This is a genomic window from Paraburkholderia sp. (assembly GCF_024281035.1).
GTDB lineage: Bacteria > Pseudomonadota > Gammaproteobacteria > Burkholderiales > Burkholderiaceae > Paraburkholderia.
Genome location: NZ_JAMXLH010000058.1, coordinates 1 through 57671, shown reverse-complemented (window position 1 = coordinate 57671; position 57671 = coordinate 1). Strand labels below are relative to the sequence as shown.

Genomic DNA, 57671 nt, shown 5'->3' with positions numbered 1-57671 from the left:
CGGCCGAGTTCACCTGCTTTTCATACGGCGGCGCGGGCCCGGTTCACACCTACGGCTATACCGGGGGCGTCGGCTTCAAGGACGTCGTCGTGCCCGCCTGGGCAGCCGGTTTCTCGGCCTTCGGCTGCGCCTGCGCCGACTTCGAGTACCGCTACGACAAGTCGGTGGATCTCGGCGTCGCCCAGCACGCTCCGGCCGCGGACAAGGAAACCGCCTGCAAGACCCTGCAGGAAGCGTGGGGCGAACTGGCCGTCAAGGTCATCGACGAGTTCGTCCTCAACGGCTACAAGGCCGAAGACGTGCTGCTGATCCCGGGCTACAAGATGCAGTACATGGGTCAGCTCAACGACCTCGAAATCGTCTCGCCGGTCACCCGCGCCGCCAGCGCCGCCGACTGGGACCAGATCGTCGAGGCGTTCGAGAACACCTACGGCCGGGTTTATGCCAGCTCCGCCCGCTCGCCGGAACTGGGCTTCTCGATCACCGGCGCGATCCTGCGCGGCACCGTCGTGACCCAGAAGCCGGTGCTGCCCGAAGATCCGGACGCCGGTCCGACGCCGCCGAAGGAGGCCTTCCTCGGCACCCGTCCTTTCTATCGCCACAAGCGGTGGGTCGATGCCGCGCTCTGGAAGATGGAGGCGCTGAAGGCAGGCAACCACATCGTCGGCCCCGCCATCATCGAATCGGACGCCACGACCTTCGTGGTGCCGGACGGTTTCGAGACGACGGTCGACAAGCACCGCCTGTTCCACCTTAAAGAAGCGAAGTAAGGAGACAAGCCATGAACGTATTGAGCAACAAGGAGCTCGGTCTTGCCGACCTGCTGAAGACGGGCCAGACGCTCAAGCAGTATCGCGACGGCATCATCGAGCGCACGAAGGCCACCGGACACTACAACGGCCTCGACAAACTGGCATTCCGCGACAGCGACCCGATCGGCTACGAAAAGCTGTTCTCGAAGCTGCGCGGCGGCCTCGTGCATGCCCGCGAAACCGCCAAGAAGATCGCCGCGAGCCCGATCGTCGAGCAGGAGGGCGAACTCTGCTTCACGCTGTACAACGCCGCGGGCGACTGCGTGCTCACGTCGACGGGGATCATCATCCACGTCGGCACGATGGGCGCGGCGATCAAGTACATGATCGAGAACAACTGGGAAGCCAACCCCGGCATCAACCCCGGCGACATGTTCACGACCAACGACTGCGCCATCGGCAACGTTCACCCCTGCGACATCGCCACCATCGTGCCGATTTTCTGGGAAGACCGGTTGATCGGCTGGGTCGGCGGGGTCACGCACGTCATCGACACGGGCTCGGTGACGCCGGGCTCGATGTCCACCGGACAGACCCAGCGCTTCGGCGACGGCTACATGATCACCTGCCGCAAGACCGGCGTGAACGACGAACCGCTGCGCGACTGGCTGCACGAGTCGCAGCGTTCCGTTCGCACGCCGAAGTACTGGATTCTCGACGAAAAGACCCGCATCGCCGGCTGCCACATGATCCGCGAACTCGTGGAGGACGTGATCCGCGCCGACGGCATCGAGGCTTACGAGAAGTTCGCGTTCGAAGTCATCGAAGAGGGACGCCGCGGCCTCGTCAGCCGCATCAAGGCCATGACCATGCCGGGCAAGTATCGCAAGGTCTCCTTCGTCGACGTGCCCTACAAGCACCCGGACGTGCAGGTCTCGAACGCCTTCGCCAAGCTCGACTCGATCATGCACTCGCCGTGCGAGATGACCATCCGCCCGGACGGCAAATGGCGTCTCGACTTCGAGGGTGCGAGCCGCTGGGGCTGGCACACGTTCAATGCGCACCAGGTGGCCTTCACATCCGGCATCTGGGTGATGATGTCGCAGACCCTCGTGCCGACGCAGCGCATCAACGACGGCGCCTACTACGCCACCGAGTTCCGTCTTCCCAAGGGCACCTGGTGCAACCCTGACGATCGCCGCACGGGCCACGCCTATGCCTGGCACTTCCTCGTCTCCGGCTGGGCGGCGCTGTGGCGCGGCCTCTCGCAGGCGTACTTCAGCCGCGGCTACCTCGAAGAAGTCAACGCGGGCAACGCCAACACGTCGAACTGGCTGCAAGGCGGCGGCATCAACCAGGACGGCGAGATCCACGCGGTCAACAGCTTCGAGGCCAGCTCCTGCGGTACCGGCGCCTGCGCGATCAAGGACGGCCTCAACCACGCCGCCGCGATCTGGAATCCGGAAGGCGACATGGGCGACATCGAAATCTGGGAGATGGCCGAGCCGCTGCTCTACCTCGGCCGCAACGTCAAGTCCAACTCCGGCGGCTACGGCAAATACCGCGGCGGCTGCGGCTTCGAGACGCTGCGCATGGTCTGGAACGCGCAGGACTGGACCATGTTCTTCATGGGCAACGGCTTCATGAACAGCGACTGGGGCCTGATGGGCGGCTACCCGTCCGCGACCGGCTATCGCTTCGAGGCGCACCAGACGGGGCTCGCCGAGCGCATCGCGATCGGCGATTCCCTGCCGCTCGGCGGCGACGTCGATCCGGGCAACCCCGATTACGAGCGCCACATAGACGCCACTGCGCAGATCAAGCGCGACAAGCAGTGCATCACCACTGAGGACTGCTATGCCAATCACGACCTCTACCTCAACTATCTGCGCGGCGGCCCCGGCTTCGGCGACCCGATCGACCGCGATCCCAAGGCCATCGAGGCGGATCTCAACCAGAAATTCCTGCTGCCGGAATACGCGCAAAAGGTCTATGGCGCCGTCTTCGAACAGGATGAGAAAGGCGTGTTCACCGTGGATGCCGCGAAGACTGCGGACCGCCGCGGCAAGATGCGCGTGGAGCGCCTCGCCCGCTCGCTGCCGACGCGCGAATGGATGAAAGAGGAACGCGAACGCATCCTGAGCAAGCATGCCGCCCTCCCGGTGCAGCACATGTTCGCCACGAGCTTCGCGCTGTCCGAAAAATTCACCCGCGAGTTCAAGGCGTTCTGGAGCTTGCCCGACGACTGGCAACTGCTGGAGGAAGAACTCGGCGTGCCGTCGTATGGCTCGAAACACCGCATGGACCTGTCGCTTCTGCCCGACGTCACCACCGTCGTCCAGGTCGAAGAGTAATCACCGAATCGAGGAATCGAAACATGTCTACCTACACCAACGAACAGGTCGCCCACCTCGTCGAAGGCACGCTGGACTGGGAAACCACCTTCCGCATGCTGTCGATGCCCAAGGACGACAGCCGCTTCGAGCAGTACCTCGCGGCGCTGCAGGCCAAGGTCGGCTTTCCAGACCGCATCGTGCTGCCGCTCGGGCCGCATCTGTACATCGTGCAGTCGGCCAAAACGAAGCAGTGGGTAACGCAGTGCGATTGCGGACACGCCTTCTGCGACTACCGTGAGAACTGGAAGCTGCATGCCGCCATCTACGTGCGCGACACGGAAGAGTCCATGACCGAGGTCTATCCGAAGCTGATGGCCCCGGACACCCAGTGGCAGGTGTATCGTGAGTACTATTGCCCGCAGTGCGGCGTCATGCACGACGTCGAGGCGCCGACGCCGTGGTATCCGGTGATTCATGACTTCGAGCCGGACATCGATGCGTTCTACAAGGAATGGGTCAATCTGCCGGTGCCGGAGCGGGCCGCGGACTAGCGCCGCGTGCGCGAGGGGGCGGGCGTTGCCTGCCCCCTGTTGCGACGAAGACGTCGGCGATTTGCGCACCTCGACGCTTGCCCGCATGTTGCCGCCCGCGTGCACCGAACGCTCCTCGCACGAAACAAGACCGGACATGAACCCCAACCTCGCACACACGCTCGTTCTCGCGGCCAAGGCCAGCCCCGACCGGGTTGCAATCTTTCACGGCGCCGACGCGTTCGCCACCTTCGCCGAACTCGCCGACCGCACCGCACGTGGCGCCCACGGCCTGCGCGAGCAACTCGGGCTCAATGCCGGCGACCGGGTTGCGCTGGTCATGAAGAACTGCCCTCAATACGTCGAACTGCTGTACGCAATCTGGCACGCCGGTCTCTGCGCCGTGCCGGTCAATGCAAAGCTGCACGAGAGCGAAATCCGCCACATCGTGGCGGATAGCGGCGCCCGCGTCTGTTTCGTCACCGGCGACCAGAACGTCCCCGACACCCTGACCATTGTTGTTGGCTCAACGGAATACCGCAGCCTGTTTGCGACGCCGGGCATGCCGTTGGCCACCGTCGACGGCGATGCCATGGCATGGCTCTTTTACACCAGTGGAACGACGGGCAAGCCTAAAGGCGTCATGCTCTCGCACGGCAACCTGGCCGCCATGTCGCGGGCGTATTCCGGCGCTGTCGCCCGCATCACGCCGGGCGACAGCCTGATCCACGTGGCGCCGATGTCCCATGGCTCGGGACTCTATGTCATCCCTTACCTCGCTGGCGGTGCAAGCCAGGTCATTCCGCTCTCGGGCGGCTTCGACGCAGCCGAGCTGGCCGGTCTCATCGCGGCGCACAGGCATCCGGGCTTTTTTGCCGCGCCGACCATCCTTAACCGCCTGGTCGACCATGTGCGGCGAACCGGGGCTGATCTGTCCAGTCTCGAGGTCGTCGTCTGCGGCGGCGCGCCGCTCTACCTCGAAGACGAGATCGCCGCACTCGACTGTCTCGGTTCGAGGATCGCCCAGATCTATGGCCAAGGCGAAAGCCCCATGACCATCACCGCACAGTCGCCTGCGGAGATCGCGGCCGCGCATGCCGACGGCGACCTGGGAGCGCTGTCGTCGGTCGGACGCCCCCTGCCCGGCGTCGAAGTTCGAATTGCCGATGCCGAAGACCGCCCTGTGCCGCCGGGCGAAATCGGCGAGGTGCTCGTGCGCGGCCCCGCCGTCATGCAAGGTTACTGGAACAACGCGCCCGCCAGTGCCGCGACGCTTCGCAACGGCTGGCTGCACACCGGCGATGTCGGGTGCCTGGACGAGCACGGCCGGCTCATACTAAAAGACCGCAGCAAGGACGTGATCATCAGCGGAGGCTCCAATGTCTATCCCCGTGAGGTGGAAGATGTGCTGCTTGCGCATCCCGCGGTGAGCGAGGTTTCCGTGCTCGGGCGCAGTCATCCTGAGTGGGGAGAAGAAGTGGTCGCCATCGTGGTGCCGATGGCGGGGGCTCAATTGACCACGCCGGAGCTTGACCAATGGTGCCTCGACCGCATTGCCCGCTTCAAGCGTCCGAGAGCCTACCTGTTCGTCGAAGCATTGCCGAAGAACAGCACCGGTAAAGTGGTCAAGACTGCGTTGCGCGACCTCCTGGCCCGATCCGGGCCGGAAGATAACGCGAACGCCAGGACCTGGCGCTGGAGCCTGGCCGGGCAGTGAATCCGTTATCGGCGACATGGCTTGTATACGCGTGGTTTACAGATCATTCAGGCGCACCGGAGCACCAGAAAAAAAGCCAGCATGCGCCCTCCGTCAAAGGCACATGCTGGCCGCAGATCATCGACAGGATCACGCCTGCCGCGGTGCGCTTCAGCTACAGGAAGTCGGTGAACCAGATGCGATTCGCACCCGTCAGCCGAGCACCTCGCTCACCGGTACATACTGGTAGCCAAGATCTTTCGCCACCGCTTCGTAGGTCACCTTGCCCTCGCAGACGTTCAATCCATGACTCAGATGCACGTCGTCTCCCAGTGCTTTCTTCCATCCCTTGTCAGCCAGGGCGATCGCGTGACCAATGGTTGCATTGTTCAGCGCAAAGGTTGAGGTTCGCGCGACGGCACCGGGCATGTTGGCCACGCAGTAGTGGACTACGCCGTCGACGAGGTACGTGGGCTCGGCATGGGTCGTTGCGTGCGACGTCTCGAAGCAGCCCCCCTGGTCGATCGCCACATCGACCACGACCGAACCTGCCTTCATCTGTCCGATCATGCTGCGTGTAACCAGTTTGGGCGCAGCGGCGCCGGGAATCAGCACGCCGCCAATCACGAGATCCGCGTTCGCCACATTCTCCTCGATGACCTGTGCATTCGAGTACAAGGTGCGAATGCGGTTGCCGTAGACAAGATCGAGCTGCCGCAAGCGGTCGATGTTCTTGTCGAGCACCGTCACCCTCGCGCCAACGCCGACCGCCATCTGCAAGGCGTTGGTCCCGACTACGCCGGCGCCGATGATGACCACGTCGGCAGGCGCCACGCCGGGCACGCCGCCAAGCAGCAGGCCCTGACCGCCTTTGGACTTCTCCAGATGCGCGGCGCCGGCCTGAATGGCCATACGGCCAGCCACTTCGCTCATCGGCGCGAGCAAGGGCAACCCGCCGCCCGCCGACGTAATGGTTTCGTATGCGACACAGACGGCACCCGATTTCACCAGCGCGGCGGTTTGCTCCGGATCGGGCGCGAGGTGCAGGTAGGTGTACAGAATCTGCCCCGCACGCAGCATGCTGCACTCGACCGGCTGGGGCTCCTTGACTTTGACGATCATGTCCGCGCGAGCGAATATTTCCGCCGCACCGTCGCACATCACAGCCCCTGCGGCGCGATATGCATCGTCGGACAAACCGATCGCCGTGCCGGCCGAAGTCTGCACCATGACCTGATGTCCACGCGCAGTCAGTTCACGCACGCTTGCCGGGATCAACCCAACGCGATACTCGTGATTCTTGATTTCCTTTGGAACGCCAATCAGCATTTTGTCTCTCCTCGATATGGAGATGCCCCCACCCAACCAGGGATCGGGACACCGGAAATTGCCTCTGTCCGGCGAGCTTTATCGCTTTTTCGACGTTTCGTATAACGAATGAATCAGATACTGCCGAAGCGTCGCATGGCCGTCGACAGGCGCGTTGCGGACATCGGCGATCGTAACGATGGCCACGGATACGCGCAGTCTTTTGACGCGTCAGGACTTTATACTGCGGTCCGCGCGAATTTCTTGTTCTGCGCCCATGCTAGTTCAACCGCAGTAGCTGACATAACTGTTTTTTTTGTGAAAGCAGTTCTTTTTCCTGTTTAAAGGATCCCGGCTTGCACTAGCGCAAGCCGCCGTCTGTTCACGCATCGACTGCCGGTTGCGCCGGAAACTGAATGCACCCTGCCCGCCTGAATCCGTCGACACCGGCAAGTGCGGCCAATTTACCAACGACGCCTTGACCGAGGCAGTCAGTCGTCCGCGCAGAACATCGTCGGCGTGATATTGGTGAAGTTCTTCACATCGCCAATGATCTCAGCGGTTTTGGCCGACGAAAGGGCCATATTGATCGCGGCCTGATCGATGAAACGCAGTATCGCCACGCATGCGAATGGTTGCTGAGCTGGCGATGGAAACAGGACCTCGGCTGATTGCAGGCCAAACTCGCTCCACGCAGAGCGCACAAGTGGAGCATGGGTCGAAAGGTAGTACTCGCGGTCAAACGTCCCGCCTTCCGTGCTCGGGTAGCTCACGATCAGGGTAGTCATATTCAGTCCCGTGTTGAGATGTGTTTAGGCGCTGCCTTAGGTGGATGCGCACGCTTCGTTTGAATGCCGTGCGGCGTGAATTGCGCGTTGGCGCGAACAACATCGCATGCGCTACGGCATGCGCTACGACGCGGCAGGAGCGTCCGCGGCATCGGCCAGGCTGCGGGCGCTCCTGCGTGTCATTGGCGCACTGGCGGTCAGCTCACGGACGAACCCGGCAGATCGGCCAGCTTCTTGCCGAGCGCGGCAGCCACATGGGAAGCGGCGATATAGCTGAAGCCCATGATCGTCTCGCTCGGGTCCACCGATGGCCCGATGGGGAACACCGAAGGATCGGACACGAACAGGTTGTCGAACCCGTGCACGCGATGGCTGGAATCGGTCACCGAAGTCCTCGGGTCCGTGCCCATGCGGCAGCCGCCGAACGGATGGGCCCCGCCGAGGAACAGGCTGCCAGGCTTGATCTCGATGTTGTCGATGAGACCGATCTGGTCCACCGACTTGAGTTCCGTGCGGCGCATGTCGGGAATCATCACCTTGGAGGCGCCGGCCTTGAAGAGGATGATCACGATCTTCTTCAGCATGTCGCGGAGCATCTTCTGCGTGGTGGGGCCATACGGATACACCAGATCGCGCTGCCCCCTGGAGTCAAGCCGGATCTCGCCGAGCTCGTCGGGATGGTCGTCGATCAGGCCGATCGCGCCGCCCACGTGCGAGAAGTTCTCCATCCAGTCGGCGCCGGCGGCGTCGAAGCCGCCGATCGAGTACCCCAACATGGCGGGATGGAGCTGGTCGGGCACCAGCAGATAGCCGCCTTCGACGTAGTTGCCATGGGCGTCGTAGCGGGCACGGCTGAAGCCGTCCACGCCAAAGCAGGCCGGGGGCTTGCGCCACATGATGATCGGCTCGTTGAACATGGCGTGTGCGAACCCGACCGGATTCATGCCGAAATGCTTGCCCAGCGCCGGCAGCGATTCGCGCAGGCGAGGCTGCGACAGCATGAAGGTCGGCGTGTTGAAGCCGCCCGTTGCAACGACGAAGTGTTTGGCCTTGACCGTCACCTTCTTGCCGCCAGGCCGGTTGCGCCGGCGGTCGATCACGCTGGCCGACAGTTGCGTCACGCGATTGCCGTCGAAGGTGAACTCGTCGGCCCTCAGGTCCGCATAGACGCGCGCGCCCAGCGCCATCGCCGACGGCAGGCTGGTGACAAGCTGGCTCTGCTTGGCGTTGACCGCGCAGCCCTGCATGCAATGGCCCGAGCCCGCGCAGCCGTTCCTCGCCTGCTTGATCGGCATGAGCTGCCAGTCGAGCGCCTGCACCGCGTCGCGGAACAGCTCGTTCATGCGGTTGTGGTATTTCGGGTCCATCTCGGCGATGTGCAGACGCCGCTCGATGTCGTCGAAGATCGGCGCGAGATCCTTCGCGCTGTGCCCCGTGACGCCATAGCGCTCGCTCCACAGCGCCAGACGGTCGTCCGGCGTGCGAAAGCTGTCGGCCCAATAGTGCACCGAGGTGCCGCCGACCAGTTCGCCATAGTACAAATACGTCGAGCCATCGGTCGAGGAGGCAAGGCCGCGCTCGGCATCGACCTTGCCGGACTGGTTCAGCTCGCGATTGTCGAAGGTCGACGCCGGATAGTAGCCGCCTTTCTCCAGAACCACCGTGTCGATGCCCGCTTCGGCGAGCTTGTAGGCCAGAGTGGCGCCGCCGCAGCCGGATCCGAGCACGCACACCTCGGCGGTGATCGTGTCGAGCGTGCCGTAGTCGGTGTATTCGTAGGGTTTCGTCATTGCTGTCATGTTGCGCTCCATCCTCAGTCCTGTGACTTGCGGCCGACCAGCGCCGCGTAGTACACGCGCTGCTCGCTGCGTTTTTCCGGCAGGTTCATGAACGGGCCGTCGTAGCCGATGGCCTTCCAGCTCGATGGATGGCCGTAGTAGTACCAGCGAATCATCGCCGGCAGACTGAAGATGACGACGCGCTGGGCGTCGTCCGTGGTGTCGCTAGCCTCGACAAGGAACTTGCGGCGCTCGGCCATCGAGAGGCGCGAGAAGCGCGACATGTAGCCCCTGGCCAGCGGCAGCATCTCGAGCAGGTAGAACGCGGCGCGCAGATCGCTGCTGATGCCGTCGCTGACGAAGTACATCTCCTCGTCCATGCGCGTCACGATCTCGGCCTGCTCGACGCTCGGGAATCCGGGGCGGTCCGGCACGCTGACCTCGGCCAGCGTGTGCACGATGTCGGCCAGGTGGCCGTCAAGCGACAGCAGCTTGCCGTAGCGCTCACGATAGCGATTCGTCATCGTGAGATAGCCGAAGCCGCCGGATGCCAGCGCAACAGCGCCGCCGATACCGAGCAACGTCATCTTGAGAAAGCGCCGCTTCGCAAAAAAATTCGTGGTATTCACGCCTTGCCCTCCAACCTGAATGGCCGACAGGCCGGGACCGGATCATCCTTGTTTGCGGCCTTCCCGGCACCGGACGGCAACAGTTCGTTTCCCGGCTTTTCAGCCTCCTGTACCGACACAGGGGTCTGGATGCTGCTGAATGCGAACGCGCGTAAACCGGCGGCCACACCAGCGCGCCCATTGATGCTTTGCTTCATGGCGCTGTCTTCCTCCAAAAAATATTGATGCCGCCTTGCTGAGCGCAGCTTTATTAAATAGGGTAACCAGGCATTCGAATGCGAAATGTAATCAGGCGAGACCCGGATTCTCAGGCCAGGGTCGGACTCGACTCGACGCTGGCACCCGAGCGGCGCAGCAGTTGCCAGCCGAACAGCAGCATCCACGCAGGCAGCACCAGTACGCCGACCATCTCGCAGGTGCTCGACACCTCTTCGAGGTCGAGGAAAAAACCGGACACGAAGAAGAGCCCGTAGAACCCGCTGGCAAGCTTCAGCAGAAGCGTCCCTTTCCAGCCGTTTTTCTTCAGCACGTTCGCGATGACGAATCCGAAGAACAGCACGAGCGGACCTTCGATCCACCACAGCCCGTTCTGGGCAGCATGGGAAACGGCCGTCCAGGCTGCGGCCGCGGCCACCCTGGTGGCCTGATCGCCGCCTGCAGATAAATCGGCGAGCGGGTGGATGATGCCCGCCTGAGTGAGCGCGCCGGTCACGCCCACCATGACGTAGAGAACGATGGCGAATGCGACCATCGTGCCCAGCGCGCCAAGCTCCTCGCGAAACGCGTGCAGCAAGTACCCGCCGATGACCAGGAACGGCAGGTAGAAGCCGAACGTGTCGGCAATCATCGACCAGCGATAGAGCTCACGCATATCGGCCGGCAACGCCAGCATCGCCGCACCGTTGACGATCATTCCGGAGTCCGAGCCGGTCGCGCTCAGCAGCAGGCCCATGGTCAGGTAGGCCAGGATGCCGCCAATGATGGCGCTCCAGGCCGTAAAGCGCACCACGTTGCCGGAGGGTTGATTCATCTTTGTTCTCCATGAAAAACGTACGTCTCAAACAAGCTGACGAAGACAGGGTGAGCGGAATAGATCGCCGCGCCTGAGGCCGTCGACAAAGCATTTCGACAGGGCGCGGGGAGTTTTATCGGTCCTGGCAGGCACGGTACGGTCACTGCCGATGACGCCGATATCCTTCGGCGTGCTCCCGTGGTCGATATTGATGAGCTTGCGCATGTGTCTCCTTTCCGGGTGTTTGAGAGGGACTGTACAAGCGATGCGTCCTTCCGCCACCCCTGCCGCTGGCAGGGGAAAAGAGGTAGGGGGGAGTCGGACGAAAACCGATGAACCGCACCGGGCGTCGCAGGGGCAGCTACTTTTGTGGCGAGGTGCTGAATCGCGCCGGAGATGCCCAGCGCGATGTACCGATGCGGTGCGACGATCTTGCCCGTCTGGCCGCCGCATCCGCGCCCGCCTCGATCTTCTCGACCGCCGCACTACCGCCCTCTCTTGCCACCGGATCGAAGCCCGTCGCGCGTACTGTGATCACCTTGATCGGATCGCTCGACTGCACCGTCACGATCGCGTTGTCCGCGTAGAGCGGACGCTCGAACGTGTCGATGCCGACAACGGCCGTGATGTCCGGGATCTGCGCGACATCGAGACTCGCCGCGATGCGCGGCGCGATGTGCTTGCCGTAAGCCGTTGCGGGCGTGAGGATGTGCGAGTAGTCCTTCGCGATGTTCAGTGCAGCCGTCGCGACGTTCTCCGCCAGTCCGGCCGCCAGTTGCGGCCCGTCGGCCACCAGCACCTTCACGACCCCGGCGAGCTTCGAGGCTTCTTCCACCGCATCCCCCGCGTTATGGCCCGCGACCAACACGTGGATGTCCTCGTCGACGAACATGGCAACAACCGCTGCGGCCGCCACCGTGTTCAGCGTCGCCGCGTTGATCGACCGGTTGTCGTGTTCGGCAATAACCAGAATCGTCATTTCTTTGCGCTCCGGCCATCGTGAAACTAGAGCGCCACGACGGCCTCACCAGCGATCTTCTGGATGCCGAACTGATTCACGGTATGAATCTCCAGACGAACGCGCTGCTCGCCATCGTCCTCGAACTTCTCGGCCACGTGCCCGCGGCAGGTGATCGTGTTACCCAGATGCGTGATGCCCTGGAAACGCACATCGAAGCGGCGCAATTGTGCCTGCGGCACCCACTTCGTCAGCAGGCGGCCAAGCCATGCCATGCCGAGCATCCCGTGCGCAAACACATCCGGCATGCCGGCGCGACGCGCAAAGTCAGTGTCGATATGGATGGGATTATGGTCGCCCGAGGCGCCGCCAAAGAGCGCGAGCGTGGTGCGATCGACTGGCGCAAGCACCAGTTCCGGAAGCAGATCGCCGACCTGCACCGTATCAAAACCGGGATTCGTCATCACAGAACCTCTCAGTTGCGGCACACCAACACGGTGCGCAGTTCGGCGACAAGTTCGCCGCGCTGGTTGGTGGCGCGCGATGTCTTCTCGACGAATTCGAGCGCGCCATTCTTCTTGTCGTAGATGTCCTCGATAACGGAGCGCACCGTGATGGTGTCGCCCACGCACGCCGCGGCGTGGTAGGTGAAACCCTGCTCGCCGTGCAGCAGCTTCGCAAGAGGCACCCCGAGTCGTTCCAGAAGCTGGTCGATGGCGCCTGAATCCAGTTCGGCCGCAAACAGGAAGGTGGGCGGCGCCGGCAAATCCGGGTAACCGGAACGCCGGGCCGCTGCGTCGTCGGTATAAACCGGGTCGGTCTCGCCGATGGCCCTGGCGAAGAACTGCAGGCGGGTGCGCTCGATAGGCAGCACCGATGGCGGCAACTCGTGCCCGACCCATTTTCTGTCGATCATGACGACCTCCTCAAACGCGCTCGTACAGCGTCACCACGCAGGCGCCGCCGAGGCCGAGGTTGTGCTGCAAAGCCAGACGGGCGTTCGCGACCTGGCGCTTGTCCGCCGTGCCGCGCAGTTGCTGGACCAGTTCCGTACATTGCGCCAGTCCGGTCGCGCCCAGCGGATGCCCCTTGGAGAGCAGGCCGCCCGACGGGTTGGTCACGACCTTGCCGCCGTAGGTATTGTCGCCATCGCACACGAATTTCTCGGCCCCGCCCACCGGACACAGTCCGAGCGCTTCATAGGTAATCAGTTCGTTGTGGGCAAAACAGTCGTGAAGCTCGACAACGTCCAGATCGTCGGGGCCAACTCCGGCAGCCTCGTACACTTGCCTCGCCGCCTCCCGAGCCATGCTGAAGCCCACCACTTCACGCATGTCATGCGCTTCGAAAGTGACGGGACGATCGGTCGTCATGGACTGGGCCTTGATCCGCACAGTGCGATTCAGGCCATGACGGCGCGCAAAATCGTCCGAACAGACAATGGCTGCTGCCGCGCCACAGGTGGGGGGGCAAGCCATCAGGCGGGTCATCACGCCGGGCCACACTGCGGGTGCGGCCAGCACCTCTTCTTCGGTGACTACCGTACGAAAGAGCGCCACCGGGTTGTTGGACGCGTGGCGACTCGCCTTGGCACGGATCTTCGCGAAGGTAGACAGCTGCGTGCCGTACTGCTGCATATGCGCGAGGCCCGCGCCCCCAAAGTAACGCAGTGCCAGCGGCACCTCGGCGTTACCGACGATCTCGTCCGTGGCCTGCTCGAAGCGATCGAACGGGCTCGGGCGGTCGTCAAAATAAGCACCGAGTGCGCCCGGTTTCATCTGCTCGAATCCCAGTGCCAATACGCATTCGGCCGCACCGCTGGCCACCGCCTGGCGCGCGAGGAACAGCGCCGTCGAACCGGTCGAACAGTTGTTGTTGACGTTGACCACCGGAATGCCGGTCATACCCACTTCGTAAAGCGCGCGTTGACCCGCGGTCGAATCCCCGTACACATAGCCGATGTAGGCCTGCTGCACTTTGTCGTACGGAATGCCTGCGTCAGTCAACGCGGCAGCCGTGGCCTTGGCCGCCATTTGCGGATAGGGCTCGTTCGTCCCCGGCTTCGTAAAGGGGATCATTCCGACACCGGCAACAACGACATGGTGAGTCATAGCTTGCTCCAAAGTAAAAGCAGTAAATATGTGACCAGGGAGCCCCGGCGTTCGTATGCGCGCCAATCGGGTTCCCGTGGGGCGGCCTTGTAAATTTCCCCGAATCCCGACATTGACAGGGATTCGATGAAGCTCACGCGGCCGGAACAACTTGCAGCCTGCGATCAGCGTCTAACGCGTCGCTACGCGGAACCAAGCGGTGCGAAGCGTGGCGCTGCGACCACGTGTATTCCGCCGTCGGCCCCGACGCTGTAAATTCCACGCGCCGCGTTGTGTGGATGCACCGCCGCCTCGGCAACACTGAGTACGGGCGCGTAGCAGACGTCGCTGCCTTCCAGCAGCGTGTCCCAGTACGCACGGGGCTGGCTGGCGAACAGCGCGGCGAACCGTTTCTTCAGCGCAGGCCAGGTCCGTACGTCGTATTGAGCCGCTGGATCGACATCGCTCAGACCGAGCTTTTCCAGCAGTAATGCGTAAAACTGCGGCTCCAGCGCACCGAGCGTGATGAAGCCCCCATCGGCACAGGCGTAGACGTCGTAAAACGGCGAATCGTGGAAGGGGCTCGGCTTGACGCCGTCCAGTTGCCCGCTGCCGCGGAGCCATTGTGCGAGCGTTCCAAGCATCGCCAGCACATCGACGATCGCACCGTCCACCACCCTCCCACGGCCACCGGCACGCACATCCAGGAGCGCGCAAACCATGCCGAAAGCGAGCCCCAGTGCACCGGCGGCATCGCCCACCACGGTAGGCGGCACGATTGGCCGCTCACCTCGGTGCGCCGACAACGACAGCAAGCCGGTCAGCGCCACGTAGTTCAGGTCGTGCCCGGCCGCCATCGCCAGAGGCCCTTGCTGGCCCCAGCCGGTCATGCGGCCGTAGACCAGCTTCGGATTGATCGTGGCGCAGTCGGCAGGCCCGAGACCCAGCTTTTCCATCACGCCGGGCCGGTTGCCTTCGATCAGCGCATCGGCCCTGACCACCAGTTCTCGCGCCCTGGCCCGGTCTTCGTCGCGCTTGAGATCGAGCATGACGATGGTTTTGCCCAAACGCAGCGGATTGCCGCCGGCGCCACCCAGTAGTTCGGTCACCGCGCCTTTCTGCGGCCGCGCAATGACCGTCACCTGCGCGCCCATGTCCGCGAGCATGCGACCGGCCAGCTGACCGGGACCGAGACCCTCGAACTCGACGACGCGAACCCCTTTCAGCGGCGGATTCATTGCGGCAGCTTCCGTGCGATCAGTTCTTTCATGATCTCGTTGGTGCCGCCATAGATTTTCTGAATGCGGGCATCCGCATACAGGCGGGCGATCGGGTACTCGGCCATGTAGCCGTAGCCGCCGAAGAGCTGCAGGCACTCATCTGTCACGCGGCACTGCTGCTCCGTGCACCACCACTTGGCCATATAGGCGGCCGTGTCGTCGAGCTTGCCGTCCAGCAGACGCTGAATACAGTCATTGACGAACGAGCGCACCACGTGGGCCATCGTCGCGCATTCCGCCAGCTTGAAGCGAGTGTTCTGGAATTCGTAAACCGACTGGCCAAATGCCTTGCGTTGCTGGGTGTATTCGAGCGTCAGTTCGACGGCACGCTCGATCACCGCCGCGGCCGGCACAGCGAGTAACAGGCGTTCGTACGGAAGCTGGCTCATCAACTGCGCAAAGCCTTTGCCCTCGACCTCGCCGAGCAGGTGATCCGCCGGCACGCGCACACCGTCGAACGACAGTTCGGCCGTATCGGATGCATGCTGGCCCAGCTTCTCCAGCCGCCGCCCGACCTGGAAACCCTTCAGGTTCCCGGTTTCCAGCACGATCAGCGATACGCCGCGGCTACCAGCCTCCCCGGTGCGCACCGCCGCCACCAGCAGATTGGCAGTAAAACCGTTAGTGATGAAGGTCTTGGCGCCGTCGATGACGTATTCGCCGCCGTCGCGGCGGGCACGGGTACGCAGCGCCTGCAGATCGGAGCCGCATCCCGGTTCGGTCAGTGCGATGCCGGCCAGCATCTCGCCACTCGCGAGCCTGGGCAGCCAGCGCTGTTTCTGCGCTTCGGTACCGTAATCGAGGATGTAATGCGCAGCGATCGTGTGGACCGCCGTGTTGGCGGGCACTTCGGCCTTGGCCAGTTCGTCCTGCACCACCAGCTGGTACGCCAGATTGGTGCCCACGCCACCATAGGCTTCGTCGATTTCGGGCAGCATGAAGCCCATTTCCCCGAAGGGACGCCAGACTTCGCGCGGAATGTAACCCTGACGGCGCCAGCCATCCAGTTGCGGCGACAACTCTCCCGCGATATAGCGGCGCACCTGCTCGCGGAAGGCTTCGATGTCGTCATCCATCCAGGGCTGGCGGAGCAATCTCGGCATCATGGTGACGTCTCCTTTAAATGCCGGTCAGGCCGCCGGTACACAGCAGCGTCTGTCCGCTCACATAGTCGGACTCGGGGATGCAAAACAGGTAGACGGCGTCGGCAGCCTCTTCCGGCGTACCGGCACGGCCCAGCGGAATGCCCCGCTCCATCGCGGCCATCAGGTCGGGATTCACCCCGACTTTGATCTCGCGCCCCTCGATATTGGCCGTAGCGTTGTTGTCAGCCGTCGCTTCGGTCAGACGCGTCTTGATCAGGCCATAAGCCACGCAGTTCACCGTGACGTTCATGCGCCCCCACTCTTTGGCCAGCGTCTCGGTCATGCCGATGATGCCCGCCTTGGCAGTCGAGTAGTTGGTCTGGCCGGCATTGCCAAAAATCCCCGCGACCGACGAGATGTTGACCACCTTGCGCAACACGCGTTTGCCCGCTTCGGTTTCGGCCTTCGACAACTGCCGGATCACCGGCTGCGCGGCGCGCAGAATACGGAAGGGCGCGGTCAAGTGGCAGTCGAGAATGGCGTACCACTGTTCGTCCGTCATTTTCTGAATGACGTTATCCCAGGTATAGCCGGCGTTGTTGACGATGATGTCCAGACCTTTGTATTCACTGACGGCGGCGCCGACAAAACGCTCCGCGAAATCCGGCGCGGTGACCGAGCCCGCACAGACCACGGCCTCACCGCCTGCCGCACGAATTTCGGACGCCACTTCTTCTGCGGGTACGGCATCGAGATCGTTGAGGACGAGGCGCGCGCCCTCACTGGCGAGTTTCAGCGCGATGGCGCGGCCAATGCCGCGACCCGATCCGGTGACAAGGGCGACCTTGCCTTCGAGCTTGCGATTCATGAATTTTGTCTCCGTTTAATGCTTCGTATTTATCCGCACCGCACTATCCGCCAGGCACGCTGCCTGGTCGAAGCCGCTGGCGGGCTCGCGGAGCCTCGCTGCGCGGAAGTGCGGATTGATTGCGGGTGTTGGTCATGTTAAAAACACCTCCTTGAACCGGCAATTGCGCATTGCATCGATCGCATTGCAGAAAACCTCAACATTGGAGGCAGCATCGATTGACGCGGCAATCCCCTGTGACGATACCGGTCGCATTCTTGCTCGGACTGCTCTCAGGACTGAAGGCGCGCGGCAAAGGGTATGACGACCTGCTGGCCGAGGCGGGCATTCCTCTCGCCCTGCTGGAGCACGCGGGCGCACGCATCACGGCGCAACAGTACGCGCAGGTGTTCCGCGGTGCGATCGAACGCTTTGGAGACGAAGGTCTGGGCTTCTTCTCCAGGCCGCTGAAACTCGGCAGTTTCGCACTGCTTGCAAGAAGCGCCCTGGGCGCGCGGACCCTGGAAAATGCCATCCAGCGAATGTCCCATGTGTTCTGGCTACTGCAAGACGATGTCGCCCTTGAACTGCATCGCGAAGCCGGCTCGGCGTGTCTGGTTTTCCGGTTCAGCAGCCCGCAGGCAGCAGAGCAGACGTTTCTCCACGCGCTTTTGCTACGGGTTTTCTGGCGCCTGCTTGCCTGGCTCGCGGGGGGGCGCATGCCAGCTACACGCTTTGATTTCCCCTTCGCTTGCTCGCCTTATACCGGCAGCTACAGCAACGCCTTTCCCGCCGATATAGCGTTCGATCAGCCCCAGACCGCATTCTGGTTCGATGCTGCATGGCTGCAGCGCCCGGTACGGCGCGAGGAAACCGCGCTACGTCACTTCCTCGCCGACGCACAGGCCAACATCATTCTGCCGCGCCGGTCAGACGATGTTGTCAGCGCCCGCGTGCGCAGCTACCTGCATCTTTGCCAGCCCGTTTGGCCGGACCTTGCCACCACCGCTGAATCGCTGCACGTTTCCATCGCGACGCTGCAAAGGAAACTTGCGCAGGAAGGCACTTCCTTTCAAACGTTGAAGGACGATCTGCGACGCGACACAGCCATTGTTCGATTGAATACCAGTTCAGTCTCGCTCGCCGAGCTGGCGCGTGAGCTCGGTTTCACGGACAGCGCCGCATTCCAGCGTGCTTTCAAGAGCTGGACCGGCGCCGCGCCGGGGACGTATCGTCGAGGCAAACAGAATTAGCCGAATCGGGTGCGTCAACAACCATGTAGAGCGCTCACCGGGTGCATTGAAACGCCTCGCCTCCGGTAAGCCTCACACGCGCGGCGCGTGCCGTCACCTCTTCGTCAGCACGGTCAGGCTGCGGCGGCCCGGGCCTTCCTGAGCACTTCCTGCCAGCGATCATCCTTCCCTTCCGCCGCAAAGCGGATAAAGAAGTCCAGCGCCGCCGGGTTGGCCATCGCGTCCCGATTGGCGGCCTTTTCCGGCGGCCAGCCCATCAGAATCTTGCGCACCGGCACTTCCATCTTCTTCCCGGTCAGCGTATAGGGAACCGCCGCCACCTCGAGAATCGCATCGGGAACGTGACGCGGCGAGCAGTGCTCGCGCAATGCCGAATTGATGCGAGCAATCAACGCCGCGTCCAATGGCACGTTGTCCTTGAGCTTGACGAAGAGCGGCATGAAGAACCCGCCGTCGGGCAGCTCGCAGCAGACGATCAGACTGTCGGCCACGCCTTCGACCTGTTCGACGGTCCGATAGATTTCCGCCGTGCCGATCCGCACGCCATAGCGGTTCAAGGTCGAGTCGGACCGGCCGTAGATATAGCAGCCGCCCCGCTCGTTGATCTTGATGAAATCGCCGTGGCGCCAATAACCCGGGAAATAATCGAAGTACGACTCGCGATAGCGCTCACCGCCAACATCGTTCCAGAAGCCGATCGGCATGGACGGAATCGGATTGACGCAGACCAGTTCCCCGACTTCGTTGACGAGGGGTTTTCCGTCATCGCTCCATGCCTGGACGTCGCGGGCCAGCATCCGGCACTGGATCTCACCGGCGTACACCGGCAAGGTAGGCGACGCGCCGACGAAACCGCTTGCAATATCCGTCCCGCCGCTCTGCGAAGTGACCCAGAGATCTTCCTTCACGTCCCGGTAGAACCACGCGAAGGTCTCGGGCGTCGCGGGCGAACCGCCGAGCAGGACGGATTCGAGCTTCTCGAGGTTACAGGACTGTCGCGGCTTGATCCCGGCCTTTTCCATCAACTGAACGAAGGTGGGGCTCGCGCCGAACATCGTCACCCCGGCTTCCTGAGCGAGTTGCCAGAGACGATCGGGCGCAGGAGCGGCCGGATGACCATCGAAGAGTACGGACGAGGCGCCCGTGAGCAACGCGGACAGCACGAGATTCCACATGACCCAGCCGGTCGTCGTGTAGAAGAACATCCGCTTGCCGGGCCCCATGTTGCAATGGAACCCTAACGTCACAGACAGCTCCAGCAGCGCGCCGACGTGTGAATGCACGATCGGCTTGGGCAGCCCGGTGGTGCCGGAGGAATACACGATCCACAAGGGATGATCGTGGGCCACGCGCTCGAACGCGAACGCGTCCTGCCCCGGATCCGCGGCCTTCAACAGATCCGGCAACAGCACCGCGCCCGCCACCGGACACACCGCCTGCTCGTCGAGATACGGCATCCAGACCACGTGCTCCAGGGTCGGCAGGCCCGCGACGAGCTTGCGGACTTCTTCGCGGCGGTCGAAATGCTTGCCGCCGAAGCAATAGCCGTCCGCCGCGAACAGCAGCTTCGGAGCGATCTGCGAGAAGCGGTCCAGCACCGTCTGCACGCCGAATTCCGGCGGAGCGCTGGAGCAGATCGCGCCCACCGCGACCGACGCCATGAACGCAACCGCCGTCTCCACCACGTTCGGCATGTACAGCACCACGCGGTCGCCCGGCACGATGCCGAGGCGGCGCAGCTCGGTTGCCACCGCGCGCACGGCGCGGCGCAGCTCGCCTCGCGTCATGTACGCGAGCGGACGGGTTTCCGAGAGGTGCGCGAACGCAATGTCGTCGTCGCCACCCCGATGCAGCATGTGCTCCGCGAAGTTGACGCGAGAGCCCTCGAACCACTTCGCGCCGGGCATCGCCGGGCGATCGATCACGCGTTCATAGGGCGTATCCGACACGATGCCGAAAAACGCCCAGCAATCCGCCCAGAAATCTTCGTAGTGCGCGACGGACCACTGGCGCAGGGCCTCGTAGTCATCGACGAAATTCAGGCCGCGCTTCTTTTGCAGCCATTTGGAAAAAACCGTGATGTTCGCGCTCTCGACCCGCTCCGCGGAGGGCGTCCACAGCAGTTCGCCTTCTGAAATCATCTTTTCTCCCTATGCAGGATCCCGGTGCGCGCGCGCAACTCCGAAAGGCGTTCGAGCACGCCTTCCGGCCGCGTCTGCGGCGGCACCACAACGTAGTGGAAGCAACCCGTGCCGAATGCCGGAACGTCCCCTCCGTCAAAAAACGCTTCGTCGACCACGCCGCCGGCCATCCCGCCGCCGTCCGGTGCGCGCGTGATCACCGCATCGAGGTATTCGCCCCGCTGCGGCGGCACCGTCGCGCCGGTATCCAGCAGCCCGATTTCCCACCGATAATGACGCGCGGCATTGAAGACGGACTGATAGGCCTCCAGCATTTCGAGGTCCGCGGGCGCCTCGCCAGGCGTCTCCGCGATCAGCAGGATGTCGACGCCGCTCTCGGCGAAGACCCGCAGGAAGTCGGCGACATAGACCGAGGCACCGTCGATCTCGTCGATATCGCGGGCGATGTCCTCGCTGGGCGGCTCGCCTCGCGCCGCCTCGTACGCCAGCGCGAACCAGCGTCGCGGCGACGGAATGACGAGTGCGAGCGGCGACGAGGCGCTGGCCGCGCGCAGCACGACCAGCAGGCTCGTGACGGCGGCTCTCAGACGCTCGTCTTCGAGCAGCCGGCGCAACGGATAGGCGGCGCGCGCCTTGGCCGCCATGTCCTTCGTCAGGCCGGGCTCGCTCGCGAGCAGCGCCGCCGCGACTTCCTCTACCGGAAGTGCGACGACGTCCGAGCGCAGCAAGCCCTGCAACTTGCTGTGAAACGCGGAAAAAGCAGCCTGGTCGAGCCATGGCACCGAGGTGCCAAACAGCGCAGCGCAATATTGGTAGCCGTCGATCCAGACTGATCGCCCTTCGGCTATGGATTGCCGCAATGTATTTCCCATGGCTTTCTCTTATTCGTGAGCCTTCGCTTCGAGTTCGGCGATGCGCGCCTTCAGGCGTGCGTTCTCAAGCACCATCGGGTCGGGCATATGAAGCGGCGGGCAGGCCTCGGTGGACGCCACCGTGCCGTACGGGCCGGCATAGACCTCCGGGGCGTCGTTCCACACACCGAAGTACTGGACGCCCTCGGGCGGGGTCGCGCGCACGTGCTCGCGCACGAAGTCGTCCCACTTCATGCCGCGCTGCTTGCGCTGCGCACGGATCTCGGCGCGCCTGGCCTCGGTCGCCACCGGGTCCAGCAGGAAGGTCTGCTCGTCGCAAATCACGCCATACAGCTCGCGCGCCGTGTACATCGACACCAGGCCTTCCTCGAGATCCTTGACGACGCGCGCCGGATCGCGCTCCAGCACGTCGCCGTAACCGCCGCCGCCGCCCTGGCTCATCATGAACAGCTCGCCTTCCTTGTACAGGTCGAACGGCACCGACATCGACTGGGCGGTATACGTCGCGCCCTCGAACGGGCGCTTGTTCATCAGGTCTTCGATGTTGGCGTTGAACAGATGCGGACGCTCGCGCAGGTCTTCCAGCAGGTTCTTGCCGCGGATCGTGCAGACCGAATACACCGGGCACGCATAGCCGCCGAACAGCCCCGAGGTGGACGGGAAGTACGACCCGCCCACAAAGGTCTGGAAGCCGAACGGCATGGTGCCGGCGCGCATGAAGCCCATCTGGTAGCCCGCGCCGCCGCGATACTTGCCGAAGCCGTGGTTATCGGGCCACAGGCGCTTCGAGATCACGCTGATGTACGGCAGGTTCTGCTCGGTGTGCTCCGCCTCGCCGAGGTCGGTATAGGCGCCGAAATTGGGGCTCGGGCTGTGCTCGCCGTCCTCGTCGCACTTGGCGCCGCCGCCCATGCCGTTCAGGTCGGCGCACGCATTGCCGACGGTATCGAAGTGCTGCGTCAGGCCGCCGTAGATCACCATCTGCGGCTGGTTGAACCAGGCCGCCTTGACCTTGCCGTAGCGCCTCGGCACGCCGTAGTAGAACTTGGAGAACGCCAGCTCGTAGGAGCTGATGGCCTTGAACGCCGCCATCATGCACAGGGCCACGGGCACTTCGTTGTCGCAATCGAGCAGCGAGTTCCGGTCGGTCAGGACATCGACGCAGTCGACGAGCGCCGGTCCCGCCTGCAGGTCCGGCCAGACATGGTGGGACAGCGCGATGGCCAGCGAGATCAGTTGCGTCTGCAACAGGCTGTTGATCGAGCGGTTGGCAAACTGCGGGCCGCAGCCGCGCATGTCGATCACCAGCCGATCGCCCTGCTTGTTGAACGTCAGGGGAATCCTGGCGATCATCGGCTCGCGCGTGGTCTCGTCCATGAACATGCGCACGCGGACCGTGCCGTCCGGCAACTCGCGCAGGCGGCGCTTGACCTCGTCGCGCAGCAGTTCGATCGAACCGCGCAGGAAGCCCACCATGGCGGTTTCGCCATAGCGGACCACGGCCTCTTTCATGCGCTTTTCCAGCGTGCGGCAAGCTGCCAGACGCGCCTTGATGTCGGCCAGAATCACGTACGGCTCGCGCGAGTTGTTCTGCACCAGCGTCAGCACGTCGGTCTTGATCCGATAGTTCTCGACCAGCTTGAGCGGCGAACCCTTGAAGCCCTCGTCCCACTTGCTTTCGATCATCGGGCCCATGCCGCCCGGCGTGCGGGCGCCGACCTCGCCTTCATGCAGGGCGCAGCACACCCACGAAATCAGCTTGCCGCTCGAGAACACCGGCATGAACAGATGCTGGTCGGGGCTGTGGATGCCGCCGTAGCGGCAATCGTTGATCAGAAAGGCATCGCCCTCGCGCACGCCCACCGTCGGGTCGTTCTCGAAATACTTGGCGATGAAACGGATCGGATAGTGCAGGGAGACCGAAAAGCCCGCCACGCCGCGGTTCGAGCACACCGCCATGTCGCCCTTCGCGGTGAAGATCGCGGTCGACATGTCGCCGCACTGCGCGGCCGGCGAAGCCACGGTGAGTTCCGCCAGGTCGAACGTTTCGTCGAGCGCGGCCTGAAGCTGCGTGCGGATCTCCGCATACAGATCGGTGTTCATGCCCTGCGCGAGCGCCTCCTCTTCCCACGCGCTGCGCGGCGCGATGTGGTGGTTGCGCATGATCTCCGCGTCCGGTGCGAGGAAGGCCTTCTTGCCCTCCACGAACTCGCGGACGATGTCCTGCTCGCTCTTTGCTTGATTGCTGCTCATGAATTTGTCTCCAGATCCTTGCCTTCAATCAGGCGTTCTTGATGAACCACACCGCGCCCTGCGCGGCCGATTCGAAGCGCCAGCCCGGCTCGACCAGATATGTTGTCGCACCCGGATTCACGATCGCGGGACCTTCGATCACCACGCCCGGCTCAAGCGCGGCACTGTTGTACACAGGCGTCTGCCTCGCACCGGCGTGGCCGGGGAAATGGCACTGACGGGTCGTCACCGGCGCAGGTGTCGCAAGCTTCCTTGCGGGCGGAAGCATGTTGTCGAAACGCAGCGCGTCGCTGCGGACAAACGACACCACCCGGACTGCCGTCACCCAGATGCCCGATTCGGGCGACACGGTGTCGGCGCCGAAGCGGCGCGCGAACTCGTCGTTCATGATCTGGATCATTTCGAGCACGTCGGTCTGCGACTCGATGCGCGGCTTCGGGGCCACCAGCGCGATCTCCATGCGCTGCATGCCGTAGCGCATATCGAGTTCGAGGCGGTGTTCGACGTCCTCGGCGCGCACCCCCTGGCGAAGCAGATCGCGGCGGCCGCGGTCTTCCAGTTCTTCGACGATCGCGTTGAACGTGGGGAAATCCGAGAACACCGTCTGCAGCAGCTTGTGATAGAAGGCCAGCGTGGTGTTCTTCTCGTGGATGTGCATCTGGTTCAGGCCCGCGCCGCCGCTGGCCGAGAACACCGAGCTGTACGGGGGCGCCAGCACGCGGTCGAAACCGCCCTGCGCCGCGATACCGCACGCATGCAGCGGACCATTGCCGCCATAGGCCAGGAACACGAAGTTCTCGGGCTTGTAGCCGCGCTGGTTCAGCTCGCGCACCAGGCCCGCCGCCATGGACGCATCGGCCAGCAGCTTGATGCGCCGCGCCGCCTCGATCGCATCGCAATCGAGCGTGTCGCAGATCTCTTCGAGCGCCTGCCTCGCGCGGCGCGCATTGAGCTTGATGCGCCCGTTGGCGTAATTGGCCGGGTCCAGATAGCCCAGCAACAGATCCGCGTCGGTCACCGTGGGGTTCAGACCGCCCCGGTCGTAGCACGCCGGCCCCGGATCGGATCCCGCCGATTGCGGACCGACCTGGAGCGTCTGGAACACGGGGTCGTAGCGGGCGATCGAACCGCCGCCCGCACCCAGCGTGACCAGGTGCACCATCGGCACCGAGACCAGCCAGCGATCGACCACCGGGTTGAAGTCGTAGTGCTTGTGCCCGCCCTCGGCCACGATGCCGATGTCGAACGACGTGCCGCCCATATCGCCGCAGATGATGTTGCCCACCGAGCCTTGCTGGCCCAGGGTTTCCGCGGCGTGAATGCCGGCCACCGGACCCGAGTGCACGGTCTGCAGCGCATCGGTCGAGTTGAGCTGGGCCATGCCGCCGGAGTTGTGCACCAGCAGCATCGGCTTCGAATAGCCGTTGTCGCGCAGGTTCTGCTCCAGCGAGGTCATCGCGAAGTACATGGTCGAGTGCAGCATCGCGTCGATGATGGCCGACGTCGCCCGCACGTATTCGCCCTTGCGCCCCACCACCTGGTGCGACAGGATCATCGGCACCGCGCCCAGCATCTGCGCCGGATACTCCTGCAGGAACAACTCCAGCACACGCAACTCGTGCGCGGGATTGTCGGTCGAGTTGACCAGCGCCACCACGATGGCCTGCGCCCCCGCGTCGACCAGTTCGCGAATCGCGCGGCGCGTGGCTTCCTCGTCGAGCGGCATCACCACGTCGCCCTTGTAATCCACCCGTTCGCGCACGTGGCGGATCAGGGGAATCGACACCAGCGGCTCGGGCCGCCTGGCACGGGTCAGGTCGCGCGCTTCGCTATAGGGCAGGCCGTCGGCATAGCCGCGGCCGCGCGACAGCGGCACCGTCGAATCGAAACCCTGCGTGATCAGCAGGCCCACACGCGGGCCGCTGCGCTCGATCAACGCATTCGTGCCCAGCGTCGTGGCGTAGCGCACCGAATCCACTTCCGACAGCACGGTGCGCCGATCGACGTTCAGCTCCGCGCAGGCCTCGTCCAGTGCTTCATTGAAACCCAGCGCCAGGTTCTGGTGCGTGGTCAGCGCCTTGGACTGGATGAACCTGCCGCCCCAGCACACGAAGCAGTCGGTGAATGTCCCGCCAATATCGACAGCGATACGCTTCATGCCTGACCTCCGTGCTGGGCGTGCGCGTGACCGTGGTGATGGCCGTGCGTGTGGCAATTCGCCGGGCGCTTGTTGTCCGGGCCGGTGCCGCCTTCGCTGATTTCCTCACGCGTGGACCATTGCACCTTCAGCGCATCGATGTCGTATTCGATGTCGTGCAGCGGCATGTGGCCGGGCACGGTGTACTCGGCTTCGATCATGGTTGCGCAGTCCGGGCAGTAGTACTCGTAAATCGCGCACACCTTCGGGTCCGGCGAGAAGTTGTACATCGGGTACAGCTCGGGATTGAGCAGCGGACGATGCACTTCCTGCGGATTGCGGGCGTGGATCAGCATGAACTTCTTGTAATTCTCGCGGGCCGAACCATGCACGCGGCCACAGTGCCGGCATTCCCACTGCTCGGTATCGAGATCGATCCTCAGGTATTCGGTAACCAGAACTTTCATTGCCTGCTCCTAGATTGCTTCCCGACGGAAAACGATGTCTCCGTTCGCAGTGAATTCGTAGCGCCAGCCCGGCAGGACAGGACACGTCCAGAAGGCCTCTTCCATGACCGCCGGTCCCACGCCGCGCGTGCCCGGCTGCTGATCCTCGACCCGGACCAGCGGCAAGCTCTCGTCCGTGCGGGAACGCTTGTCCAGCAGACGGCGAACACCCGCTTCTTTCGGGGAAATCGACGAAAGATCCACCACCACGGGCAGATGCATGTGCGGCAGGGATTTACGGGCCCGCACAACCAGCATCACGTCGCCATCGACGTTCGAGGGCCATTCCGGACGAACCGGATCCAGCGCGGCGCGAACTTCACCACGCTCGGTCCAGACCTCGAGTGCGCATTGATCTGCCTCGAACCCCTCTGAGAACATGTCGCGCAACACCTTTTCGCGCAGCGCATCCAGTACGCCCTGGCAAGCCTGCGGATCCGCGCCCGGCAGGCGCGCGTCCGCCGTATGCGCGATATCGGAGAAACCAATGCCGCTGGCACTGAAGACGGCGGCCAGCCGGGGCACCAGCACCGTGCTCAGACCGAGAGCCTGCGCCGTCGCGAGCGCGGCCATCGGACCGCCGCCGCCGAATGCCATCAACACCATGTCCGGGGTGATCTTCGTGAAGGATTCGATACCGCGGGCAATCGCGTCGATCCACGCTTCGTACATGGCATGCACGGCCGCAGGCACGCCGATGCCGAGGGGCGTGGCGATTTTTTCCTCGATCACCGCCGCAGCGCGTGCGGCATCGAGCTTCATCTTTCCGCCGAAATAGGTTGCGGGGTCAATCAACCCCATCAGCAGCAACGCATCGGTAATCGTCGCCTGCTGTCCGCCGAGCCCGAAACAGGCCGGCCCAGGCGCACCGCCCACCGAATCCGGGCCCACGGCGATGCGCCCTTCCTTCGCCCGGAAGATCGAACCTCCACCGACACCGATGCTGACGATGTCGCACAGCGGAAACGAGCAAGCGACGCCTTCGATATCGCCACGGTTCAGGCTTTTGATACCGCCTTTTTCGATCAGGCCAATGTCGGTCGTGGTGCCGCCGACGTCGAATGAAACGAGGCTCTTGAAACCATAGTGCCGTGCATAGGCCAGCGCGCCTTCCATCCCGCCGCGCGGGCCGGAGCTATACGTGCGTAGCGCAGTGGTCTTGGCGACCCGGCCCGAGAACCCGTCATTGCGATAGATCAGGAGCGGCTGGCGCATGCGGTACGGGCGCAGCAGGTTTTCCGCGTGATACAGGAAGCGCTCCATCGCCGGATGCAGGAAGGCATTGTTCAATGCGGTCCACGTGCGCCGGCCCATATCGGCATCGCTCGACAAAGAGCTGGCGTAGAGAATCGGCACGGCGCCAAGGAGATGTCGAGGGAACAGACGCAGGACCTCGTGACCGAACCTGGCCTCCCGCTCCGCGCAGTTTTCGCCGGAAAAACTCACGACGATCCGCTGAGCGCCATCCGCCGTCAGGCGGTTAACGGTCTCGACGATGGCCACGGTGTCGAAGCTTCCGTCCTGATCCGCGTCGATCTGCGCAAAGCGCTCACCGACCAGCGCCGCGAACATTTCATCTTCTTTCGGCGTACGCCGAAAGAGTTGCATATCGGCGGCGCGATCGGTAATCAAGCCGAGCCGCTGCCCCTTCTTCTCCACGAGCGCATTCGTGCCCTGCGTCGTGGAATAGCGGATATGCGCGGTATCCTTCAGAAGCGCGACAAGATCCTCTTCGCCAAAGAGTTCTTGCGATGCCTTCCTGAGGCCGTCGATGAAGCATTTCGACAGATCGTAGGGGGTGGTGATCGTCTTGGTATGGACGATACGGTCACCGTCGATGACGCAGATATCCGTCAACGTGCCCCCGTTGTCGATGTTGATGAGCTTGCTCATGTCTCTCCTTTCAGCGTGTTTGAGAAGACTTTACAAGCGATACATCGAAACTCCCCCCTGCCAGTGGCAGGGGATGGATGGCAGGGGATTATGGGGGTAACCGGAACGGTACGGCGCCGGACAATGAACCCGATATGGCGATCGCGAAGCGTGCCCGCTGGACGGCACCGGGACGCATCGACAAGGATGTCTGAATGAAATCGCCGTAACGATTAATGGCAGGGAGCACAGGCTGTGGCGGACCGTTGACCGGCGCGGCGCGGTGCGCGACGTACCGGGCGGCGCCGTCGCGACGACGCGACGAGGCGACGACTCGGCAGCGAACGTCGAAGGGAGCCGGCGCGTTGAGCGCCGGCGCAACAAGAGGCTCGACAACCGGGCAGAGAATTCGCTTCGACCCACCCGGGTGCGTGAGCCGGTGATGCGGCGCTGCAAACCAGCGCGACGGGCGAACAGGTTGACAATGCCACCAAACCTTGACGTGGCTGCCGGAAATCAGCAGCCACGCAGAGGCGCTTATAGCATTGCGGCGTTGATCGCACTTTCGAGGATCGTCATACTCTCCTCGATTTCCGCGGCTGTGGTAATCAACGGGAAGAGCAGCCCGAGGACGGGATCCATGGGACGCGTCACCAGCCCCCTGGTAAAAGCTTCGAGCGCAACTTTCTCACAAAAGGCCGTTTGTTGTGCCACGGAATCGCCGTGACAAAAATCCAGTGCCGCCATGACCCCGAGGGAGCGCGCCTCTCCCACCGCCGGATGTTTCGCGAGTTTTTCCATCCCCCGCCTCAACGCCGGTTCAATTGCATTCTTCACGTTATCGAGCAGGCGGTTCTCCTCAATAACCTCAATGTTCGCCAAAGCGACAGCGGCTGCGACCGGGTGACCGCTGTTCGTGAAGCCATGCACGAACTCTTCGTTGGCGGTCGAAAGCACATCCGTAACCTTCTGGCTCAGACCGACCGCGGAAAGCGGGTAATACGAAGACGTAATACCCTTTGCCATGGTGATGATGTCCGGCTTGAACTGATAATGCTGGTATGCAAACATCGATCCTGTCTTGCCAAAGCCGGTGACCACCTCGTCTGCAATCAGCAGCACACCGTGGCGGTTACAGATTTCCTGCACGGCCTGCAGATAACCACGTGGCGGCATAATCAGGCCGCCTGCGCCCTGAACCGGCTCCACGAAGAATGCGGCGACATTTTCCGGCCCGATCTCCCGGATTGTTTCTTCAAGCGAGTCAGCGAGTTTGCGCACATACTCAGCCGGCGTCAGGCCCACCCCGCAGCGATACGCATACGGCGCCTCGACGCGTTTGACAAGGCTGGCGAGCGGCAAGTCGAACTGGAAATGATAGTGCTCGATTCCGGTCAGCGCTGTGGCGAGCACCGTATTGCCGTGATAGGCGTATTCGCGTGACAGCAGCACCTTACGCTTCGGCTGCCCTTTCAGTCGCCAATAGTAATAGGCCAGTTTGACCGCCGATTCATTCGCGTCGGAGCCCGTTGAAGCAAAGAAGAATTTATCGAAATCGTAGTTCGTTAATTTTGCCAACTTTTCCGAAAGCCGGGCAACGGTGTTGCTGGTTTGACCGACGAAGCCGTGGGAAAACGAAAGGCGTTTCATTTCCGTGTACGCCGCGTGGCACAACTTCTCGTTTCCGTAGCCAACGTTCACGCACCCCAATCCGGAAAGCCCGTCAATGAGTTTTTCCCCATTGAGGCGAACGTAGACGCCCTGTGCGTCGCCAGCGAGGATGGGGCCCAATTTCTCCAGGGTTTGCGGATTCGTCACGGGGTGCAAGTGGTGTTTGACATCCGCGATTAAACAATCGGATTCGATCTGCGCGCTGGTATCGATCTGGTTCATCTTTTCGTCTCCTGGCATTAACTGATCATCGTATTCAAACGGCAACATGCCACCCTCAAGGTCGCGCATTTGTCCACGCTCGCTGCATCGATCGCGTAGAGCGGCCGCTCGCTCCTGTATTTCCAGAAATTTTCCAGAAATCGCGAGCCCGCTCATGTGTTTCCTTTCCGGGTGTTTGAGGAGACTTTACAGCCGATGCATCCTGCCGCCCCCCCTGCCGCTGGCAGGGGAAGGGAGGTAGGGGGCGCAATGAGCAGAGAATCGATGAACCAAGCCGGACCTTGCTGGCGCAGCGATTCTTGTGCGGCGCAATATGGGGATAGCCACGCTTGCGAGAGCGTGAGCCTTGCGTTAGCGTAGCTAACCTTATTTCTCTTTGCCGACGACGGCGTGACTGTGAAAAGCCGTACCCAATGTCGAACGCGTTTACTTCCCTCATTTCCACTCGATTCGCGCCGCCTGAAGGCAAGGGCCTGCTCCCTCGTGAGCGACTTCTCGCATGGCTCGAAAATGAACGTCAACGCAAGCTGATACTGCTTTCCGGACCCGCCGGCTCCGGAAAAACCAGCCTCGCCGCGCTCTGGCGAAAGAGTCTGATTGCCCGGGGCGACAGCGTAGTCTGGTACAACGTGAGCGCCGACGACGACCCTGTTCAATTCGCGGCCTATCTCGCCGCCGGGCTCGAAACACTCGACGGCCACGTTGGGCAGGATGCCAAATCGATTCTCAATCGCTTCGGCATCAGCGCGTCGGACGCGTTCGCCGCTGCCGTCGTCAACGACCTGCATCAATACTCGAAGCCCGTTTATCTGGTGCTGGAGGACTTCCATGAAGTCGCCGCAACGCCCATCCGGCATCTTCTTGAAAAGCTGCTGGCATGGGCGCCATCCAATCTTCACGTCGTACTGACTTCCCGCCTGGCCCAGCCCTTCCCACTCTCGGAACTTCGGGCGCACGATGAAATAGCCGAACTGGATTTCACGGCGCTGCGCTTCGATCTTTCCGAAACCGAGACATTTTTGCGTAGCCAGGGCGTGGGCCCGCTCGATATAGCAACGGTCCGCGAAGTACACGATCGCACCGATGGTTGGGCGGCCGGTGTGCAGCTTGTCGCGTATTCCATCCGCAATACGCGCAATGTCCGGCCTGGGTCGCTGTCCATCCCCGCCCGCCCGGTCTCGCGCAATAGTGACGTTGTCGACGATTACTTTAATCAACTCGTCAACGATAACCTTTCGCCGGAAGAGTTGGCTTTCCTGGTGCATACAGCCGCCTGCCGCCTGTTCAATCGTGGATTGTGCGAAATCATTACTGCGAATCCGCGGGCCGGAGAACTGCTACGGAAGTTCGAAACTGAAAATCTGTTCATCGTTCCAATCGAATCTCAGGGCGATGCCGAAACCTGGTACCGTTTTCATCCCCTGTTTGGAAAATATCTGAGGGATCGCTTATGCCGACTCCCCGAAGATGAATTGATCAACATCAATGTCGCAGCCGGGCGATGGTTTGCGGGTAAAGGCCTTTATGCGCAGGCCATCCGCCACTCACGCTATGCCGGCGACATGAACCTGTGCGTCGAACTCGTCGAGCGCGTCGCCCGCCCGATGGTCGGGCAAGGCGAATATCTCCAGGTGCGCAAATGGATCGGCGCGTTGCCCAGAAACACCCTCCTGGCTCGCCTGGAATTGCTGCTCTGTGCGGCGTGGGCGGAATTGGCCTGCGGGGACCTTGACGCAGCCCGCCATCTTCTCGACGACATCGATGCGCATCCCCAGAATTCAACGGTCGACACACGCCGTGAAGCTGCGTTGCTGCGCAGTTGGTGTCTGTTGAAACAGGACGATACGGCAGCCGCTCTGGATGTCCTGTCTCCCTACGAGTCTTTGCCGGCCACGGTCGATCCGCTGGTTGCATTCGGTATACGAAACGTGCTTGCGGCCACGCTCGCACACGCGGGCCAGTTTGAGCGGGCGCGCGACGTGCTGATGCCCGCCGGGCGGATGATGCCAGTCGAGCAACGCGTCTTTACGCCAATCGTCGCGCGCGGCGTCATCGCGCTTACCTTCGTCATACAAGGCGCGTATCGGCAAGCCAGTGATGTGATGCACAAGGCGATCGAGGAAATCGAAGCCAGGCGCACCGGCAAAGCGGAATTCGACGGCATCACGGCTGGCTTCGCCATTGCCGCCGCCTACGCGAAGAATGACCTCGTCGAAGCTGAAGCGATGCTGCTCGAACATCTGCAGCTGATCGAATTGATGTGCATTCCCGACTGCATCATCGAAGCGTATATGGTGCGAGTGAAGCTCCTCAGAGCCGAGAGTCGGCTTGACGATGCATTACGCGTTCTGGATCGGGCCGATGAGCTGGCCGCCCGGCTCAACCTCGACAGATTGTATGCAAGGGCATTGGCAGAACGTACCTCGGTCGAGATCGATCGAGGCAATCGCCCTGCCGCCCGCCAGGCACAGAGGCAGTTGCAACAACTTGCGGCCGAGTACAAGGAACACGCCAATTGTGCCTGGGCAGAGATCGGTTTCTACGCCACATCGGGCGAAGCCGTTCTCGCCATGATCGATGGGAACTTCGAGCGCGCGCTGGACCTCTATCGGCAACTCCTCAAGACGTCCGTCGAGCATGGCCGACTGGGGCAAACCGCGGCGCTCCAGGTGCGCGAGGCCATCGCGCTCTGGTCGCTACACCATGAACAGGCGGCCGTAGCCGCGATGCGGCTGGCTGTCTCCATCGCCGCGCCCCATCGCATGGTGCGCCACTTTCTCGATGAGAACGCAATTGCTCTGCGCCTGCTCGAACTCGTGAAATCGCGCTCAGATATTTCCGCTGACGAACTCGATTTCATCGCGCAAGTTTTAACGGCTGGCGCTTCACGGCAATCGCATTCGGAGTCAATGGAGGCCCGCGCAAAGCAGCCCGCGCATTCGAACGTCGTCCGGCTTTCGCCGCGCGAGCTCGAGATCCTTACGCTCGTCTCAAATGCTTTCTCCAACAAGAGCATCGCTAAAACGCTGAATTGCTCCGACCTCACCGTAAAGTGGCACGTGAAGAATATTTTCACGAAGCTTGGTGCTGTTTCCCGGGAAGACGCTTCAGTCAAGGCCCGTGAACTGGGACTGCTGCGTTAGCGATCGTCGACGTCAATCGCGACGGGACTGCGACGCCAACCCTGAGCGGCCAAAGAAAAGACGGAGAAGGGGGAGTTCTCCGTCGAAATTGCCACAAGGATTCCGTGACAGCGTTCGCGTGGACGACGCGCTTGCTAAGCAAGCCCGCTGTTGCACCACACCTTTCTGCCGATTTTTTCCAGTGCGCCGTTCAGTGCGTGACCAGCACGCCATCCTCCGAAACGAGAACCGGCTTTCCGGTCGCGGCGATCACGGCCGCCGTGACTGCCGCCCGGTCCTGGCGCTGATGGATCTCGAACGATGCACTGCCCTCGCGTTGCCGAAACACGAGCCCGTTGAGCCCAACGCCCAGCAGCCCGTTGCCGGTTGTAACGAGATCGGTAATCGAGCTCTTCGTGCCCGGATTCAGAGGCGACCACGTTGCGCCGCCATCGCCGCTCTGGAACAGACTGCCAAGCAGGCCGCCTACCACGATTCGCCCGTCGGGCATCGCCACACCCGACCACAACGTGCCTTTACCACCCGTGGCGAGGTAATTCCAGTTCGCGCCGTCGTCGGTCGATTTCAGTACCATCCCCTGCTCCGAGTCGATGTACAGCGCCCCCTGCCGGTCCGCGAAGATGTGATACAGGTTGCGGTCCGCCCTGCTGGCGCCGGGCGGCTTCGGCACCGTCACTTTGGCCCACGTCTTGCCGCCGTCGTGCGTCGCGAGCATCAGCGACCACAGGCCCACCGCGATCCCGTCCTTTCCGCTCGTAAAGAGCACCGAGAACAGCGGCTGGTCCACCGTGATGTCCATGCGTTGCTTCTGCCACGTCTCACCGCCGTCGGTCGTCGCAAGAATCACGCCCCACTGACCGACTGCCCAGCCGTGCTGCGCATCGGTGAACGTTACAGCCGACAGCGTCGCCGAAACCGGCACGGTACGCGCCTGCCGGAACGACTTGCCGTCGTCGTCGGACAGCAGAACGAGGCCGTGCTCGCCGACCACGACGATGCGCGCGCCCGCGCGCGCGGCGTCCATCAGCATCATGCGGGTCGGCGCTACCCACGCGTGCGCCGGCCTGGCGGACCAGGCCGCGACCGTTCCGCCGGATTGTGCGAGCGCCGCCGGGGCCGCACAGACTGTGGCCGCGCAGAGCGCGAACCCGGTAACAAGCGTCTTGATCATGGTTGAATCTCTGTAATGGTTCCTGCGGGTGCTCACGACTGCATTGCTGTCGTTGCACCCGCGAATTGCATCGCGAATTGCAGCCGCGAATTGCAGCTACGAATTGCAGTTGCGATAGTCAGTGGCTGAACAGGCCCGGCGCGCGCGCCGGCTTGCTGCGCGGGAACCAGCGTTCGAGAACCGACGCCAGCGCGGGCAATGCGGTCATCGCCATCAGCAGATTGACGAGGAACATGAACGCGAGCAGCTTGCCCATGTCGGCCTGAAACTTCAGCGCCGAGAAGCTCCACGTCGCCACGCCGATCGCCAGCGTGATCGCCGTGAAGATCGTCGCAACGCCGACTTCCAGCATCGCGTGCTGAACCGCCTTCACGATGTTCTGGCCGCCGGCCAGATGCACTTGCAACCGGTTATAGATGTAGAACGCGTAATCGACGCCGATGCCCACCGCGAGCACCATGACGGGCAGCGTGGCGACGGTCAGGCCGATCTGCAGTTCCTTCATGAACCAGTAGCCGATGAAAGTCGCGACGGACAGCGGCACGCAGCAGGCCAGCATCGCGCGCCAATCGCGGTATGCGAGGAACACGAGAATCAGGATTGCGGCGTACACATAGAGCATCATCGGCAATTCGCTGCGCGCCACTTCGTCATTGGTGGCCGCCAGCACGCCCGCATTCCCCGCGGCGAGACGGACAGTGATGCCCGGGAACGGGTGCGACGTGCGGTATTGCTTCACGTCGTCGAGAATCCGGTTGATCGTCGTTGCCTTGTGATCGGTCAGGTACAGATGGACCGCCGTCATGCCGCAGTCGGATTTCATGTATCCCTTCAAACGCCCGACGTCGACCGACTCCGCGCCATAGTTTTCCGCGGCGATCGGGACGACGTTCATCTTCGGATAGTCTTCGTTGTAGCCCGCGTTATAGGTGCGCAGCATCGCCGAATACGACTGTACGGATACCACGCCCGGCTCGGTTCGCATCGCCGCCGAGAAGTCGTCCTCATACAGGCCGACCGCCGGGTTGTCGCACGCCTTTCCGTTCGACTCGATCGCGACCGTGAGCCAGTCGAGGCCCATGTCGTAGTGGCCCGCGATCGATGTCGCATCGCGGTTGAATCGTGCATCCGCGCGCAACTCCGGCGCGCCCGGCTGCAGCGTGCCGATCACGCGGTCGCGGCTTTGCCAGGCCGCAAGCGCGAACACCACCACAGTCAACGCGAGCGTGACAGCCGCGTATTTCGGCTCGGCCACCCTCGCCAGCGGGCGCAGCCACGCCGAGCGCCGCTGGCTGCGATCGAGCGCGCTATCCGCGTAGGCTTTCGAGAAGTTGAAGCACGACGCTGCGACCGGCAGCAGGATCAGGTTCGTCACGATCTTGTACGCAACGCCGAGCGACGCGGTGATCGCCAGCTCGCGCACCATCGGAATCGGGATCAGCAACAGCGTGATAAACGACACGAATGCGGTCACGAGCGCCAGCACGCCGGGGATGAGCAGGCCGCTGAAACTGTGACGCGCGGCGTCGAACGAACTATGTCCATGCGAGATCTCGCGCACGATGAAATTGACCTGCTGCACGCCGTGCGACACCCCGATCGCGAATACGAGGAACGGCACGAGCACCGCAAGCGGATCGAGACCGAAGCCCAGCAGCTTCAGCGTGCCGAACTGCCAGACGAGCGACGTCAGCGAGCAGGAGATCAGCAGCACCGTGAAGCGGACCGAATGGCAGTACCAGTAGACCGCGAGCGCGGTCAGCAGCAGCGCGATCCCGCAGAAGCCGAGCACGGCGGTGGCGCCATCGGCGATGTCGCCGATCTGTTTCGCGAAACCAATGATCTGGACTTCGTAGCCGGCATCCTCGAACGGCTTGCGAATCTTCGCTTCCATCAGATGGTTGAACGCGACGTAATCGAGCGACTTGCCGAAGCGATCGCGCTCGTTCAGTTCGGCCGTGATCATCGCGCTGTCTTCGCCATGCGAGACGAGCGTGCCGACATAGCCGCCGAGCGTCGTCGCGCGACGGATCTGCGCGACGATCCCGGGCGTCAACTGGTCGGGCGTGATGTTGCCCGAGATGATCGGTTCGGCGCGAAAGCCTTCATCGGTAATTTCATTGACGAACGCGTTCGGCGTCCACAGCGACCGGACACCGATCCGGTCGACGTTCGGCAGGTAGGTGACGGCCTGAGTCACCTTGTACAGACGCGTCAACCCCTCCTTCGACCAGATGGAACCCTTGCGGGCCCGCACGACGAAGGTGATCCGGTTCGCGCCGAGCAGATCGTTCCGGTACTGCTGAAACGTCTTGATGTATTCATGGCCGATCGGCATCTGCTTCTCGAAGCCGGCGTCCATCCGCAACTGCACAGCGAAGACCGCCATGACGGCGGTAAACAGGCCGATCACCACCAGCACGATCGCTCGGTGGCCGAAGAAGCCTTTTTCCAGCCGGCTGACTAGACGATTGAGCACGACATTACCCCTTCAAATGTTTCAGCGGCGCACCGTGTGCGCCGCGCCTCACGGGTTCACCCAACGGGTTCACCCATCAGAAATTCCGGGTCACGAACAACCCGACGAAATTCCGGTCTGCATACGGCTGCCCCACCGTCTGATGCCCGCCCCAGAACATCGTGTAGTTGATGCCCGCCTGCCAGACGGTCGGATTCTGGTTGAACAGCAAATAGAGGTTCAGCGACTTCGCACCCTGCAGGTAGTTCGCGGTGAACGTCGGCGTATAACCGTAGAGCGCGTCCGAGAACGTCATGCCTGGCGTGACCTGCCAGCCGGGAATCAGCGTGCCGTCATAGGTCCAGTTGAAATCGATCGTCGCGCCGACCGAACTCGACGTACCCTGCGCCATCGCGATGGGATAACCGAGACCCGAGTTATTGTTCAGCCACGGCAGATAGCCGGCTGCCGGTACCTGTGTGACCGTCTGGCCGTTGACCGTGTGCGTGACGCCGCTCGAACTCAGGCCGGGGTAATAGATCCACGTCAGTTCCCACGTCAGGGCGGCCGAATCCGCGCCGAGCAGCTTCAGGAACGGATACTCGCTGCGCGTCAGCGCCAGCAGGCCGTTGAGGTCGAACTGGAACTTCTTCTTGTCGACCCACTGCTGACAATCGGCGCCCGCTACGCCATTCGTGTTCAGGTCGAGCGGACCGCCTGCGCCGAAGCAGCTCGACAACGCCACCGCATCGCGCGGGCGATACGACACCTCGGCGCCGATCGCCCAGTCGCCGAGCCCGAAATTGGTACTGGCGCCGAACAACTGGCGGTTCCCGAGATACGAGAATTGCGTCGTCCCGTTCGCCAACGACGTGATCACCGGGGATTTGTCGATGTAGTTCTCGTAATACACCGCGAAGTTCGCACCGATGGAACTCGGCGCAAAGTTGAATTTCACACCGAACTGCGGCCGGTATTTCGCGGGCAGTTTCGTCGCGGATGGAAGGCCGACATCGAAAAACGGCGGCCCCGCGAATGCGCCGTTGACAAGACCGTTCCTGATCGCATTCAGCGTATCCTGATTGCCTGCCGCGCCCGGCCCCCCCATCGCGGTTGCAATCGTGCCCGCGCTCGGGCCGGCCACGTTGAGGTTGTTCGTGTTGAGCGTGAACGGCTCCGCGCCGCGGCCAAAGCCGTTCGTCGTCGACCAGAACGTGCCGACCGGCGGGTAGCGGTTGCCGTTCCACTGAAACTGGTAGTAGCCCTCAGTGCTGAACCCGTGGGAAAGATCCCCGGCGAAGCTCAGCATGGGCGCCGGGAGCAGCGCCTGCTTGAGCTGCGTACCCGGAATCAGCAGCTTCTGGACGTCGAGCGAATTCGTTACGTTGATGCCGCTCTGCGCGAAGATGCTCTCGCCCCAGTTGATCACCTGGTTGCCGAGTCGCACGTGAGCGGATCGCCCGGCTAGCGTGAAATCTTTCTCGCCCCACAAGTCGAGCAACTGCGCGTTATAGACCACCTGCGCCGCCGCGGTGCTCGATAGCGGCGTCCGGTTCGTGTCTTTCGCGAGGAAGTCGTACATGCCCGTGCCGCGGACCATGAACTTGAGCCCCTCGCTCGGCATCGTCAGCAGCAGTTCGCTGGTCGCACTCAGGTAAGTGCTGAATGGCTGCCCCTTGCGGTAATTCAGGTCGCCGTTGTCGCCAAACCCCCATTGATTGACGTTCGCCGCGTCGCCGCAGCCGAACGCGTTCGGATCGCCTGTGAGCGAACAACTCGGACTCCTGGTCCGGATCCCGGCACCTGCCGTGAGGTTGGTCACCCACGACCCCTTCAGATCGTTGAATCCCGTCGTGAAATCGTACCCGTACGCGCTCGATGTCACCGCGCTTAGGACTGCGAGCGAAATCGTTGTCCGCCCGACAATTTTCTTCGTCTCCATCACCCCTCCGCATCTCCTCTGGATGCCGGCGGGCGCCATCGGCGCACGCCGGCCCGGTCATCCACACATCGTGCTTCAGCGCTCGCTGACCGACCGCAGTGACTCGGAAGTGTAGAAATCAGGCTTGAATCGCGGATCGTCGATCTTCTGATACCAGCGAATATCCTTGCCCTGACCGATCGACGACTGATCGAATACGTAACGCCCGTTGATCACGTCGTACTGCACGAACGGCTCGTTGTCGCAGGCGCCGCCCAGCTCCCAGACCGGGATCGGATAGCTTTCCCGCACCTTCCACAGCTTGCCCTGTGCATCGAAGTCCTCGCCGACGAGCGCCAGCCAGCTGTCCTCGTCCAGATAGAGGACTTTCTTCGAATCGACGTGACGTGCGCTGGGCTTCACGGTCGCTTCGACGACCCAGACGCGGTGTATCTCGTAGCGCCGATTGTCGGCAGCGATGCCGTCAGGCGTGGCAACGTCGTGCAGCTTGCTCTTGAACCTGTACATGCCGAACGAGTCGTACGGCACGATCATTTCCTTCTTGCCGATGAGCTTCCAGTTGAACCGGTCGATGGAGCCGTTGAACATATTGGCCTCGTCGATCAGATACTGGTTTTCGAAGCCGATGAGCGGCGCGTCGTGCGTATAGGCCGGCATGCGTCTCACGCGCCGCTGCCCAGGGAAGTAGTAGAACGTTTCGGGTGTCTTGTCGAAGTACTGCCGCTGCACGAAGGCCTGGCCGGCCAGCGCCGCGGGCGACTCCATCGCGAAGTAGGCGGCGAAATTGAGCTGGTCGACGTCCTGCGGCGAGGTCTTGCCTTGCTTGCCCGCAGGGACGTAGAAAACCTGCGGGCCGACCACGTCGATCCACTCGGTGCTGCCCGGGCGTGGGGAAATCGTCGTGATGTATTGCGCCCACTCAACCCCTACGCCGCGGTACCGCGTTTCGTAGTTCAGGATGGCTTCGGCGCCGTTTTTCGGCGCCGGGAACGCCACGCCCGGGAGCGCCGCAGTCTGGATCACTTCGCCGGATGAATCGAGCTTCGCCGAAGTGAGATTCGCCTTTGAATTCTGTTGGGCAAATTCCGGGAGCTGACATTCGCGATGCGACGGATAGACATCCATCCGGTAGCCCTTCTGCTGTTTGAGCAGCTGAACCTGGCCCGGTGAGAGCTTGTCCGCGTATTTGTCGACGTTCGTTGCATCGATCGAGTAAAGGGGCTTCTCGTCCTTATGCTTCCAGAAGTCGCCGCGGAACTTGCCCCACTCCCATCCAGCAGGCGTTGCCCCCCCGCCGGAAAAGGCCGGCACGAGGCCATCCTTGCTGGCCCCACGCTCGGCGCCTGCGGGCGTGAGATCGTCCGCGGCGGCTGCGCCGGCCACGAGCATCAAGGCGGCCGCGATTGCTGACACGGCACCCACTGTGTGCTTCCTCATCATGTCTCTCCTTGCGATTTCTACGTCGTTCGTGGTGCGTATTGCGACAAACTCAGGACTTCTTATTTGTAGATTTTTTTTCAACGGCTTCCGGCGGCATTCCGCCTGGAACACGCTGACAAAGTCCGCATAGCGATGAAATCAGGAGAAGAGGAAAGACAGGCGATCGTCCTGGTATGAACGATACGGCCGCCGTCGATGACGCGGATGTCCGTCAACGTGCGCCGTTGTCGATATTGATGAGCCTGCTCATGTGTCTCCTCACTGCATCTGTGAGGTGACTCTACAAGCGATGCGTCATAACGCCCCCCCTGCCGCTGGTAGGGGACGGGGGTAGGGGCGAGCGGAGTCAGCCGATCACCGGAGAGCGGCGCCTGACGTAGCAGGCGCCGCCACTTTTTGTGCGGCGCAATACAGGAAACGTTACATCGCCGACTTCGAGAGGCTTCGTCGGCGCGACTCGCCCGCTGCCTGAACGGCCGCCTGGCGGCGAATTCACTTGCCGCTCGCGCGACAAAACAGATTGCCCCCCGTCTGGGCGAATCTGCCCGGTTCACGTACGCTGGAACCCGTCGCCGCCCGTGTGAACACGCCGTATCCCGGAACCGCCATCAGGCACGCTTTAGCCGGAACCCCGGTCAAGCCACGGAGCGCGTAAACCCTTATTTTTGTTTGGACTATCATCAACCTATACTTTGTCTACCGTTTGTAGACACATGAGCCATGGCAAAAACCAAGCTTCAACTGGCAGCCGCAGACACCGAATCGGGCGCGTCAGCAGATCGTAAAAACGTGATGGCGGAAACGCTTCGGCGCCGCATCGTGAGCATGGAGCTCGCTCCGGGCGCCGCAGTCGACGAACTCGCCCTGAGCGAAGAGTTCGGTCTCTCCCGCCCGCCTGTACGCGAGTTGATGCGCCAGATGGCGGCGGAGGGTTACCTGGAGCTTGAGCCGAACAGGCCAGCCCGCGTTTCGCCGATGAGCTACCAGTCGTTGCGAAGCTTTTTCCTTGCAGCGCCGCTCATCTACGTAGCAACCACGCAAATGGCCGCGAACAATGCCACGCCCGAAGACGTGGAGCGATTGAAGCAGATTCAGGCGCTCTTTCGCATCTCGATCGAAGAGAACGACCTTCAGTCGCGCGTGCTGCACAACGACGCGTTTCACTTCGAAATTGGCCGGATCGCGCGCAACGCGTATCTCATGCCCAGCCTGCGCCGTGTGTTGATCGACCATGCGCGCCTCGGCAAGATTTTTTACCGCTCGCCCACCACGAGCGACATGCAAAAAGACCTGGAAAAGGCCGTTGAGCAACACGACCAGATCATCGAGGCAATCGCGCTTCGCGATGCACAGAGTGCCGGCGAACTGGTCCGCAGCCATATGGAGTTGTCGCGCCGGCGCATGGCGGAGTATGTGATTCCCGAAGGGTTGAACGTACCCATCCAGTTTTAAGGGCCGCGCAGGGGGGGTGCGCGCGTTTTTCGGTGCACCGCCCCGTCTGAGGACGCGGCGCGGATTTATATGCGATCAAGGAATTAGGAATGCTTAATGTGACATCGCTCCCCGCGGACGACAAGATGTGCGGCTGGTATCACACAAGCCAGCCTCGCGAACCGAGGCCGCCTCACGCAGGGGAATCAAAGGCGCGCTGGGCCGTTATCGGCGCCGGCTTCACGGGTCTTGCCGCCGCGCGGCAGCTTGCCCTGAATTTCCCCGACGATGAAGTCATTCTCATCGAGGCCCAGGAGGTCGGCTTCGGCACCTCGGGGCGTAATGCAGGTTTTGCGATCGACCTGCCGCACGATATCGGCGCCGACGACTACATCGGCGATATCGCGACGGCAAAATCCACGCTCAAGCTGAACGTGCTCGGCCAGACGATCTTGCGTGAGCTGGTCGGCAAGCACGGCATCGATTGCCATATGACCGCGTCCGGCAAATACCAGGCTGCGATTGAAGAGCGCGGCGTGGCTGTACTCGACGCCTATCGGCGCGGCCTCGACAAGCTCGGCCAGGCGTACGAGGTGATCGAAGGCAAGGACCTGCCCGGACACATCGGCACGTCGTTCTACCGCAAGGCGCTGTTCACGCCCGGCACCGTACTCGTGCAACCCTCGGCGCTGGTCAAGGGCCTGGCCGACAGCCTGCCGCCCAACGTGAGGTTGTACGAGCACACACCCATTACCGATGTCGACTATGGCGAGAAAATCGTGCTGGCGCATCGCAACGGCCGTATTACGGCGGACAAGCTGGTGCTGGCGAACAACGCCTTCGGCATGCGCTTCGGCTTCCTGCAACGCACGATGCTGCCGGTTTTCCTGTATGCGAGCCTGACCCGGCCGCTCACCGGCGCCGAGCAGGACCAGCTCGGCGGCAAGCCGTTCTGGGGCGTCATCCCGGCGGACCCGTTCGGCAGCACGCTGCGCCGCACGCACGACAACCGCATTCTGGTGCGCAACAGCTTCAGCTTCAATCCGGACGGACGACCGAAGGAGCACTATCTCCCCCGCTTCGCCGAACGCCACCGGCTTTCGTTCGAACGACGCTTTCCGATGCTGCCGAAAGTGGAATTCGAATACACGTGGAGCGGATCGCTCGCGCTCTCGCACAACCACAAGGGATTTTTCGGGCAGCTTGCGCCCAATGTCTACGGCGCGTTGTGCTGCAACGGCCTCGGCATCACGCGCGGAACCGTGACGGGCACGCTGCTCGCCGACTGGCTCGCGGGCAAGCGTAGCGAGCAGATCGATTTTCTGCTGGCCACGTCGGGACCCGACAAGACCCCGCCGGAGCCGTTCCTCTCCATTGGCGTCAACGCCACGCTCTGGTGGGGGCAACGCAAGGCAGGACTCGAAAGTTGAGGACGCATCGGTCGGCGTAGCGCATCAGCAGATCGGCCGAAGCAACGTACACAAGGGATGCAGACACAACACCCATGGCGCTCGCCAGGACGTGTTGCGCCCAATTACATGGAAGGAGACAGACGATGTCGCAGAATCAATTGACTATTGAGGACGTGCCGCTCAATGGCTTTCACCAGTTGCTCACCATTCGTTCGAGCGGCGGCTGGCTCATGGACGGCTACGTGCTCAGCATTATCGGCGTGGCGATGGTGCAGTTTTCCGCCGCGCTCGGCCTCACGAGTTTCTGGGAAGGCATGGTTGCCGCGTCGGCGCTGATCGGCATTTTCTTTGGCGGGTTCCTCGGGGGCTGGCTGTCCGACCGTATGGGGCGTCAAAAGCCCTACTTTTTCGGGCCCGTCATCTTCTTCGCGTGCTCGCTCGCGCAACTCTGGGTTCAATCGGGCGAAGCGCTCTTCGTTTTGCGCTTCCTCATTGGCATCGGCGTGGGCATCGAATATCCGGTGGCCGGTTCGCTCCTCGTCGAATTCATGCCCCGCAAATATCGCGGCCCGCGCCTCGCCCTGCTCACGATTATCTGGTTCCTCGGTGCGGCGCTCGCCTATATCGTCGGCAACCTCATCTTGAGCAGCGGTGCGCAAGATGGATGGCGCTGGGTGCTCGCGAGCCCCGCCGTCATCGGTATCGTGCTGTTTGTCGTGCGTATCGGCACCCCCGAATCGCCGCGCTGGCTGATCAGCAAAGGCCGCACCGCCGATGCAGAAGCCATCATCAAAAAGGTTTATGGCCCGTCGTTTTCGCTGAAAAATCTGCCCGAAGAACAAACCGAAAAGAAAATCTCGCTCTGGTCGCTCCTGCATTCCGGCTACGGCAAACGCATGCTCTTTGTTTCAGTGTTCTGGAGCTGCTCCGTGATCCCGGTCTTCGCGGTCTATTCCTTCGCGCCGCGTGTGCTCGAGGCACTTCACTTGACAGGCAAGTGGGAATCGCTCGGCTCTGTCGCGATCACGTTGCTCTTCGTCGTGGGCTGCATCATCGCCACGCGCATCATCAACGAACTGGGCCGCCGCGCGATGGTGATTCACAGCTTCCTGTGGTCGGGTCTTGCGTTGCTGGCGCTGGGCGCGTGCTCGAATGGCCCGGCCGTATTGATTCTGGTGCTGTTCGGCGCCTATGCGGTGCTGATCGGCGGCGCGCAGGTGCTGCAGCTCGTGTACCCGAATGAAATTTTCCCGACCGATATCCGTGCATTCGCCGTCGGCATGGGCGCCTCGCTTTCGCGAATCGGCGCCGCAATCGGAACGTGGGCGGTACCCATCGCCCTCCAGACCGTCGGCATCGGCAACACCATGTACGCAGCGGCGGCCGTCTCGTTCATCGGCCTCGCAGCCTCGCTCGCTCTCGCGCCAGAAACGCGTTCGCTGAGCCTGCAGGAAGCGGCCTCGCTGAATCACTGAAACCCTGAAACCCACTACCTGCGTGCTGCCGTCAATGACGGCAGCGGCACACCTTGCGTCAAAAACACCCGCTCTCTCTGGAAGAACATCATGAAGTTTGAAGGCATCTACACCCCCGCCATCACGCCCTTGAACGCCGAAGGGCAAATCGACAAGACGGCATTCGCCGAGGTGCTCGAATCGCTGATCGCGGCCCGGGTCCACGGCATCATCATCGGCGGCTCGACCGGCGAATACTACGCGCAGAGCGCGCAGGAGCGTTTCGAGCTGGGCGCCTGGGCGAAGGAAGTGATCGGCTCGCGTTTGCCGCTCATCATCGGCACTGGCGCGGTCCGCACCGAGGATTCCGTCGAATACGCGAAAGCGGCGAAGGCCATCGGGGCAGACGCGATCCTGGTCGGCTCGCCGCCCTATGCGCTGCCCACGCAGCAGGAAAACGCCGTGCACGCGCTGGCCGTCGATCGTGCGGCGGGCCTGCCCATCATGCTCTACAACTACCCCGGCCGCATGAGCGTCTCAATGGGCCGTGAGTTCTTCGATACCGTGCTGAAGGCGTCGAAGAACTTCGTGGCGATCAAGGAAAGCTCCGGCCAGACGGCGCAACTGCACATGCTCGCGCGCGAGTTCCCGAGTCTCAGCGTGTCGTGCGGCTGGGACGATCAGGCGCTGGAGTTCTTCGCCTGGGGCGCACGCAGCTGGGTATGCGCGGGCTCGAACTTCCTGCCCGCCGAGCACATCGCGCTATACGAGGCGTGCGCGGTTCAGAAGGATTTCGACAAGGGCCGCCGCATCATGTCCGCGATGCTGCCGCTCATGGACTTCCTCGAAGAAGGCAAGTTCGTTCAGGCCATCAAGTATGGCTGCGAGATTGCGGGCCTGCGTGCTGGCGGCGTGCGCGCGCCCCTGCAAGGACTCGACACGCAGGAAAAGGAGCGGCTCCAAAGCATCGTTGCCGAACTCAAGCGTAATGTCGCATCGGTCGCCGGGGGCAAATCCTGATGGCTCAACTTCTCACTGCTCCGGAGTACGCGGCGATTGCCGCGGAATTGCGGCTGCCCACCCAGGCGTTCATCGACGGCGCGTTCCAGCCTTCGCGTTCCGGCGACACCTTCACAACGATTAACCCGGCGACAGACGAAGCGCTCGGGAAAATTGCGGCCTGCAATGCCGCCGATGTCGATATTGCCGTTGCGCGCGCAAGGACTGCATTCGAGGACGGACGCTGGCGCAATCTCGCGCCTTCGCGCCGAAAGGCCATCCTGCTGCAGTTTGCCGACAGGCTGGAGCAGCACGCGCACGAACTCGCCACGATGGAGAGCCTCGACAGCGGCAAGCCGATTCGCGAATGCCAGAACACGGACATTCCGGAGGCGATTCACACAATCCGCTGGCACGCCGAACTGATCGACAAGATCTACGACAACGCGGCCCCCACAGGCGCGAGCGCGCTCGCTCTCGTCGTGCGCGAGCCCGTTGGCGTGGTCGGCCTCGTGCTGCCCTGGAATTTTCCGCTGTTGATGCTTGCGTGGAAGATTGGCCCATCGCTCGCGGCCGGGTGCTCGATCATCGTGAAGCCCGCGAAGGAAACCTCGCTGACTGCCCTGCGTGTTGCAGAACTGGCTCACGAAGCGGGCGTGCCGGCCGGTGTCTTCAATGTTTTGCCGGGCGGCGGAAAAGAAGTCGGCGAGCCGCTGGGCAGGCACGGGGATGTCGATATGGTCAGCTTCACCGGCTCGACGGAAACCGGCCGCCGGTTCCTCCGATATGCCGCCGATTCCAACCTCAAACGCGTGGTGCTCGAGTGCGGCGGCAAGAATCCCGCCGTCGTACTGCGCGATGTCGAGGATCTCGACGCGGTCGCGCAGCATGTCGTGAATGGCGCGTTCTGGAACATGGGCGAGAACTGCTCGGCGTCGTCGCGTCTGATCGTTCATGCCGATATCAAGGACGCATTGCTGCAGCGTATCGGCGTGCACATGCGCGAATGGAAAATGGGCGATCCGCTCGATCCGGCACACCGCATCGGCTCGATGGTCAGCAAGGCGCACTTCGAAAAGGTGCGATCGTATCTCGAGCACGCAAAAGCGGAGCGCCTGCGCGTGGCTTTCGGCGGCGAGACAAAGAGCGGCATTTTCGTCGAGCCGACGGTGGTGGACGGCGTGGACCCGCAAAACCGCTTGTTCCAGGAAGAGATATTCGGCCCGGTCCTTTCTGTGACGACGTTCACCGGCATCGATGAAGCCGTCGCACTGGCGAACGATTCGGTGTATGGACTCGCCGCCTCCGTCTATACGAGCAACCTGAACCACGCCATTCGCTTGTCGCGTGAAATCCGCGCGGGCGTCGTCACCGTCAACTGTTTTGGCGAGGGCGACATCACGACGCCATTTGGAGGCTACAAGCAGTCCGGGTTTGGCGGCCGCGACAAATCCGTCTGGGCGCACGATCAATACACCGAGATGAAAACCATCTGGATTGACGTACCCGCGAGCACCGCGTAGGCTCCCCGCACCACATTGCCGCACCGCGCGATCCGGCGTGGCAGTCACGGCCGGCAGTTTAACCTTGCCGCGGCGGAACAGCGCGACGGAACCTCGCCGCGGCATCGAATCATCTAAAGCGATTGACGAGTATGAAGAGCAAAAAGCAGGCAACGCTCATCGGGCTGATTGCGGTCCTGTTGTGGGCGTCCATCGTCGCCCTCATTCGGGGTGTCAGCGAAAGTCTCGGCGCCACCGGCGGCGCGGCGATGATGTATTCGGTGGCCTCGGTGTTTCTGTTCTTCTCGGTCGGTTTCCCGAGGCTCCGTGAGTTTCCGCGAAGCTACCTTGTGTGGGGCAGCCTGCTTTTTGTCGCGTACGAACTGTGCCTGTCACTATCCATCGGCTATGCCCACACCGGCAGACAGGCCATCGAAGTCGGGATGGTCAATTACCTGTGGCCGACCTTCACACTGGTCTCGGCCATTCTGTTCAACAAACAGAGGGCGAACCTGCTGGTCGTACCGGGTTTTCTGCTTTCGATGCTCGGCATTTGCTGGGTTTTGGGTGGAGAAAAGGGGCTGGATCTGCCGGGCATGCTGGCGAACGTCAAAGACAACCCATTGAGCTACGGTCTGGCGTTTTTCGGAGCGTTGATCTGGGCGGCTTATTGCACCGTGACGGCGCGTATTGCCCGCGGCAAGAACGGTGTCACGCTGTTCTTCATGCTGGTTTCTGTTGTGCTGTGGGGCAAATATCTCGTCGAAGGTGGCGGTGCGATGGCATTCAGCCTCCATGCACTCATCTATCTCGTGCTGGCCGCCTCCGCGATGGGCTTCGGCTACGCCGCATGGAACGTGGGAATCCTGCATGGCAATGTCACCGTGCTTGCCGGAGCGTCGTATTTCATTCCCGTGCTTTCGGCAGCGTTCGCCGCCACCCTGCTCCACGCGCCCTTATCGGTCCAGTTCTGGCAAGGCGCGTTAATGGTGTGTGGCGGTTCGATCCTGTGCTGGCTCGCCACGCGCAACCGGCAAGCGAGAATGGCAACCCCTGCTCAGGCGAAAGAGCGCGCCTGATGCGACTGCTCTTCTTTCCCTTTCCCGGGTTATGCCGACGTGCGCGGAAAAGAACGAACGCTTTCGACTTCAAATACGCGCGATAGAATACGGTTTCCATCTTTTGAAGGAATCACGCTGTGCCTGACACGCTCCCCGCACCGCTGCGTATTGCAATCAACGGATACGGCCGCGTCGGCCGTTGCTTCCTGCGGGCAATCCATGAGTCGGACTTCCGTGACGCCTTCAGAATTTCGGCCATCAATGAACCGGCCGACCTCTCGAGCATGGCTTACCTGACGCGCTTCGATTCCACCCATGGGCGTTTCCCGGGGAAAGTCGAGGTTGGAGAAGGCACATTGCTTATCGAGGGCGAAGCAATCCCGATATTCCATGAGACCACACCCGAAGGCGTCGACTGGAGAGGGCTCGAGATCGATCTGCTCGTCGAGTGTTCCGGCCGTTACGGCGATCGGGCTTCGCTGACGCGTTTTCTCGACGCGGGCTGCGCGCGACTGCTGCTCTCGCATCCGGGTGACAGTGCCGCGGATGTCGACGCAACGGTTGTATTCGGGACGAATCACAGCCTTCTTTCGGGCAAGGAGCGGCTCGTGTCGAACGCATCGTGCACGACCAACGCGGCCGTGCCGGTTCTTTCGCTCCTGCACCGCGAGTTGAATATCGAACAGGTGCAGCTCACGACGCTGCATTCGGTCATGAATGACCAGCCGCTGATCGACGGCTATCACCATTCCGATCTGCGCAGGACACGTTCGGCAATGCAGTCGATCGTCCCCGTTTCGACTGGACTTGCGCGCGGCGTGGAGCGCCTGCTTCCCGAACTCAAGGGCCGCGTGCATGCCAAGGCGATCCGCGTGCCAACCCACAATGTGTCTTCGATCGACATGGTCTTGTCGGTAGGACGCGACGTGAGCGCTGCAAGCATCAACGAATTGCTGAAAAGCGCAGCGGCCGGACCCTACGCCGGACTCATCGCCTGGTCGGACGACCCGCATGCTTCGATCGACTTCAATCACGATCCGCATTCTGCAATTGTCGACGGCGCGCAGACGCATGTCAGCGGTGGTCGTCTGGTAAATCTGATGCTGTGGTTCGACAATGAGTGGGGGTTTGTGAATCGCTTGCTGGATACGACGCGGCATTGGCTCGTGGCCGCCTGACGCCGGATTCCGGAACCGCTCTACCAGATCCGCCCGGCGGGTCTGGTTTAACTATCGGGCATAAATATAGTCATCCTCATTAATCTGTTTTTATAGCTGGGTTAAAGTCGGTTCAGATGTGCCATCAGGCGCTCCACCGGCCCGACTGCCCCGGACATGGTTTCATCCTGAAGACTGCCTGGTCCATCGAGCGCCTGAACATCGGAAATCCCGGCTCACATGCAATTTCTTCCGTTTCAGAAGCACGCAGCCGCGTCGCGTTGAGGTTCTACCAGCCCGAAAAGGACACCTCTCCATGTCAGTCCCAAGCCGTCCTGTCGCGTTCATACTCGCCGCTTCGAATCACGGCACCATGATCCTCAATCGCAACGACTACAACATCTCCAGCTCCGGAGGCGTCTACGGTGTCGGGTATCAGATACTGGATCAGTCGAGCTTCGACGCGGGTGAAGTCGGTTTCATGCTTGGGCTGCTCGCCCGGCGACGCCAGTATTTCGGCGATGGCGTAGTCGCAATCGATGGCGGGGCCAACATTGGCGTGCACACGATCGAATGGGCGCGGCAAATGCATGGCTGGGGACGTGTACTCAGCTTCGAGGCCCAGGAGATCGTCTTCTATGCGCTAGCGGGCAACATCGTCATCAATAACTGCCTGAACGCACGGGCGAAGCTCAGCGCGCTGGGTGAGCGAGTCGGTGAGTTGATCGTTCCACAGCCAGATTATTTTTCTCATGCCAGCTTCGGCAGCCTCGAATTGCGTGAGCGTGCAAACACCGAAGACATCGGCCAGCGCATTTCATACACCCCATCAAGCGGAGTCGCAGTTCCCATGGTGAGTATCGATTCGCTGAATCTCGAACGCGTCGATCTCATCAAACTCGACGTTGAAGGTATGGAAATGGACGTGCTACGTGGCGCTCGAAAAACGCTGCAAACTCTCCGGCCGATACTTTCAGTCGAGGTGATCAAGTCCGATCAGGTCGCGATAGAGGAATTGCTCGGCGAGCTGGGATATCGCCATTTTCCCGCCGGGATAAATCTTGTCGCGGTCCACGCGGAAGATCCCGTGCTGCATCACCTAAGCCATCGTGATGGGGTGACATACCTGAATTGAGCTAATGCGAAGGCGCCTGCAGCATTCGTACATAGCTGCGTAACTATGCCGAGCCTGAGGCATCGCATTCACGATGAGCCCGATGGAACGCTGCAATCGCGCGCCACATCCGCACGGGATTCGAATACATCGGAAAGTGCCCGCAATCGGGGATTTCGGCCAGTGTCACACCTCGCTCGCGGATGTAGTTCAGGTATGAAAGCGACGCGTTCTGCGCGCCATACATGAACATTCGTGGAAGCGGAAGACCAAGAAACGTGTTCATGAGGTCGCCGTGGTCGGAAAGCTCGACCATCGATCTGAATATCCCGCCTACCGCTCCTGCCCGCACCTTGTGACGCAGGCTCGCGGCATACAGCGCGCTCGCCCAGGCGGGCGCTTCCCGGGTTCGCTCGATAAAGTCTTCGAAGAATTGTTCGGCGTTCTCGCGCGGGTGGTCGACGATCTGTCTACTGAGAAAGCAGTCCTCGGGCGCAATATTTCCTTCGATGTCGACAAAACTGATGACCCGCTCCGGGTATCGTTGCGCCAGCATCAATGCCGTCAATCCGCCCATCGAGTGCCCGACCAGGTGAAACCTGGCAAAACCGACGCGCTGCAGCATTTCAAGGGCCGTTTCCAGCAGAAACGGAATGCCTATGTTCGTCAGATCGGAGCAGACGGTCTCTCCGCAGCCCGGTGCGTCATACGCAAGGAAGGGATGGCCCGCGAATTCAGCGTAACGAACGATATCGGCATAGTCCTCTTTCGTAGATCCAAATCCGTGAAGAAAAACGATCGGCGCCTTCTCGCCGTCGCGATGGATGGCTGAAACACTCATGGCTGTGCCATCGACCGCAAGCGAGAACGCCGAACGCGTAAATTCTTGAAGCATGGTTTTCAGATCCAGGATAGACATTAATTCGCTCCTGCGCCGATGATGGAAAATCGAGGCCGCCGACACACGGGCGAGGCACCGGAAACGCTCACCCCATCAACGTTCGGCAGAAGCGCTGAATTGCGATGCAAGCGCGCGACAACGACACATCATCCAGCGCATACGCGACACGAATGTACGGCCCGAGGCCGAACGCGCTGCCGTGCACGGTTGCCACACCCGCTTCGTCGAGCAATGCATTGACCACGGCCTCGTCGCTGTCGAGGCGCGTACCGGCGGGCGTTATCTTGCCGATCAACCCTTCGCACGAAGCAAAAGCGTAGAACGCGCCTTGCGGCATGGCGCAGTGCAGCCCCGGAGCCTGGTTGAGCAGTTCGTGCACCCGATCGCGCCGACGCTGGAACACAGCCCGAGACTCCCGAACGAAATCCTGCGGCCCAGTGAGTGCGGCGAGAGCCGCATGCTGCGAGATCGTCGAGGCGCCGGAAGTCTGTTGGCCCTGCAGCTTCTCCATCGCCTCGATCAGCCAGCCCGGCCCCGTGCAATAGCCGATGCGCCAGCCGGTCATCGCGTAGGCCTTGGAGACGCCGTTCATCGTGAGCACGCGCTCGCGCAGTCTCGGCTCCACCTGGGCGATCGTGACGAACTCCAGATCATCGAAGATCAGGTGCTCGTAGATGTCGTCGGACAACACCAGCACCTGCGGATGCGCAAGCAGCACCTCGGCCAGCGCGTGAAGTTCGGCACGGCTGTAAACCGCCCCGGTGGGATTCGACGGCGAATTGAGAATCAGCCAGCGTGTCTTCGGCGTGATGGCGGCTTGAAGTGCCGGTGCAGTGAGCTTGAAGCCGCTCTCACTGCCGCCCGGAACGATCACAGACTTGCCGCCGCAAAGCTGCACGATCTCCGGATAGCTCACCCAATACGGTGCGGGCACAACGACTTCGTCGCCCTCGTTCAGGGTCGCGGCCAGTGCATTGAAAATCACCTGCTTGCCGCCGCTGCAAACGAGCGTGTCTCGCCAATCCACCTCCAGGTCGTTTTCACGCTGGAATTTGGCCGCGATGGCTTCACGCAGTTGCCTCAGCCCCGCGACCTGCGTGTAGCGGGTGTGACCGGCCCGAATGGCGGCGATGCCGGCTTCGCGCACATGTTCCGGCGTGTCGAAGTCCGGCTCGCCCGCACTCAGCGAAATCACGGTGGCGCCGGACGCACGCCTTGCAGCCACGCGGTCCATGACCTTATAGGTTGCGGAAGGTTTTGCCGCGGCGAGGAAGCGATTGAGTTCGATGTTCGATACGCTCACGACGCATCCCTCCACTGCGAGAGACCGAACAGGTCCAGCGTGGTCCGGCCCTCCCGCAGGCGCTCCATGATTCCGGCTTCCTTGGCGGCGCGTGCCTGCCCTTTCGTCAGCGTCGCATGAACATGCGCGGCCGGGATGACCAGCACGCCGTCGTCGTCCGCCAGCACGAGATCCCCTGCCGTTACCGGCGTGCCGGTGAAACTGATCGGCTGCCCAACGGAAGGAACGCTCGCCTTGATCGTGCCGCGCATCGAGATGCCGCGCGCGAATACCGGAAAGCGCCGTGCCGTCAACGCGGCGATATCCCGAACGCCGCCGTCAATGACAAGACCGGCCACGCCGGCTGTTTCGGCCGCAACCGTGAGGACCTCGCCCCAATAGCCCGCAACGAAGCCGCCCGTCGAAATGACGAGCACGCTGCCGCGCGGCGCTTTCTCCATCGCGACATGGATGGCCAGATTGTCACCGGGCGAACATTCGAGGGGAAACGCGGGCCCCGCAACGGATGCACCCGGCCACACCGTGCGGATGGCGGGATCGACCGAACTGGTCGGCAATCCGGAGGCTTCGAAGAGCGTAGAGGTGCCGAGCCCGCGCGCGAGCTCCAGCAGCGCTGCGGCATAGAGCTTGATCGTGGACATCAGCCTTTCCTTTGTAGCGTGTGATAACCGAGTGAAGCCCGCGCCTCGCCGAGCGTTTTACCTTTTGCGATCTGGTCGCGAATGCGCGATTCGGTCTCTTCGATCTTGCGGGCGGTCTGCGCCACTTCACGCGCGCGAGCACGCGGCACGATGACGACGCCATTCGCGTCCGCCACCACGATGTCGCGTGCCGCCACGCGCACGGTGCCGATGCCCACCACGGCATTCACCGACTCGACCTGCACGCGGTCCTTCCCGGTGCGCATGAATCTCCCGGCTGTGAAGAGCTGATAGCCATCCCCCAGCGCCTTGTTCACGTCGCGGCAGACGCCATCGATCACCGTGCCCGCGATGCCGCGCAGCCCGGCGTATTCGGTCATGATGTCGCCCCATACAGTGCAGTCGGTGCGGCCATCGTTGTCGATCACAACGACATCGCCTGGCGCCACATCGTCGATGAAATCGCCTACGGTACCCGGCGGCACGCTCGCGGGCACATATTTGACGGTAAACGCCGGGCCGACGACGACCTTCGTGTAGTCGGCCAGCGGCATGATGCCCCGCACTTGCCCGTGAAGACCCAGCTTGTCCATCGCGTCGGAAACACCCGGTGTATCGAGGCCCGCGAAGAGCTCGACCAGTTCCCGGTCATCCGCGTTCGGCTTGAGAGGATTCGTCATATGCTGCATTCCTGAGGAAATAATCCGGTTACCGGGCCGCAATGGCTTCGAACGCTTTGTCGTGCATGACTTCCGCCACCGATCGGCCTGCGCGCACGGCGGCCAGCATGCCGTCCTGGCGGCGCGCAATGCGCTCGCCCAGATCGAGCACAGCTTCGATATGATCTGCGGGGACGAAAACCGTCCCACAGCGATCGGCGATCACGTAGTCGTTCTCGTGCACGGTGACGCCCGCGATCTCGACGGGCTTGCCCGAATCGATCTGGATCACGCGGTTGCGCGCGCTGATCATCGTGACGCCACGGCCGTAGACCGGATAGCCGATCGACTCGCTGCCTTCGATATCGCGGCTCAAGCCGTCGATGATCGAGCCGCGAATCCGTCTGGCCGTTGCTGCATTGGCGAGGATGTCGCCCCAGCACGAGATACCCTCCACCCCGCCCGCGATCACTAGCACACGATCATCCGTGGAAACTGCGTCAATCACCGGCGAAATGAGGTGCACAGTTGGCGCGGTATCGGTTTTTGGGCCAAGCTGGATCGTGCTTGCCCGCCCGACGATCTTCGGGCAATTCCAGAGAGGGCGAAGACCATAGGTCGCGCCGGGCAGGCCGAGAAAATCGAGGGCGTCGGAAGCCGTATTGGTGTCGAGCGATGCGAGGCGATCAAGAAGCGAAGTCTGGTTCATGACGCTGAGGTCCGTTGAAAGGTGTGGCAATCGTGGCCCCGGCGGTCTGTTCTGTAAATTTCGCATTTCGTATCGCTCTGATACGATTTTCGGAACACAGAAAACGCGGAGCGCGATGATTGCGACCGCGATAATGGCGGCCGATTGCGGCGAGCGCCCGCATCAGCTTCAATCCGCAAGGAGACAGGACCGACATGAACAATACGATCGACTTCAGGCTAATCCGGCAGCTCTGGATGTTTCTGGCCGTCGCCGAGGAGCAGCATTTCGGCCGGGCGGCCAGGCGTCTGAACATGTCTCAACCACCCTTGACCGAGCAGATCAAGGTGCTTGAGCAGTCGCTGAAAGTGCAGCTATTTGATCGTTCCCGGCGAGGTACGCAACTCAGCCCCGCAGGCGCGGCGATCCTGCCGGCCGTGCGCCAGTTCGCCGGCCAGGTCGAACGACTCGAACGGGTGGTGCGGGAGGTCGCTGCGGGACAGTCCGGTGTGCTGCACGTAGGCGCCATTACTTCCGCCATGCTGGAAACCGTTCCGCCATTGCTGGACGCGCTCAGGCAGGCCCATCCGAATCTCACCGTGTTCGTCAACGAAATCGACAGCGTCGATGCGATACCGGCGCTGGAAGCGGGGGAGCTCGATCTGGCGTTCGTCCGTATCGACGGCGAGGTGGGAGGCGGAATCGCCGCCATGCCGCTCGCCAACGACCGGCTTGCCGTGGCGCTTCCCAAGGACCATCCGCTGGCCGCGTTGCCCAGAGTACGGTTGCAGTCGCTCGCCAGCGAGCAACTTGTGATGTCGTCGCGCCAGGTCAGCCCCGTGTATTTCGACACGCTCGTGTCGGTCTGCCGCGCAAACGGTTTGACGCCGCGCGTCACGCATGAAGTGCGTTCGGTTACGTCGCAGATCGCCTATGTCGGGTGCGGACAGGGCGTGGCGCTGGTCCCGTCGTCGATGCGCAAGCTCGCGCCCGAAAATGTCGTCGTGCGGCCGTTGAAGGAAAAAATCGAAGTGGTAACAGCCGCCTTGCTGTGGAACACGCAGCGCCATCACCCGCTAGTCGACGAAGTGATTGCATCGCTGGAGAAACGCAAGGGGCGACCGGCCTCGCGCTGAAAAGTGCACCGATTTTTTACGGCGCCTGGCGAGACTCACCTGATTCTTTAAGTCTCTGCGCCAAAAAAAACGAATGGCCCGCAATGGGCCATTCACTTTGCTACAGGTAGCATCGAATCTGGTTACAGCGGCTGGATATTCGCAGCCTGCTTGCCCTTGGGCCCCTGCTTCACCTCGAAGCTCACACGCTGGCTTTCCTGCAACGACTTGAAGCCCTTCCCCTGAACTTCGGAGAAGTGCGCAAACAGGTCGTCGCCACCTTCGTCCGGCGTGATGAATCCGAAACCCTTCGCATCGTTAAACCACTTCACTGAACCTGTCGCCATGTCTCTGTCTCTTCCCAAACCGGTTAAGTCGAACGTTAAACTTCGACCGGCACTTGCCGATCGCACGTGCGATGATGAACGGGCAAACACGCCCGGGCAATAAGCGTTTTCTCTGATAGAGACGACATATCATTGACACAATTGTTTTTGGGGCCGGGTAGCGGAACCTTACACGGTTTACTGTGATCTGTGCTGGCCAACGGGAATTCAGATGTCGACGGCTTCAGATCTACTGCCCCGATCGTCACCGTCCATCGTTTGCATTTGCCATTTTTTCCAGAGAAATCGTGGCAATACCCAATCCGGATCTACGAGCCGACTTCGGTTCGTATAACGGGCCAACTTATCTGGGCAAGAAGTTGTGCAACGTGAAAACTCATCGGGCGAGCGCCCGGAGTGGCGCGATATCACTCGCCACGCCAGACCCGGTTCGTGAGGTCGACATGAGGTTTTTCACGTGCTTCTCGCCTGTTCAGGCGGGAAGCACGCGGGGTGCAACTATTTGACCGCATCGAACGTTAGAGCGATGCGGGTGTATTATCGGCCGGACGCCAGTGCTCAGCGATTGCCTTATCCGGTATGCGAACGGTCGCAAGCAACGGCGAATAACCGAGCACTCTTGCCTCGCTTACAGCAAGTCTCTCGGAGCGAAGCAGTTCGCCCGAAATCTTCGTACCGTCCTGAGTTTCAATGCGGTACCCATCAATCGGCCCCCATTGGCCCTTCGGCATTGGCTCAATATAAACGTGCGCCATCTCGTACCTCCACAGGTTTAAAAAAACTGAAACGCGCACACCTTACAAATTCAAATATTGCCGGTCTACGCGTCTTTTCTCTGTATCAAGAGTATCGAGATAAGCGATGGTTGTGGCCGCAAAACCGCCGCCCGGATATCTCATAAAAACACCGCAAATTCAACGACATACATATCACCTTTCGCAATACGCAATTGCATTGACCGATGCGCAATGCCGGAATGTTGCGTCGCGGCAGATGTTTCTGGCATATGCGACATTGTTTTACATTGTGAGAACTGGACACCGGAGCGGCGCGCCGAGCGGTTTGATGCGAACGCACCGAAGTCGACCCCAATCCGTCCAGCGAATTTCGAGCACATGCGGTCTTCAAGCCTGATTTTTATTCGGGGCTTCAATGTGAAAAAGCCCCTGGCCCGATTGGTTCACAATCGGGCCAGGGGCGTGTTTCCCGCCTGCATTAATGGTGCAATAGAAACGTGTTCAGCGTGACTCGCCGAGCTGTTCGAGGATCGCCGGATTCTCAAGCGTCGAAACGTCCTGCGTGATCGACTCGCCCTTCGCGAGCGAACGCAGCAGGCGCCGCATGATCTTGCCCGAGCGCGTCTTCGGCAGGTTATCGCCGAAGCGGATGTCGCGCGGCTTGGCGATCGGTCCGATCTCCTTGGCCACCCACGCACGCAGATCGCTGGCAAGTTTCACCGCGTCGTCGCCGTGCGGACGTGCGCCCTTGAGCACCACGAACGCCACCACCGCTTCGCCTGTCGTGTCGTCCGGACGGCCCACCACCGCAGCCTCCGCCACCAGCGGATTCGCGACCAGCGCCGACTCGATCTCCATCGTGCCCAGGCGGTGCCCCGAGACGTTCAGCACGTCGTCGATACGGCCCATGATCGTGAAGTAGCCCGTCTCCTTGTCGCGCACGCTGCCGTCGCCCGCCAGGTAGAGCCGCCCGCCCAGTT

The 57671-nt window shown here is 62.2% G+C and carries 45 protein-coding genes and 2 pseudogenes (1 of these 47 running past the window's edge); 15 read left to right on the top strand and 32 right to left on the bottom strand.

The features are described 5' to 3' along the window. The 4 genes from Q0L30_RS19880 to Q0L30_RS19865 all read left to right on the top strand — a co-directional run. On the top strand, positions 1–770 hold the 3' portion of the coding sequence (locus Q0L30_RS19880) for a hydantoinase/oxoprolinase family protein (protein ID WP_296660157.1). It extends 1375 nt beyond the left edge of the window; the window shows 770 of its 2145 coding nt (coding positions 1376–2145); its start codon lies off the left edge, out of view; it ends in the stop codon at positions 768–770. 11 nt (positions 771–781) lie between these two features. Then, positions 782–3106 (top strand): hydantoinase B/oxoprolinase family protein, encoded by a 2325-nt coding sequence (locus Q0L30_RS19875; RefSeq protein ID WP_296660154.1) that lies wholly within the window; start codon positions 782–784, stop codon positions 3104–3106. 23 nt (positions 3107–3129) lie between these two features. After that, positions 3130–3639, top strand: coding sequence for an acetone carboxylase subunit gamma (locus tag Q0L30_RS19870; RefSeq protein ID WP_296660152.1), 510 nt, complete (start codon positions 3130–3132; stop codon positions 3637–3639). Between the two features lie 136 nt (positions 3640–3775). Next, entirely contained in the window at positions 3776–5335 is a 1560-nt protein-coding gene (locus Q0L30_RS19865) for a class I adenylate-forming enzyme family protein (protein ID WP_296660149.1), read from the top strand. 192 nt (positions 5336–5527) lie between these two features. Here the strand turns inward: Q0L30_RS19865 and ald are convergent, their stop codons facing one another. The 14 genes and pseudogenes from ald to Q0L30_RS19795 all read right to left on the bottom strand — a co-directional run bounded on the left by ald (position 5528) and on the right by Q0L30_RS19795 (position 17110). Then, a complete protein-coding gene (gene ald, locus Q0L30_RS19860) occupies positions 5528–6643 on the bottom strand; it encodes an alanine dehydrogenase (RefSeq protein ID WP_296660146.1) in 1116 nt (371 codons plus the stop codon). A gap of 470 nt (positions 6644–7113) precedes the next feature. Further along, positions 7114–7410, bottom strand: a complete 297-nt coding sequence (locus tag Q0L30_RS19855) for an EthD family reductase (RefSeq protein WP_296660143.1) — start codon at positions 7408–7410, stop codon at positions 7114–7116. A gap of 197 nt (positions 7411–7607) precedes the next feature. Then, positions 7608–9209: an FAD-dependent oxidoreductase gene (locus Q0L30_RS19850; RefSeq protein WP_296660140.1), complete on the bottom strand. Its 1602-nt coding sequence runs from the start codon at positions 9207–9209 to the stop codon at positions 7608–7610. Positions 9210–9223: 14 nt separating this feature from the next. After that, on the bottom strand, positions 9224–9817 hold the full coding sequence (locus tag Q0L30_RS19845; protein ID WP_296660137.1) for a hypothetical protein: 594 nt from the start codon (positions 9815–9817) through the stop codon (positions 9224–9226). Then, positions 9814–10014 (bottom strand): hypothetical protein, encoded by a 201-nt coding sequence (locus tag Q0L30_RS19840; RefSeq protein ID WP_296660134.1) that lies wholly within the window; start codon positions 10012–10014, stop codon positions 9814–9816. The genes Q0L30_RS19845 and Q0L30_RS19840 overlap by 4 nt, the downstream gene beginning before the upstream one ends. A gap of 110 nt (positions 10015–10124) precedes the next feature. Further along, positions 10125–10847 (bottom strand): hypothetical protein, encoded by a 723-nt coding sequence (locus Q0L30_RS19835; protein ID WP_296660131.1) that lies wholly within the window; start codon positions 10845–10847, stop codon positions 10125–10127. Positions 10848–10874: 27 nt separating this feature from the next. Beyond that, positions 10875–11054, bottom strand: coding sequence for a hypothetical protein (locus Q0L30_RS19830; RefSeq protein WP_296660290.1), 180 nt, complete (start codon positions 11052–11054; stop codon positions 10875–10877). A gap of 149 nt (positions 11055–11203) precedes the next feature. Beyond that, positions 11204–11808: pseudogene (locus tag Q0L30_RS19825) on the bottom strand (FAD-binding protein); the annotation flags it as partial. Positions 11809–11834: 26 nt separating this feature from the next. Beyond that, positions 11835–12251 (bottom strand): MaoC family dehydratase, encoded by a 417-nt coding sequence (locus Q0L30_RS19820; protein WP_296660282.1) that lies wholly within the window; start codon positions 12249–12251, stop codon positions 11835–11837. Between the two features lie 11 nt (positions 12252–12262). Beyond that, the gene (locus Q0L30_RS19815; protein WP_296660129.1) at positions 12263–12703 is read right to left on the bottom strand and encodes a MaoC family dehydratase N-terminal domain-containing protein; all 441 of its coding nucleotides are present in this window, start codon (positions 12701–12703) and stop codon (positions 12263–12265) included. 10 nt (positions 12704–12713) lie between these two features. Then, entirely contained in the window at positions 12714–13898 is a 1185-nt protein-coding gene (locus Q0L30_RS19810; RefSeq protein ID WP_296660126.1) for a lipid-transfer protein, read from the bottom strand. Between the two features lie 182 nt (positions 13899–14080). After that, the gene (locus Q0L30_RS19805) at positions 14081–15115 is read right to left on the bottom strand and encodes a CaiB/BaiF CoA-transferase family protein (protein ID WP_296660123.1); all 1035 of its coding nucleotides are present in this window, start codon (positions 15113–15115) and stop codon (positions 14081–14083) included. Beyond that, positions 15112–16263, bottom strand: a complete 1152-nt coding sequence (locus Q0L30_RS19800; protein ID WP_296660120.1) for an acyl-CoA dehydrogenase family protein — start codon at positions 16261–16263, stop codon at positions 15112–15114. The genes Q0L30_RS19805 and Q0L30_RS19800 overlap by 4 nt, the downstream gene beginning before the upstream one ends. Before the next feature lie 13 nt (positions 16264–16276). After that, positions 16277–17110: an SDR family NAD(P)-dependent oxidoreductase gene (locus tag Q0L30_RS19795; protein ID WP_296660118.1), complete on the bottom strand. Its 834-nt coding sequence runs from the start codon at positions 17108–17110 to the stop codon at positions 16277–16279. A gap of 257 nt (positions 17111–17367) precedes the next feature. On the opposite strand from Q0L30_RS19795, the gene Q0L30_RS19790 reads away from it, so the two are divergent. Continuing rightward, positions 17368–18342 (top strand): AraC family transcriptional regulator, encoded by a 975-nt coding sequence (locus tag Q0L30_RS19790; RefSeq protein ID WP_296660115.1) that lies wholly within the window; start codon positions 17368–17370, stop codon positions 18340–18342. Between the two features lie 113 nt (positions 18343–18455). Here the strand turns inward: Q0L30_RS19790 and Q0L30_RS19785 are convergent, their stop codons facing one another. The 7 genes from Q0L30_RS19785 to Q0L30_RS19755 all read right to left on the bottom strand — a co-directional run bounded on the left by Q0L30_RS19785 (position 18456) and on the right by Q0L30_RS19755 (position 30172). Next, positions 18456–20483 (bottom strand): acetoacetate--CoA ligase, encoded by a 2028-nt coding sequence (locus Q0L30_RS19785; protein ID WP_296660111.1) that lies wholly within the window; start codon positions 20481–20483, stop codon positions 18456–18458. Further along, positions 20480–21355 (bottom strand): hypothetical protein, encoded by an 876-nt coding sequence (locus tag Q0L30_RS19780; RefSeq protein WP_296660109.1) that lies wholly within the window; start codon positions 21353–21355, stop codon positions 20480–20482. The genes Q0L30_RS19785 and Q0L30_RS19780 overlap by 4 nt, the downstream gene beginning before the upstream one ends. A gap of 9 nt (positions 21356–21364) precedes the next feature. Then, positions 21365–23608 (bottom strand): hydantoinase B/oxoprolinase family protein, encoded by a 2244-nt coding sequence (locus Q0L30_RS19775; RefSeq protein WP_296660106.1) that lies wholly within the window; start codon positions 23606–23608, stop codon positions 21365–21367. 28 nt (positions 23609–23636) lie between these two features. Continuing rightward, a complete protein-coding gene (locus Q0L30_RS19770; protein WP_296660103.1) occupies positions 23637–25766 on the bottom strand; it encodes a hydantoinase/oxoprolinase family protein in 2130 nt (709 codons plus the stop codon). After that, complete coding sequence (locus Q0L30_RS19765) at positions 25763–26212, bottom strand: acetone carboxylase subunit gamma (RefSeq protein WP_296660102.1); 450 nt, start codon at positions 26210–26212, stop codon at positions 25763–25765. The genes Q0L30_RS19770 and Q0L30_RS19765 overlap by 4 nt, the downstream gene beginning before the upstream one ends. Positions 26213–26221: 9 nt before the next feature. Next, the gene (locus Q0L30_RS19760) at positions 26222–28144 is read right to left on the bottom strand and encodes a hydantoinase/oxoprolinase family protein (protein ID WP_296660099.1); all 1923 of its coding nucleotides are present in this window, start codon (positions 28142–28144) and stop codon (positions 26222–26224) included. Between the two features lie 516 nt (positions 28145–28660). Beyond that, the gene (locus tag Q0L30_RS19755; protein ID WP_296660096.1) at positions 28661–30172 is read right to left on the bottom strand and encodes an aminotransferase class III-fold pyridoxal phosphate-dependent enzyme; all 1512 of its coding nucleotides are present in this window, start codon (positions 30170–30172) and stop codon (positions 28661–28663) included. A gap of 257 nt (positions 30173–30429) precedes the next feature. On the opposite strand from Q0L30_RS19755, the gene Q0L30_RS19750 reads away from it, so the two are divergent. Further along, the gene (locus Q0L30_RS19750) at positions 30430–33159 is read left to right on the top strand and encodes a LuxR C-terminal-related transcriptional regulator (RefSeq protein WP_296660093.1); all 2730 of its coding nucleotides are present in this window, start codon (positions 30430–30432) and stop codon (positions 33157–33159) included. Positions 33160–33349: 190 nt separating this feature from the next. On the opposite strand, the gene Q0L30_RS19745 is transcribed toward Q0L30_RS19750, so the two are convergent. The 4 genes from Q0L30_RS19745 to Q0L30_RS19730 all read right to left on the bottom strand — a co-directional run bounded on the left by Q0L30_RS19745 (position 33350) and on the right by Q0L30_RS19730 (position 40170). Further along, the gene (locus Q0L30_RS19745; protein ID WP_296660089.1) at positions 33350–34330 is read right to left on the bottom strand and encodes a YCF48-related protein; all 981 of its coding nucleotides are present in this window, start codon (positions 34328–34330) and stop codon (positions 33350–33352) included. 118 nt (positions 34331–34448) lie between these two features. Next, positions 34449–36809 (bottom strand): efflux RND transporter permease subunit, encoded by a 2361-nt coding sequence (locus Q0L30_RS19740; protein WP_296660087.1) that lies wholly within the window; start codon positions 36807–36809, stop codon positions 34449–34451. 76 nt (positions 36810–36885) lie between these two features. Further along, entirely contained in the window at positions 36886–38730 is a 1845-nt protein-coding gene (locus Q0L30_RS19735; RefSeq protein WP_296660084.1) for a DUF1302 domain-containing protein, read from the bottom strand. A gap of 75 nt (positions 38731–38805) precedes the next feature. Beyond that, on the bottom strand, positions 38806–40170 hold the full coding sequence (locus tag Q0L30_RS19730; protein WP_296660081.1) for a DUF1329 domain-containing protein: 1365 nt from the start codon (positions 40168–40170) through the stop codon (positions 38806–38808). 720 nt (positions 40171–40890) lie between these two features. Here Q0L30_RS19730 and Q0L30_RS19725 point away from each other — a divergent pair. The 8 genes from Q0L30_RS19725 to Q0L30_RS19690 all read left to right on the top strand — a co-directional run bounded on the left by Q0L30_RS19725 (position 40891) and on the right by Q0L30_RS19690 (position 50321). Continuing rightward, positions 40891–41622 carry a GntR family transcriptional regulator gene (locus Q0L30_RS19725; protein WP_296660079.1) on the top strand — a complete coding sequence of 244 codons (732 nt, stop codon included), beginning with the start codon at positions 40891–40893 and terminating at the stop codon, positions 41620–41622. Positions 41623–41711: 89 nt separating this feature from the next. Further along, positions 41712–43031: an FAD-binding oxidoreductase gene (locus Q0L30_RS19720; RefSeq protein WP_296660077.1), complete on the top strand. Its 1320-nt coding sequence runs from the start codon at positions 41712–41714 to the stop codon at positions 43029–43031. A 125-nt stretch (positions 43032–43156) separates the two neighbouring features. Next, positions 43157–44488, top strand: coding sequence for an MFS transporter (locus tag Q0L30_RS19715; protein WP_296660074.1), 1332 nt, complete (start codon positions 43157–43159; stop codon positions 44486–44488). A 90-nt stretch (positions 44489–44578) separates the two neighbouring features. Beyond that, positions 44579–45487, top strand: coding sequence for a dihydrodipicolinate synthase family protein (locus Q0L30_RS19710; protein WP_296660072.1), 909 nt, complete (start codon positions 44579–44581; stop codon positions 45485–45487). Further along, the gene (locus Q0L30_RS19705) at positions 45487–46989 is read left to right on the top strand and encodes an aldehyde dehydrogenase (RefSeq protein ID WP_296660069.1); all 1503 of its coding nucleotides are present in this window, start codon (positions 45487–45489) and stop codon (positions 46987–46989) included. The genes Q0L30_RS19710 and Q0L30_RS19705 overlap by 1 nt, the downstream gene beginning before the upstream one ends. Before the next feature lie 131 nt (positions 46990–47120). After that, positions 47121–48047 (top strand): aromatic amino acid DMT transporter YddG, encoded by a 927-nt coding sequence (yddG, locus tag Q0L30_RS19700; RefSeq protein ID WP_296660066.1) that lies wholly within the window; start codon positions 47121–47123, stop codon positions 48045–48047. A gap of 119 nt (positions 48048–48166) precedes the next feature. After that, positions 48167–49207, top strand: a complete 1041-nt coding sequence (locus Q0L30_RS19695; protein WP_296660063.1) for a glyceraldehyde 3-phosphate dehydrogenase NAD-binding domain-containing protein — start codon at positions 48167–48169, stop codon at positions 49205–49207. A gap of 295 nt (positions 49208–49502) precedes the next feature. After that, positions 49503–50321: an FkbM family methyltransferase gene (locus Q0L30_RS19690; protein WP_296660061.1), complete on the top strand. Its 819-nt coding sequence runs from the start codon at positions 49503–49505 to the stop codon at positions 50319–50321. Positions 50322–50364: 43 nt separating this feature from the next. Here the strand turns inward: Q0L30_RS19690 and Q0L30_RS19685 are convergent, their stop codons facing one another. The 5 genes from Q0L30_RS19685 to Q0L30_RS19665 form a co-directional block, all read right to left on the bottom strand. Continuing rightward, positions 50365–51219 carry an alpha/beta hydrolase gene (locus Q0L30_RS19685; protein WP_296660058.1) on the bottom strand — a complete coding sequence of 285 codons (855 nt, stop codon included), beginning with the start codon at positions 51217–51219 and terminating at the stop codon, positions 50365–50367. Between the two features lie 67 nt (positions 51220–51286). After that, on the bottom strand, positions 51287–52435 hold the full coding sequence (locus Q0L30_RS19680; protein ID WP_296660280.1) for a pyridoxal phosphate-dependent aminotransferase: 1149 nt from the start codon (positions 52433–52435) through the stop codon (positions 51287–51289). A 65-nt stretch (positions 52436–52500) separates the two neighbouring features. Beyond that, entirely contained in the window at positions 52501–53145 is a 645-nt protein-coding gene (locus Q0L30_RS19675) for a dimethylmenaquinone methyltransferase (protein ID WP_296660056.1), read from the bottom strand. Continuing rightward, positions 53145–53825 carry an RraA family protein gene (locus Q0L30_RS19670; RefSeq protein ID WP_296660054.1) on the bottom strand — a complete coding sequence of 227 codons (681 nt, stop codon included), beginning with the start codon at positions 53823–53825 and terminating at the stop codon, positions 53145–53147. Before Q0L30_RS19670 ends, Q0L30_RS19675 begins: the two co-directional genes overlap by 1 nt. Positions 53826–53853: 28 nt before the next feature. Beyond that, a complete protein-coding gene (locus tag Q0L30_RS19665) occupies positions 53854–54513 on the bottom strand; it encodes an RraA family protein (protein ID WP_296660052.1) in 660 nt (219 codons plus the stop codon). A 194-nt stretch (positions 54514–54707) separates the two neighbouring features. On the opposite strand from Q0L30_RS19665, the gene Q0L30_RS19660 reads away from it, so the two are divergent. Beyond that, positions 54708–55628 carry a LysR substrate-binding domain-containing protein gene (locus Q0L30_RS19660; RefSeq protein WP_296660050.1) on the top strand — a complete coding sequence of 307 codons (921 nt, stop codon included), beginning with the start codon at positions 54708–54710 and terminating at the stop codon, positions 55626–55628. A 122-nt stretch (positions 55629–55750) separates the two neighbouring features. On the opposite strand, the gene Q0L30_RS19655 is transcribed toward Q0L30_RS19660, so the two are convergent. Beyond that, positions 55751–55954, bottom strand: coding sequence for a cold-shock protein (locus Q0L30_RS19655; RefSeq protein ID WP_293040414.1), 204 nt, complete (start codon positions 55952–55954; stop codon positions 55751–55753). Positions 55955–57192: 1238 nt separating this feature from the next. Continuing rightward, positions 57193–57671: pseudogene (locus Q0L30_RS19650) on the bottom strand (acetyl-coenzyme A synthetase); the annotation flags it as partial.

Excerpts from the sequence above, each read along its gene's own strand:
- Q0L30_RS19675 (WP_296660056.1), bottom strand. The coding sequence starts at position 53,145 with ATGTCCACGATCAAGCTCTATGCCGCAGCGCTGCTGGAGCTCGCGCGC.
- Q0L30_RS19870 (WP_296660152.1), top strand. The coding sequence starts at position 3,130 with ATGTCTACCTACACCAACGAACAGGTCGCCCACCTCGTCGAAGGCACG.
- Q0L30_RS19815 (WP_296660129.1), bottom strand. The coding sequence starts at position 12,703 with ATGATCGACAGAAAATGGGTCGGGCACGAGTTGCCGCCATCGGTGCTG.
- ald (WP_296660146.1), bottom strand. The coding sequence starts at position 6,643 with ATGCTGATTGGCGTTCCAAAGGAAATCAAGAATCACGAGTATCGCGTT.
- Q0L30_RS19670 (WP_296660054.1), bottom strand. The coding sequence starts at position 53,825 with ATGACGAATCCTCTCAAGCCGAACGCGGATGACCGGGAACTGGTCGAG.
- Q0L30_RS19705 (WP_296660069.1), top strand. The coding sequence starts at position 45,487 with ATGGCTCAACTTCTCACTGCTCCGGAGTACGCGGCGATTGCCGCGGAA.
- Q0L30_RS19835 (WP_296660131.1), bottom strand. The coding sequence starts at position 10,847 with ATGAATCAACCCTCCGGCAACGTGGTGCGCTTTACGGCCTGGAGCGCC.
- Q0L30_RS19765 (WP_296660102.1), bottom strand. The coding sequence starts at position 26,212 with ATGAAAGTTCTGGTTACCGAATACCTGAGGATCGATCTCGATACCGAG.
- Q0L30_RS19795 (WP_296660118.1), bottom strand. The coding sequence starts at position 17,110 with ATGAATCGCAAGCTCGAAGGCAAGGTCGCCCTTGTCACCGGATCGGGT.
- Q0L30_RS19780 (WP_296660109.1), bottom strand. The coding sequence starts at position 21,355 with ATGGGAAATACATTGCGGCAATCCATAGCCGAAGGGCGATCAGTCTGG.
- Q0L30_RS19830 (WP_296660290.1), bottom strand. The coding sequence starts at position 11,054 with ATGCGCAAGCTCATCAATATCGACCACGGGAGCACGCCGAAGGATATC.
- Q0L30_RS19750 (WP_296660093.1), top strand. The coding sequence starts at position 30,430 with ATGTCGAACGCGTTTACTTCCCTCATTTCCACTCGATTCGCGCCGCCT.
- Q0L30_RS19855 (WP_296660143.1), bottom strand. The coding sequence starts at position 7,410 with ATGACTACCCTGATCGTGAGCTACCCGAGCACGGAAGGCGGGACGTTT.
- Q0L30_RS19820 (WP_296660282.1), bottom strand. The coding sequence starts at position 12,251 with ATGACGAATCCCGGTTTTGATACGGTGCAGGTCGGCGATCTGCTTCCG.
- Q0L30_RS19715 (WP_296660074.1), top strand. The coding sequence starts at position 43,157 with ATGTCGCAGAATCAATTGACTATTGAGGACGTGCCGCTCAATGGCTTT.
- Q0L30_RS19865 (WP_296660149.1), top strand. The coding sequence starts at position 3,776 with ATGAACCCCAACCTCGCACACACGCTCGTTCTCGCGGCCAAGGCCAGC.
- Q0L30_RS19785 (WP_296660111.1), bottom strand. The coding sequence starts at position 20,483 with ATGATTTCAGAAGGCGAACTGCTGTGGACGCCCTCCGCGGAGCGGGTC.
- Q0L30_RS19665 (WP_296660052.1), bottom strand. The coding sequence starts at position 54,513 with ATGAACCAGACTTCGCTTCTTGATCGCCTCGCATCGCTCGACACCAAT.
- Q0L30_RS19745 (WP_296660089.1), bottom strand. The coding sequence starts at position 34,330 with ATGATCAAGACGCTTGTTACCGGGTTCGCGCTCTGCGCGGCCACAGTC.
- Q0L30_RS19655 (WP_293040414.1), bottom strand. The coding sequence starts at position 55,954 with ATGGCGACAGGTTCAGTGAAGTGGTTTAACGATGCGAAGGGTTTCGGA.
- Q0L30_RS19875 (WP_296660154.1), top strand. The coding sequence starts at position 782 with ATGAACGTATTGAGCAACAAGGAGCTCGGTCTTGCCGACCTGCTGAAG.
- Q0L30_RS19725 (WP_296660079.1), top strand. The coding sequence starts at position 40,891 with ATGGCAAAAACCAAGCTTCAACTGGCAGCCGCAGACACCGAATCGGGC.
- Q0L30_RS19690 (WP_296660061.1), top strand. The coding sequence starts at position 49,503 with ATGTCAGTCCCAAGCCGTCCTGTCGCGTTCATACTCGCCGCTTCGAAT.
- Q0L30_RS19850 (WP_296660140.1), bottom strand. The coding sequence starts at position 9,209 with ATGACAGCAATGACGAAACCCTACGAATACACCGACTACGGCACGCTC.
- Q0L30_RS19840 (WP_296660134.1), bottom strand. The coding sequence starts at position 10,014 with ATGAAGCAAAGCATCAATGGGCGCGCTGGTGTGGCCGCCGGTTTACGC.
- Q0L30_RS19730 (WP_296660081.1), bottom strand. The coding sequence starts at position 40,170 with ATGATGAGGAAGCACACAGTGGGTGCCGTGTCAGCAATCGCGGCCGCC.
- Q0L30_RS19805 (WP_296660123.1), bottom strand. The coding sequence starts at position 15,115 with ATGAATCCGCCGCTGAAAGGGGTTCGCGTCGTCGAGTTCGAGGGTCTC.
- Q0L30_RS19735 (WP_296660084.1), bottom strand. The coding sequence starts at position 38,730 with ATGGAGACGAAGAAAATTGTCGGGCGGACAACGATTTCGCTCGCAGTC.
- Q0L30_RS19810 (WP_296660126.1), bottom strand. The coding sequence starts at position 13,898 with ATGACTCACCATGTCGTTGTTGCCGGTGTCGGAATGATCCCCTTTACG.
- yddG (WP_296660066.1), top strand. The coding sequence starts at position 47,121 with ATGAAGAGCAAAAAGCAGGCAACGCTCATCGGGCTGATTGCGGTCCTG.
- Q0L30_RS19680 (WP_296660280.1), bottom strand. The coding sequence starts at position 52,435 with ATGGACCGCGTGGCTGCAAGGCGTGCGTCCGGCGCCACCGTGATTTCG.
- Q0L30_RS19685 (WP_296660058.1), bottom strand. The coding sequence starts at position 51,219 with ATGTCTATCCTGGATCTGAAAACCATGCTTCAAGAATTTACGCGTTCG.
- Q0L30_RS19755 (WP_296660096.1), bottom strand. The coding sequence starts at position 30,172 with ATGAGCGGGCTCGCGATTTCTGGAAAATTTCTGGAAATACAGGAGCGA.
- Q0L30_RS19720 (WP_296660077.1), top strand. The coding sequence starts at position 41,712 with ATGCTTAATGTGACATCGCTCCCCGCGGACGACAAGATGTGCGGCTGG.
- Q0L30_RS19660 (WP_296660050.1), top strand. The coding sequence starts at position 54,708 with ATGAACAATACGATCGACTTCAGGCTAATCCGGCAGCTCTGGATGTTT.
- Q0L30_RS19710 (WP_296660072.1), top strand. The coding sequence starts at position 44,579 with ATGAAGTTTGAAGGCATCTACACCCCCGCCATCACGCCCTTGAACGCC.
- Q0L30_RS19775 (WP_296660106.1), bottom strand. The coding sequence starts at position 23,608 with ATGAGCAGCAATCAAGCAAAGAGCGAGCAGGACATCGTCCGCGAGTTC.
- Q0L30_RS19800 (WP_296660120.1), bottom strand. The coding sequence starts at position 16,263 with ATGATGCCGAGATTGCTCCGCCAGCCCTGGATGGATGACGACATCGAA.
- Q0L30_RS19770 (WP_296660103.1), bottom strand. The coding sequence starts at position 25,766 with ATGAAGCGTATCGCTGTCGATATTGGCGGGACATTCACCGACTGCTTC.
- Q0L30_RS19760 (WP_296660099.1), bottom strand. The coding sequence starts at position 28,144 with ATGAGCAAGCTCATCAACATCGACAACGGGGGCACGTTGACGGATATC.